The following is a 55,720-nucleotide window of genomic DNA, read 5'->3' as shown; positions in this document are numbered from 1 at the left end:
GCTACTCGATTGGTACCGCGTTGTGCGGTCTGTCTGACTCGCTCGGCCAGCTGATGCTGTTCCGGATCATCGTCGGCCTGGGTGTGGGCGGTGAGTGGTCCGCCGGTTCGGCGCTGGTGAGCGAGAGCTGGCCGGCACAGCACCGCGGCAAGATCCTGGCCTGGATCCAGAGCGCATTCGCGTCCGGCTATGCCGCCGCTGCGATCGTTGCCGCACTCGTGGTGCCGACGCTGGGTTGGCGCTGGGTATTCGTGGTCGGCCTGTTGCCGGCGTTGCTGGCGTTCTATGTGCGTCGCCACGTCAAGGAACCGGAAATCTGGGTCAACCAGAAAGAGCGCCTGACTTTCGGCCAGACCATGGGCCAGCTGTTCGGTACGCATGCACGCAGCACGATTGTCGGCCTGGCCTTCGTCACCGCGGCGATGTGCGGCTACTGGGGCTTGTTCACCTGGATTCCGACCTACCTCGCCACGCCGGTCGCCGACGGCGGCCCGGGCCTGGACATGGTCAAGTCAACGATCTGGATCGTGATCATGCAGATCGGTGCGGCGTTCGGTTTCGTCACCTTCGGTTACATCGCCGACTGGGTAGGCCGCAAGAAGGCTTTCATGATCTTCTTCGTCTGCTCGGCACTGACTGTCCCGGTGTTCGTGATGATCAAGTCGCCGATGCTGCTGATGGGCTTCGGCATCGTCGTTGCCTACTTCGGCACCGGTTTCTACAGCGGCTTCGCGCCGACCTTTGCCGAGATGTTCCCCACCTCGGTACGCGCCACCGCGCAGGGCTTTGTCTACAACGGCGGACGGGCCATCGCCGCCATCGCGCCGGCCCTGATCGGGTTCCTGGCCAACAGCTACGGCGTGGCCAGTGGGCTGATGGCCACAGCCGGGTTCTTCGGGTTGGCCGCACTGATCGTGCTGCTGTTCCTGCCCGAGACCAAGGGCGCCGAGCTGACCTGATTGCAACCGCAGGAGTGAACCCATGCCGATCATCCAGGTGACCCTGGTGCAGGGCCGTGACGAGGAAAAAGTGCAGCGTTTCATCCGCGAAGTGGCGCGGGTGGCGCATGCCGAACTGGATGCGCCGATGAGCGCGATCCGGGTGATGGTCAATGAAGTACCGCCGCAGCGTTTCGCGGTGGGCGATGTGCTCAAGAGCGATCCCAAAGAAGGAAGCAAGGCATGAGTGCCGTGTCCCTGAGTAACCAGGCCATTGCCCTGCATGGCGCCGAACTGCACCGCGCGTTGCGCAGCGGCGTGGCGGTGGAGCCGCTGAGCGAGCGTATCCCCGGCCTGGCGTTGAGTGATGCCTATGCGATCTCCAATGACCTGCTGGCCCGTCGCCTGGCAGACGGTGAGCGCGTGGTTGGCAAGAAGATCGGCGCCACTTCGGTGGCGGTGCAGCGCATGTTGAAAGTGGATCAGCCGGATTTCGGCTTTCTCACCGACCGCATGCAGGTGGCCAATGGTGGCGTATTGTCCACCGCCGGCATGATCGCGCCGCGTGCCGAAGGTGAGATCGCCTTCCACCTCAAGCGCGATCTGGTCGGCCCGGGCATCACCCACCACGACGTGCTGGCGGCGACCGAAGCCCTTTCGGTGTGCTTCGAGATCGTGGACTCACGCATCCGTGACTGGCGCATCGGCATCACCGACACCGTGGCCGACAACGCTTCGGCAGCCGCGTATGTGCTCGGCGGGCTGCGCGTGTCACCGAAGAATCTGGACCTGGGCACGCTCGGCATGATGGTCGAGAAGAACGGCGAGCTGGTCGCCACCGGTGCCGGTGCCGCCGCACTGGGCTCGCCGGTCAACTGCGTGGCGTGGTTGGCCAACACGCTGGGCAGGCTCGGCACGCCGCTGAAGGCGGGCGAGGTGATCCTGTCCGGTGCGCTGGTGCCGCTGATCCCGGTGAGCGCCGGTGACCACATGCGTGTGCGCGTCGGCGCGCTGGGCAGCGCCGAGATCCATTTTGCATGACGCCTGCTTCCTCCCCCACATTGAACGACAGGAGTTCTGCATGACCCTGAAAGCGGCAATCATCGGTCCCGGCAACATCGGCACTGATTTGATGATCAAGATCCTGCGCCACGGCAAGCAATTGCAGATGGCGGCGCTGGTTGGCATCGATCCGGCATCGGACGGCCTGGCGCGTGCGGCGCGCATGGGCGTGGCGACCATCTCCAGCGGCGTGGCCGGGTTGATCGAATCGGAGTTGTTCGCCGATATCGACATCGTGTTCGACGCCACCTCGGCCTCGGCGCATGTTGCCAACGACGCATTGCTGCGCGCGGCCAAACCGGACATCCGCGTGGTTGACCTGACCCCGGCGGCGATCGGCCCGTATTGCGTGCCGACCGTGAACCTGGAAGACAACATCGAGGCGGCCAACGTCAACATGGTCACCTGCGGCGGCCAGGCCACCATCCCGATGGTGGCAGCGGTGGCGTCGGTGGCCAAGGTGAAGTACGCCGAGATCGTGGCCAGCATCTCCAGCAAGAGCGCCGGCCCGGGCACGCGCGCCAACATCGATGAGTTCACCGAAACCACATCGCGCGCGATTGAAAGCGTGGGTGGCGCGCAGGTCGGCAAGGCCATCATCGTGCTGAACCCGGCCGAGCCGCCGTTGCTGATGCGCGACACCGTGTACGTGCTCAGTGAAGTGGTCGATACCGCCATCATTGAAGCGGCCGTGACCGACATGGCTGCACGCGTGGCTTCCTACGTGCCGGGTTACCGGCTCAAGCAGCAGGTGCAGTTCGAACTCATCGAGGAACCGGTCAACGTGCCGGGCATTGGCCAGAGCACCGGCCTGAAGACCTCGATCTTCCTGGAAGTGGAAGGCGCCGCGCACTACCTGCCGGCCTACGCCGGCAACCTGGACATCATGACGTCGGCCGCGCTGGCCACCGGAGAGCGCATGGCCGCCTCGGTGCTGGCTGCGCGTGCAGCGGCGTGAGGACATTCATATGACTGCCAACAAGCTCTATATCTCCGACGTCACCCTGCGTGACGGTTCCCATGCCGTGCGTCATCGCTACAGCCTCAAGCAGGTGCGTGCGATTGCCACCGCGCTGGACCAGGCCCGGGTCGATTCGATCGAGGTCGCCCATGGCGACGGCCTGCAGGGTTCCTCGTTCAACTACGGCTTCGGCGCGCACAGCGACATCGAGTGGATCGAAGTCGCAGCCGAATCGGTTTCCCACGCGAAGATCGCCACGCTGCTGCTGCCAGGCATCGGCACCGTGCATGACCTGAAGAACGCCCATGCCGCCGGCGCGCGCATCGTGCGCGTGGCCACGCATTGCACCGAGGCCGACATCTCGCGCCAGCACATCGAAGCGGCCAATGCGCTTGGCATGGATGCGGTCGGTTTCCTGATGATGAGCCACATGACCACGCCGCAGGCGCTGGCCATCGAAGCAAAGAAGATGGAGAGCTACGGCGCGTCCTGCGTGTACGTGGTCGATTCCGGTGGCGCATTGAACATGAATGATGTGCGTGACCGGGTCGGCGCGCTGCGCGAGGCGCTGCTGCCGGACACCCAGATCGGCATTCACGCCCACCACAACCTGTCGCTGGGCGTGGCCAACTCCATCGCCGCGGTCGAAGCGGGCGCGATCCGCATCGACGCCAGCCTGGCCGGCATGGGCGCCGGCGCCGGCAACGCGCCGCTGGAAGTGTTCATCGCCGCCGCCGAACGCATGGGCTGGAACCACGGCTGTGCGCTGTACACGCTGATGGATGCGGCCGACGACATCGTGCGTCCGTTGCAGGACCGCCCGGTGCGGGTGGATCGCGAGACGTTGGCGCTGGGCTATGCCGGTGTCTATTCGAGCTTCCTGCGCCACGCGGAAATCGCATCGCAGCGCTTTGGCCTGAAGACCGCCGACATCCTGGTCGAGCTGGGCAAGCGCCGCATGGTTGGTGGCCAGGAAGACATGATCGTGGACGTCGCACTGGACATGCTGCGTGCGCGCGGCGAACAACCGCAGGAGATGCAGGCATGACGCTGGAGCGTTCCATTATCGAGAGCTGCGCCCTGCAGCTGCTGGCCGCCGAACAACAAGTGCGCGAGGTAACCAAGATCACCGACGCGCATCCGCAGATCGATGTCAGCGCCGCCTATGACATCCAGGAATGTCTGCGCAGCATGAAGCAGGCTGGCGGCGTTCGGATTGTCGGCATGAAGATGGGCCTGACCTCGAAACCGAAGATGCAGCAGATGGGCGTGGATACGCCGATCTACGGCTTCCTCGGTGATGACAACGCGGTCGATGACGGCGCGGTGGTCGACACCGCGCGCCTGATCCATCCGAAGGTGGAGGCCGAGATCGCCTTTGTCATGCGCGAGGAACTGGCCGGACCCGGTTGCGATATCGCCAAGGTACTGGCGGCCACCGATTACGTGGTGCCGGCGATCGAGCTGATCGATTCGCGCTACGAGAACTTCCGCTTCGACCTGCCCAGTGTGATCGCCGACAACACCTCGGCCGCGCGCTACGTGTTGGGCTCGCGCCCGACATCGGTGGAAGGGCTGGACCTGGAAACCCTGGGCGTGGTGATGGAGAAGAACGGCCAGGTGGTCGAAGTGGGTGCCGGTGCTGCCGTGCTGGGCAATCCGGCCGAGGCGGTGGCGATGCTGGTGAACATGCTGGCCGAGCGCGGTCAGACGCTGCCGGCCGGCAGCGTGGTGCTGTCCGGCGCGATCACCGCGGCGGTGGCGGTTACTGCCGGTGACAACGTGCTGGTGCGCGCGGATGGCATCGGTACGACGTCGATGCGGTTTGTTTGAGAGTTTGGCGGCAGGGTGGCATCTGATGCCGGAACTCCACATGTTCCCCTGCATCACGTCATTCCTGCGCGGGTGGGAATGACGGCCTGAAAGTCGGTCGGGCAGTCCGGACGACCGCAGCGAAAACAACGTTCTTCATGACCGGCGCTCGCCCGAGCGCCGGAACGGTGTCCTGTTGCCCTGGGAGGGGAAAACAATGATCGGTAACAAGAAGCTGGCCGCCCTGGCCACCACTGCGGTACTGGCCGCGATGCCACTGAGCGCCCTGGCCCAGGCCATGGACGCACAGGCCATGGAGGCGCGCATGGCGCAGTTGGAGCAGGAGATGCAGCAGATGCGCGACATGCTGCAGGCCTACCAGCAGCGTGATGCTGCCAATGCCGCTGCGGCGCCGACGGCGGCCGCGCTCGACGCCACCCGCGTTGCCGCACCGGCGGCACCGGCCGTCGTGATGCCCAATGCAATGGCGGGCACGAAGTTCTCCTTCGGTGGGTTCATCAAGCTGGACTCGATGTACACGCGCACCAGTGACGGTGAGATCGCCGATGGCTCGGCCGGACGCCTGTTCTACTTCCCCGCAGCCACCCCTGTGGCCGCTGACGGCAATGGCCGCAGTGCCAGTTACACCGATGTGCACGCGCAGTTCTCACGCTTCTGGCTCGGTGCCGATACCACCACCGAGCGTGGCGACAAGCTCAAGGCCTACATCGAGGCGGACATGTACGGCGGCGGCAGCAATGCCTTTGCCGGCAACGAGGTCATCACCAACACCTACGCGCTCACCCTGCGCCAGGCCTACGTGAGCTGGAACAACTGGCTGGCCGGCCAGACCTGGTCCAACTTCCAGGATGTGGCGGCGTTGCCTGACACGGTGGATTTCACCGGGCCGTCGGAAGGCACCATCTTCTCGCGGCAGGCGCAGCTGCGTTACACCCGCGGCGCATGGTCGTTCTCGGCGGAGAACCCACAGACCACGATCACCCCGTTCGGCGGCAAGGGTGCACGCATCAACAGCGGCGCCGACGTGATGCCGGACCTCACCGCGCGCTGGCTTACCCGCGGCGATTGGGGCCACTTCACCGTTGCCGCACTGTTGCGCAACTTCCGCTACGACGGCGATACCGAAACCGGTGGTGCCTTGAGCGTCTCGGGCAAGTTCAACATGGGTGCCAATGACGACCTGCGCTACATGGTCAGCGGTGGTGCCGGCGTGGGCCGTTACCTGGGCTTCGCGCTGGGTAGCGACACCGTGCTGGATGAGGAAGGGCGCCTGCATGCGATGGACGGCTATGGCGGATTCGCCGCATGGCGTCATGCGTTCTCGCCGAAGCTGCGCGGCAATCTGGTGTACTCGGTGGCGCTGCTCGACAACGATGCCGCGCTCACCGGTTACGAAGTCACCGAGAAGGCGCAGTCGGTGCGTGCCAACCTGATCTACTCGCCGTTCCCCAAGCTGGACCTCGGCGTGGAACTGAGCCACGCGCAGCGGCGTCTCCAGAACGGCGAGGAGGGCGACATGAATCGCCTGCACACGCATGTGAAGTACAACTTCTGACGCCAGCGCCGCAGCGGCCGGGTGCTGTTGCGGCGGTACCAGCAGGCGGGCTGGGGTAACATCAGCCCCGGTCCGCCCGTTTCTGCATCAGATGACTTCCTTGCAAAGCCTGCCGTTGTTTCCGCTGCATTCGGCGCTGCTGCCGGGCGCAGCGTTGAGCCTGCGCGTGTTCGAAGCGCGGTACCTGGATCTGGTGCGCGAATGTGGTCGCAAGGGCAGCACATTTGGTGTCTGCCTGATCCTGCACGGTGAGGAGGTCGGTGCACCGGCCACGCCTGCGGCGTGGGGAGTCGAGGCGCGGGTCGAGGATTTCGATGTCGGTGCCGACGGCGTGCTGGTGCTGCGCCTGCGCGGTGGCCGGCGTTTCCACGTGCTCGAAACCCGCGTGCGTGACAACGGCCTGGTCGTGGCCGAGGTGCACTGGTGCGAGCGCGACAGCGATGACGAGCTGCGGCCCGAGCATGCGCTGCTGGGCATCCTGCTCGAACGCATCCTGGAGCAGGCCGGTGGTGAATATGCATCGGCCGGGCCGGCACAGCTGGATCAGGCCGCATGGGTCGGCTGGCGTCTGGCCGAACTGCTTCCATTGCAGGAGCAGCAACGCGTGCTGCTGCTCGAAGAAGACAATCCGCATCAGCGGCTGGATCACCTGCTGTCGTGGATCCCCGGCTTCGACGTCCCGCAGGAAGAAATCCTGTAATCGTCCGAACGAAATGCAAGGGGCCGATTGCGTCGGCAGGGATGAGATCCCGGCAGCATCTCCGCGCGGAGACGGGCTAAAACTAGCGGATGCCCCTTGTAGGAGCGGCGTCAGCCGCGAAGCTGGAAACAGCTCCGGCAGCGACAATCGCTGCAATTGCAGGTGGGCTGGCAGCAGTACTATCCGTGGCCGCGCAGCCTGCGCCGCTACTGCACTGAAGATCACATCAATCGGCGGAAACATCCCCGCTGCGGATCATCAGCAACGGCAAGCCGGTATCCGGCTGGGTCTGCTGCTGGCTCTGCACGCCGTCCAGTGATTTCTTCAGTGCGTCCAACGCCGGATCGACACCGCGCAACGGGCGCCACGCACCGAACAGCTTCAGATGCCGCTCGTAACGCAGCGTCTGCGCGCTGCCCAGCCACACCGGCTGCTGGCCCGGTTGCAGACGTACCGACGAAGGCCACAGCCGCAGCGCATACATTTCGTCGGGGCGCTCGCTCGGATGCAGCATCAACAGCGCTTCGACATTGGTATCCAGCGTGGCCGGCAGCACCGGCACCTCGCTGGGCGCGGCCTTCTGGTCCAGCATGATCAACGCCTGCTGCCAGCCGGCCTGCGGCTGCATCGTCCAGCCATTCTTCTCCAGCTGTTGCTGGAAGGCAGGCAGCGGCCCGGCCACCTGCACGTCCAGCGGCCAGCGCTGGTCGTCGTCGAATTCGTTGCGGCGCGCCGGCAGCTCGCGCCAGCCGTCCTGCCACCAATGGGCGGCGTCCATCTGGCGCGGGGTCCCGGCGGCCGGCTCGAACTTGGCCAGCTTGGCCGGCACATTGCTTGGCGCGTACCACAGGCCAGCCAGCACGAAGACGCCGTAGAACACCCAGGTCACCGGCTTGACCCAGAACGAGCGGTTGAAGCGGCGGCGGTAGGCAACGCCCAGCAGCAACAGCCAGAACAGGCCGAACAACATGCCGCCGATGACGTCGCTGAGCCAGTGCGCGCCCAGGTAGATACGGGCAAAGCCAATGATCGTCACCACGCCGCCGCAGACCAGGTACGGCCACACGCGGGTGCGGCCGGGCAGTTCGCGGCCGATCAGTACGGCGAAGAAGCCGAAGGTGATGGTGGCCATGGTCACCGCCACCGACGGGAAGCCGAAACCGCTGCTGGCCGACGGCGGACGTACCACGTCCACGGTGGTGCCGAGCAGTTTTGTCAGCGCAAGGCCGAAGGCCAGCGCCGCCAGCCAATGCACGACCGCCATCCAGCGTCGGCGCCAGGCCAGGTAACCCATGCCGGCGGCGATGGCCGGCAACAGCACCTGCCAGTCACCCAGCGAGGCCAGGGCCGCCATCGGGTAGTCGGCCAGCGGGTTGCGCAGCGCCAGCATCAGTTCGTGTACGGCAAGATCCAGCGCCAGCGGTTCGCCGTGGCCGACCACCACCATCAGCAGCACGAACCAGCCCCAGCCCAGCAGCAGCAACATCAGCGCCAGCATCGCCAGCGGCACCGACTCACGCCGCTTGGGGTCAAACAGGTCACTCAGCGCACGGCCCAGCGGGCGCGGGTGCCGTTGCGACCAGCGCAGCAGCCGGGCCAGCCAGCTGTCCATGCGCGCGGCCGACCAGCGGTAGCTGTACAGCACGATGGCCCACACCAGGCCCAGCATCACGCCCAGCAGTGCCACCACCACGAACAGTCGCCCGGCCACGGCGGCGACCGCATCGTAAGCCTGGCCCAGCGCCCAGCCCGGCAGCAGGAACAGCACCGCCCAGGACAGGCAGGCGATGCCGCTGGCCTTGAGATAACGGCTGAAGGGCATGTGGGCCATGCCGGCGATGGCCGGCACGAACGGGCGGATCGCACCGACATAGCGGGCGATCAGGATGCTCTTGAAGGCGTTGCGCCGGAACAGCAGTTCGCCCCGGTCCAGCAGCTGCGGGTAGCGGCTGAACGGCCATACCCCACGCAGGCGGTCGCCCCAGCGCCGGCCCACCCAGTAACTCAGGCCGTCACCGGCAAAGGCGCCAAGGGTCGCGCAGGCAATGGCATAGGGGCCGGACAGCTCGCCCATTCCGATCAGCACGCCCACGGCGATCATCAGCGGCAAGGCCGGCACGATGGCGCCGAGGATGATCACGGCGTCGCAGAAGGCGATGGCGAAGATCGCGGCACCGGCCAGCACGGGATGAGCAGCAATCCACGCCAGCGTGGTGTCGATCCAGGAATTCATCGGCCGATTATAGGGGCAGGGCTTTGTCAGACCGGAACCCTGACGATGGGTTCAATAGGCTCGCGCCAACGCCGTTTAGCTGTGGTGATGCTCAATGAAGAAGGCCGTGCCGACTAGAATGCGCGGATGAAACAACCCTCCACTCCAGGCGCCTTCACCGCGCTGAAGGCCGACAGCTTCGGGCGCATTCTGCTGGTCGATGGCGAGCACGGCCGGTTCGTACGCCGCGACCTGGGCGCAACGCCGCTGTGGCTGCGGCTGCCGGCCTGGTGGCTGGCCAGGCGCGAGGCGCGTGCATTGGCCAAGCTCGATGGGATGGAGGCCACCCCGCGCCTGCTGGCCTGGGACGGCCGCTGGCTGGACCGCAGCTACATGGAGGGCGCGGCCATGTACCAACGGCCGCCGCACGGGGACGTGGCTTACTTCCGTGCCGCGCGTCGGCTGTTGCAGCGGGTGCACCGGCACGGCATCGCCCACAACGACCTGGCCAAGGAAGCCAACTGGCTGGTGCGTGAAGACGGCTCGCCGGCGCTGATCGATTTCCAGCTGGCGGTGTGCGGCAACCCGCGCTCGCGCTGGATGCGGCTGCTGGCGCGCGAGGACCTGCGCCACCTGCTCAAGCACAAGCGCATGTATTGCCGGCAGGCGCTGACCCCGGTGGAGCTGCGCGTGCTCAAGCGTCATTCCTGGGTGCGCGAGCTGTGGTTCGCCACCGGCAAGCCGGTCTACCGCTTCGTCACCCGGCGCATCCTGCATTGGGAAGACAACGAAGGGCAGGGGCCCAAGCCGTGAGCGACCGTGAGCGGGCGCATACGGTTGCGATCGCGCCCGGTGACCTGCTCCATTCGCGGCTGGCGGGCAGCCATTTCGCCCATGCCGCGCGGATCGTCCTGCCTGGCCGGCCACAAAGCGCGCTGCAGGCCTACCTGGACATCGCTGGCCAGGTGCCGGGCTGGTTCGACGGCCTGATGCGCGTGCGCAATGCCGGCATGCGCCTGCTTGGGATGAAGGACCTGGGAGCGATCCGCAGCGTGCCGGCGCTGGCGCCGGCGGAACTGGCAGTGGGGCAGCGGTTGGGCATCTTTACCTTGGGCGAACAGAGCACCGACGGCATCGTGCTGGGTGACAGCGACCGTCACCTGCGCGTGGATCTGTCATTGCAGCTCGGGTCGGATCCGGCAGGCCGTGAACTGACGCTGGCAACCGTGGTGCATCTGCATCGTCCATTCGGCCGGCTGTACATGCTGCCGGTCGCGCCGCTGCATCGGATGATCGTGCCGCGCCTGCTGGAGCGCTACGCGCGTGACCTTGCCGCGTCAACCGGCGGGTGCTGAGGCAGCGCCCGCCGAGGCACGGCTTCAGCGCAGCTCCACCAACTGCTTGCCAATGAAATTGCGTTTGGCGTCGAAGTCGTAACCGACAGTCACCTTGCCCTCCTCGGCACAGGCATGGCAGCTGCGCAGTGGGGTGGTGTAACGCAGGCGCACGCCGCCATCGGCCAGGACTTCGCTGCCGCTGGCCTGGGCCGGTGCGAACGGGCTGGTGTCCGGGTGCTTGTCGATGAATGCCTTGTACTCGGGCGAGTTGCGGATGCCTTCATCAAGCACATCTTCATCCACGTCGATGGTCCTGCCGGCCGCATCCACCAGCCAGGTGCCCTGGTTGGTATTGGCGCGGAACGGGAACTCCAACAGGGCTACGCCAACGCCTTCAACGCTCTGCCACCCACTCACATAGCCGGGCTTGCCCTGTGCGGACAGCTTGCGTGCGGCACTGATGGCCGCCGGTGAAGCGCCACCGGCGCGCAGGGTCTGGACCAGGCACACATCGGCCGCAGAAGCGGCGCTGCGGCAGGTGTCGAGGGAGCCCTGCCATACCGCCTTGGCATCGAGTTTGACCGCTGCCTCGCCCAGCCCGGTGGTCTGCGCGGTGACGTCCTTGTGGGGCGTTGCCGGCTGCACGGGTGGCTGGGGTTTGTCGCAGGCGCCGAGCGAAAGGGCGAGCAACAGGGGGGCAGTACGGTACAGCGGGTTCATCGTCGGGTCCTGGGGGGAGGAAAGCGACGACCAGTATCGGCAATGCGCATGAACGGAAAGTGTCGAGGCGCACCGGCATAATGCCGGCTGTTTCCAACCATCGGTACGGATATGGGCAGCTTGCAGGGCAAGACACTTTTCATCACCGGCGCCTCGCGTGGCATCGGCCTGGCCATCGCACTGCGCGCGGCGCGTGATGGTGCCAACGTGGCCATCGCGGCCAAGTCGTCGGTGCCCAACCCCAAGTTGCCGGGCACCATCCACAGCGCGGCCGAAGCGGTGAACGCCGCCGGCGGCCAGGGCCTGGCACTGAAGTGCGACATCCGTGAGGAAGACCAGGTCAATGCGGCCGTGGCAGCCACGGTCGACGCCTTCGGTGGCATCGACATCCTGGTCAACAACGCCTCGGCGATCTGGCTGCGTGGCGCGCTGGACACGCCGATGAAGCGTTTCGACCTGATGCAGCAGGTCAATTCGCGTGGCAGCTTCCTGTGCGCGCAGGCCTGCCTGCCGCACCTGCTGCAGGCCCCCAATCCGCACATCCTGACGCTGGCACCGCCGCCGAGCCTGGACCCGAAGTGGTGGGCACCGCACACCGGCTACACGCTGGCCAAGATGGGCATGAGCTTCGTCACCCTGGGCCTGGCCGGTGAATTCGGCCCGCAGGGCGTTGCGGTCAATGCGCTGTGGCCGCGCACGGTGATCGCCACCGATGCGATCAACATGATTCCCGGCGTGGACGTGGCCGGCTGCCGTCGTCCGGAAATCATGGCCGATGCCGCGCATGCTGTGCTGACGCGCCCGGCCGCCGGCTTCAGCGGCAAGTTCCTGATCGATGATGAAGTGCTGGCCGAAGCCGGTGTGACTGACCTGTCCGGCTATGCGATGGACCCGTCGCGGGCGCTGCTGCCGGATTTGTTCCTGGATTGAACCCGATGCCGTAGGAGCGGCCTTGGCCGCGAAGCCGGTAAACGTGCAGGTCGCGGGCGGTGTTCCCGCGACGGAGCATGTTCGCGCTTCGCGGCTGACGCCGCTCCTGCGGCTGCCGCTCAGGGATCAATATGTTCGGGCAGTTCATGCCCGCAGCGATTGCAGAAATGCGCCTTGGCCTCGTGGCCTTCGTGGCCGCAGACAATGCAGCCGCGCGTGTCATGGCGTTGCTCGCGCAGCATGTTGCCGGCCAGTTCGGCGGTGTAGATGCCGGTAGGCACCGCCAGGATGCTGTAGCCGATCAGGATCAGTGCCGAGGTGATGAAGCGGCCAAGCGTGGTGTGCGGGACGATGTCGCCGAAGCCCACCGTGGCCATCGTCACCACCGCCCAGTACATGCTGGTCGGAATATTACTGAAGCCGTATTCCGGCCCTTCGATCACGTACATCAGCGCGCCGGCGATGATGGCGATGGTCACCACCATCGACAGGAACAGCAGGATCTTGCGGCGGCTGCGCCACAGCGCCTGCATCAGCACGCCGCTTTCTTCGATGTAGCGGGTCAGCTTGAGGATGCGGAACACCCGCAGCAGGCGCAGCACGCGCACCACCAGCAGGCTCTGCGTGCCGGGGATGAAGAAAGATATGTACGACGGCAGGATGGCCAGCAGGTCGATGATGCCCCAGATGCTGAAGGCATAACGCAGCGGGCGCCGTACCACCAGCAGGCGCAGCACGTACTCAGCGGTGAACAGCAGGGTGAAGCCCCATTCGACGATGTAGAAGCCGGTGGCCCAGGACGCATGGATGCGCTGCACGCTGTCCACCATCACCACCAGCACGCTGGCGAGGATGGCCCAGACCAGCAGCAGGTCGAAGCGGCGCGAGGGCGGGGTGTCGGTGCGGTGGATGATGTCGAACCAGCGCCGGCGCCAGCCGGTTTCGCTGGCGGGGTTCAGTTGGGGGGCAGTGAAAAGTCGCATGGGCGGCATTGTGCCGCAGCCGGTGGAATGGGGGACAATGCGCCTTTCACACCCATCCCACCGGAATGCCATGACCGCCGTCGCTGACCCGCTGTTGTCCCTGTCCAATTACTACCTGCCGGTGTACCGCCCGCGCCAGCTGGTGCTGGAACGCGGCCAGGGTGCCCGTGTGTGGGACACGCAGGGGCGTGAGTTCATCGATCTGGCCGCCGGCATCGCGGTATGTGGCCTGGGCCACAACAACCCGGACCTGAAGGCCGCGCTGTTCGAACAGGCCGAGAAGCTGTGGCACACCAGCAACATGTTCTACAGCGAACCGCCGCTGCACCTGGCACAGGAACTGGTGGATGCCTCGCGCTTCGCCAAGCGCGTGTTCCTGTGCAATTCCGGTGCCGAGGCCAATGAAGTGGCCATCAAGCTGGTGCGCAAGTGGGCCAGCACGCAGGATCGCGGCCCGGAGAAGCGCTTCATCGTCACCTTCCGCGGCAGCTTCCACGGCCGCACGCTGGCCACGGTGACCGCCACCGCCCAGCCCAAGTACCAGGAAGGCTACGAGCCGCTGCCCGGTGGCTTCCGTTATGTCGATTTCAACGACGTGGCCGCGCTGGAAGCGGCGATGGCCGGCGGCGACGTGGCTGCGGTGATGTTCGAGCCGGTGCAGGGCGAGGGCGGTGTGATGCCGGCCAGCGCCGAGTTCATGCGCCGTGCCCGTGAGTTGTGCGACCAGCACGACGCGCTGCTGGTGCTGGACGAAATCCAGGTCGGCATGGGCCGTACCGGCGAGCTGTTCTCGCACTGGAGCTGGGGCGTCACCCCGGACATCGTCACCCTGGCCAAGGCATTGGGCGGTGGTTTCCCGATCGGCGCCATGCTGGCTGGCCCGAAGGTGGCCGACGTGATGGGCGTGGGCGCCCACGGCAGCACCTTCGGTGGCAACCCGCTGGCCGCAGCGGTCGCCCGCGTGGCGCTGCGCAAGCTGTCCTCCGATGAGATCAAGGCCAACGTGATGCGTCAGTCGGCTGCGTTGAAGGCCGGGCTGGAGGCCATTGGCGAAGAGTTCGGCGTGTTCGAGCAGGTGCGTGGCATGGGCCTGATGCTGGGCGCGGTGCTCAAGCCGGAATACGTGGCCGACATCGGCGTGCTGCTGGACCTGGCTGCCGAGAAGCAGGTGCTGATCCTGCAGGCCGGCACCAGCGTGCTGCGCTTCGTGCCGGCACTGAACATCACCGATGAAGAAGTCGCCGAAGGCCTCAAGCGCGTGCGTGAGGCGATTGCCGCGTACATGGCGTCGCGCAAGTAATCCGCAACGTCTTGGCCCGGGCAGGCGCAGCGCGCCCGGGCCAAATACCGCCCTCGATATGCCTCCGGCTTGCCGGATGCGTCGGGGGCTTTTTTGTTAGGCCGCCGGTGAATGGATGTCCGGGCTGCCCGCCTCTTCCGTCAGTGAGAAGCGGAGGATTTCCCGTTTCCCGATCGCGTTACAGCGACCACAACCGCAGCGGCAGCAATCCCCACGCCACCAGCAGCAGGACACCGGGTAGCGACATGGCAATGCACAACGTCGCTGCCCGAATGCTGCGACTCCCGTCGCGCCACTGGCGCAATCCCAACGCAACACCGGCGAGCAGCGCCAATGGGAGGGCCAAGGTCACCAAAGCGAGTAAGGAGCTGGCCACGGTCCTGTCGCCGAGTCGCAGCAGTGACTGTTGAAGGAAGAACGGCCACGGCAATAACAGCGCCGTGCAGGCCAGCAATGGCGCGAACGCGGGGTGCCGCCAATGCAGCCGGCGTCGAAGTGCGAGTGCAAACCCCAGTACCAGCAGGATGACAAGCGCGGCGCAGGCAATCGCCAGCAGCAGCGCCGGCAAAGCGATCTGCCATTTCGGAACGCGGACATGGCTGCGCAATCCATCGCTCAGCACGCGCTTGCCGTCATCGCCGATCAGCAATGCATGCGAGGGCAGGGTGCGGCCGTCTGCGCGAAACAGATTGCCTCCCATCGGTTGCAGCAACTGCGCCTCCTTCGACAAAGTGCGAAGACGCAGCGTGTTGCCGCTTCTATCCACGCGAATGAAATCGGTCAGTGCCTGCAAGGGTGCGATGGCAGGCATGGGTGCCGGCGCGCGCACGTAGAAACCAGACCAATCGTGAGGCGAGTGCTCCAGTGGCTGGGAAGCACGCGTTGGTGCGGCCTTCGGCAGCGCCAAGGCATCGATCAGACGACGATTGAGGCGTTCGTTGTCGGCATCTTCGTTGTCGGTGTTGGTCGCAACGAAGAACGCACTGCGGTGTTGAGGAAACACACAGAGCATTGCCCAGAAGCCGACCGTGTTGCCCGGATGGCAGGCGCCGACCACGCCGTGCCGGTCGCGGCCGACCAGCACCAATCCATGCCCCAGCGGGAGCCCCGCACGCGCCGCTTCGGTGTCACCTGGCCGGGTGATCGCTGCCATCAGCTCGGGGCTGATGAATGGCTGCGCATGCACGGTCCCATCGCCGAGCAGAAACGCGGCAAAGCGCGCCATATCCGCTGCGGTGGTGGTCAGCTGGGCGGCCGGGCGCAGGTAGGTGGGCACGGCCGGTGCGGGATGGGCCTGTTCGAAATGCCCCATCGCCAGCCGCGCGTCCGCAGACGGCCCGGACTGCGCGGTGAAGGCGAAGGTGCTGTCGTGCATGGCCAGGGGCGCGAGCACTTCGCGGTTCATCCAGGTTTCGTAACGCTCAGCCGTAACGGCTTCGATCACTTGCCCGAGCAGGGTGTAGCCGAGATTGGAGTAACTGAAGCGGCTGCCGGGCCGGTTCAGCACCGGCAATGCACCCGCATCGGTTCCCGAGCCTGTGGCCAACGGAGTATCCGCGGTGGCTTGAAGGCTGAAGAACTGCGACAGCTTCAGGTTTTCCAGTCCTGCGGTGTGTTCCAGCAGGTGGCGCACACGCACCGGATGAGTGGTTTCCCAGGGATTGTCGAAACGGATGGACGGTACGACCTCGCTCACCGGCGCATCCAGCGACAGCCGGCCGCTGCTGACCAGATGCAGCACGCCAACGGCCAGCACCGCCTTGGTGACCGAGCCGACGTGCACTCGGCTGGAGGCCAACATCGGCGCGCGGCTGCGGGCGTCACTGACGCCGGCAGCGCCGCTGATGACGCTGCCATCGGCCGCCACGGTCGACCAGACGACGCCTTCCCATCTTTCCTCGCGCAGCAGCTGCTGCATGTCGGTCTGCAGTGATGTGCTTTCACGTGTGGCAGCGCATGCCGTGGTGGCCACTGCAGTCCACAGCAGAAATCCGGCCAGCAAGCGTGGCCATTTCATCGTCATGGCGCAGGCTCTGTGGCAAGCGCGAAGCTGACCGTCGTCAGTTGTTCGGTGTTGTCGATGACCAGGTCGATGCCGTGGTGGTCGCACAGGCGACGCACGATGGCCAGGCCCAGACCAAAGCCGCTGCTGGCTTCGTCCTTGACGAAGGGGCGCAACGCGTCGTTGCTGATTGCTACGCCGGGATTGGAAATGCACAACCGCTGCGCTTCGACGGCCACGCGGATCTGTCCTGCATCGGTGTGGGCGAACGCATTGCCGATGAGGTTGGCCAGCAGTACCTGCAGCACCGCTGCCGGCAGCGTGCTGGTGGCCTGTGTGGGAACGTCGAGATCGAGGTGGATGTCCTTGCCATCGAGCAGCGGTGATTGCTCGATGACAACCCGCTCCAGCATCGGCAGGACGCGCAGGGGCTGGCCATCAGCAGGCAATGCCTGTTCGCGCGCGAGCGTCAGCAGCATGGCCACCGTCTGCTCAAGCTGCAGGGTCGATTGCTGGATATGGGCCAGGCCTTGTCGGGTACTGGTCGAAAGCCCCGGCTCACGCGCCAGTCGCTCGGTGGTACTGCGGATCACGGCCAGCGGCGTTCGCAACTCGTGGCTGGCATCGCGGGTGAACTCGCGCTCGCGACTGACGAACGCGCGGATACGGGCGATCAGCGCCTGCAGTCGTTCTGCCAGTACACCGACTTCATCATTGGGGAATTCCGCTGCGAAGGTGTCCGGCATGTGTTGCGGGTCGGTTTGGTCCACCAGCTGTGCCAGCTTCGAGAGCGGGGCGGTGGTACGCCGGGCCAACCACCAGCCCAGCAGCAGTGCGAGGCTGATTACCGCCACGCCCGTCCACGCCAACAACTGCAACAGCGCCGCGCGCTGGGGTCGCACCACCAGCAATTGGCTGACTTCGGCGAGCAACCAGGCGGGCTTGCCGGTGTCTGCGGGCTGCAGGCGTTTGAGGTGGTAGTGGCGACCGTCGACTCCGGGAAACTCGGTGCGGTGTGGTTCAGCAGCCAGTGTGCCGGCGATGCCGTCGGGGAGCTGATCGGGCGACGCGATCACCTGCATCCACGATTCACGCGGTGTCTTCCATTGGCCGGTGCGTGCATGGTGTTCGATCTGCTCGCCGGCTTCACGGTCCAACAGGCCGTTGAAGAACATGTCCTCCACCGCGTAAGCGAACACGGCCACGTACAGTCCGAACAGGGCAGCCACCACTAGCGTGAAGCCGGCGAAGGCGAGCATCAGCCGGTTGCGCAGATGCCTTCGTGGCGGCGTGCTGGAGCGGCTCATGACGTAGGTGCCTCGTCGGATTCAAGCCGGAAGCCGACGCCATGCACCGTCTTGAGCATCTGCGTGGCGAAGGGTTTGTCCAAGGCCTGCCGCAGCAGGTAAAGATGGGTGCGCAGCGGATCAGAGTCGGGCGGTGCGTCTCCCCAAAGCCGCTGCACCAGCTCGCTGCGGGTGAGCGTGCGCGGCCAGGCCTCTGCCAGCGCGAGCAGGATGTCGTGGCTGGTCTGGTGCAGCTCCAGCAGCTGCCCGTCGCGATGAACGCTGTGGCTGCGCCGGTCGATATGCAGGCTGCCGATGCGCAGCACATGCGTCTGCCCGGCCCGGTGGCGTTGCGACAGGGCGATGCAGCGCGCAACCAGCTCTTCGCCGGCGAAGGGTTTGACCAGATAGTCATCGGCACCGCTGCGGAAGCCGCGCAGACGGTCATCCAGCGCATCACGCGCGGTCAGCATCAGGATCGGGATGTGGCGGTCGGCATCGGCCCGCAGCTGCTGGCATACCTGCAGGCCGTCCATGCCGGGCAGGCCCAGGTCCAGCACCAGCACGTCCGGCGGCGCGGCCAGTGCCGACTGCAGGCCACTGCGGCCGTCTGCGGCGAACTCGCTGTGGAAGCCGTGCGCGGCGAACAGCGCCTGCAGGTTGTCACGCAGCAGGCGGTTGTCTTCGATCACCAGAATGCGCAGCGCAGGCAGGGGCATGGCTCAGCCATCAATCCGTTGCAGTAGGGCTTGAGCCTGTTCCAGCTTGGGATCTGTTTCCAGTGCCTTCAGTACCAGCGTCCGTGCCTGCTGCGGGCGCTTGAGCTTGAGGTGTGCTTCGGCGGCGGCCAGTTTCAGCTGTGGCTCGTGCATGTGTGGCAGGGCCAGGTCCATCACCTGCAATGCCTGCTCCAGCGCGGCATCATCGGTGGCGGCCTGCGCCTGGTAGTAGCCAAGAATGCCGATCAGATCGATGTGGTAGCGGCCAGGTTCGGTGGCCAGTGCATCACGCGGGCCCTGCGCATCGCCCGCCAGCAGGCGTTCAACCAGCGCCATGCTCAGCTCGTCACGTGATGGCGTGCGCGCTACGGGCGTACGTCCGGTGGCCCGCACGATGGCCTCGGCGACGGCATAGGTTGAATAGGGGTTCTGGCCGGTGATCAGGCGGCCATCAACGACCAGCTTGGGCATCATCAACGGCGCTTCGGCCCAGTGTGCGCCCCGTTGGCGCATCGTGTCTTCCAGCAGCCACGGAAACTCCGCCGCCCATTTCTTGCCGAACAGGGCTTCTTCCTCATTGCTGAAGCCGGTGAGCTTGCGCCCGTTCACCAGCAGGCTGCCATCGGCCAGGCGCACATCCACCAACGCCGCCGGCCCGTGGCAGACCGCGGCCACGATGCCGCCGTTGTCCCAGATGCGGCCTGCCAACTGCCGCAGGCTGGCGTCGCGGGGCAGGTCGAACATCGCGCCCTTGCCACCGACCACGTAGATCGCCGCGTAGTCATCGGCTTCCAGCGTGCTGGTTGCCTGGGTGTCGGCAAGCTTGCGCATGGCCTCCTTGTCGGCCAGCAGGGCCGCGTTGAACGGCTCGGCCGGGTTGTACTTGTCCGCCTCGACCGGGCCACCCTTGGGGCTGGCGATCTCTACTTCCAGACCGTTGGCCTTGAACACCCCCCAGGCCTGCGACAGTTCATCGAATTCATAGCCAGGGCGTTGCTTGCCGGTGTCCTTGCCTTCGCCGCTGACCACGATCAGCACCTTGTCGGTTGAGGGCGCGGCCAGCAACGGGGTGGCGGATGTTGCCAGCAGGCAGACGCTGGCGGTGAGAAGCACACGGGACAGGGGATTCATGGTCGGCTCCGGGGAACGGGAGCCCAGTGTCGCCAGCGGAGATCAAATGAACTTCAATCGCCGCGAACGCCTGCGTCAGCGCAGCAGATGCTGGCGGCGCAGCAGGCGTCGCAACGACTGCGCGTGATACGCGGTATCCGATTGCAGCCCGGCGGCACGCGCGCCCTGCACATTGCGGAACAGGTGATCGACGAACAGCGTGCGCGCCGGATCGCACTGCAATGCACTGCAGGCAGCGTGATAGGCGGCCGGGTCGGGTTTGCGTACGCCCAGCATGGCGCTGCACAGCACCGTGCGGTCCGGCAGCAGTTGTTGGAGTACCGGCAGCGTCAGCAAACCGTTGTTGGTCAGCACGGCGAGGCGGACATCGGCGCGGAGCTGGTCGAGTACGCTGACGCAGTCCCGTCGCACCGAGGTTGCGGCCAGGCGCGCGCGCTGCCAGTCGCTTGCCTGCAAGCTGGCGCCGAGCCGGCTGTTCAACGCCTGCAACAGCTGCACGCCATCGAGTTCGCCGCGCGCATGGGCCAGTTCGATGCGTTCGCTGCGCAGGGCGGTATCCAGCTGCACGGTGTCGCAGCCCGCTGCGTCGGCCAATTGCAGCAGGAAGCGGCGATGGTCGTAATCGGCGAGCAGGCCGTCGAAATCAAGCAGCAGGGCGTGCGGTACGGGCATCGGCTGGACATGCGTGGGAAGCAGGCAAGTATCGGTGTTGCGCGGGGACGGCGCATCCCTGCGACAACCCGTCACATGCGCCGTTATGGGTCAGTTGCCTAGAATCGGGACACTGCTAGTTCCCGGAGTTCGGCGTGAAGCGTTCCCGTCTTTTGTTGGCCCTTGTCGTCCTGTTGTTGCCCGCCGCTCCGGCCTTGGCCCGCACCTGCGCGGTCACCATCGAAAGCAACGACCGCATGCAGTTCTCGGTGCCGCAGATCCGCGTGGCGGCCGACTGCACCCAGGTCGACCTCACCCTCAAGCACACCGGCCGGATGCCGGCCACGGCGATGGGGCATAACTGGGTGCTGACCCGCACGCCGGATTTCCAGCCGGTGGCAACCGCCGGCATGCGTTCCACCCTGGCCGATAGTTATCTGCCCAAGAACGATGCGCGGGTGATCGCGTTCACCCCGGTGATCGGCGGCGGGCAGACCACGCAGGTGCGCTTTGCCACCAGCAAGCTGACACGCGGTGGCGACTACACCTTCTTCTGCTCGTTCCCCGGTCACTGGGGAATGATGAAAGGCAAGCTCGTTTTCGGTTGAGCAGGCTGGGATGAAGGTTCGGCGTCTCCCAGGGAGGAGCTGCCCTCATCCGCCCTTCGGGCACCTTCTCCCGCATGCGGGAGAAGGGTTTGCAATGCCGCGAACTGGAACCGTGCTGCATCCCTGGCTCTTGCGCTGCCTCCATCCCTTCTCCCGCGTGGGGGGGAAGGCTTGCAGTGTCGCGAACTGAAGTCGCGCTGCAATCCTGACGCTCACGCTGACCCGGTCCCTTCTCCCGCACGCGGGAGAAGGTGCCCGGAGGGCGGATGAGGGGAGGCTTTCGCGCAGAAATGAAAAAGCCGGCATCACGCTGGCTCTTTCATCTGTTGATGGTGCAGCAGGATCAACCCGCCGCAACCACCTTGAAGGCTTCACGCGCTGCAACCAGCGTGGCCTCGATCACCGCGTCGTCATGCGCGCTGGACAGGAAGCCGGCTTCGTACGCCGACGGTGCCAGGAACACACCACGCTCCAGCATCGCGTGGAAGAAGCGGTTGAACGCCGGGATATCGCAGGCGGTGGCCTGCGCATACGTTTCCACCTTCTCATCGGTGAAGAACAGCCCGAACATCGCGCCGACGCGATTGGTGGTGACCGAAACACCGGCATCGCGCGCAGCCGCTTCCAGCCCATCGCACAGCATGGCGGTGGCCGCGGTGAGACGCTCATGGAAACCGGGTTCCTGGATCAGCTGCAACATCGCCAGACCAGCCGCCATCGCCACCGGATTGCCGCTGAGCGTGCCGGCCTGGTAGATCGGGCCGGCCGGGGCGATCTGCGACAACAATTCGCGACGGCCGCCATACGCGCCCACCGGCATGCCGCCGCCGATGATCTTGCCGAACGTGGTCAGGTCCGGGGTGATGCCGTAATGCGCCTGCGCACCGCCAAGGGCGACACGGAAGCCGGTCATCACTTCGTCGAAGATCAGCAGTGCCCCGTACTGCGTGCAGAGCGCGCGCAGGTGCTGCAGGTAGCCTTCGCGCGGTGGGATGCAGTTGGCGTTGCCGACCACCGGTTCGATGATCAGGCCGGCGATGTCCGTGCCCTGCTGTTCGAACAGCGCGGTGGCCGCCTCGAAATCGTTGTAGGGCAGGGTGAGGGTGAGTTCGCTCAAGCCCGCCGGCACGCCCGGCGAGGTTGGCACGCCCAGGGTCAGCATGCCGCTGCCGGCCTTGACCAGGAACGAATCGCCATGGCCGTGGTAGCAGCCCTCGAACTTCACGATCTTGTTGCGGCCGGTGGCGCCACGCGCCAGTCGAATGGCCGACAAGGTGGCTTCGGTGCCGGAGTTGACCATGCGCACCATCTCGCACGACGGCACCAGCGCGGTGATGGTCTCGGCCATGGTCACTTCGGCCGCACACGGCGCGCCGAACGACAGCCCGTTGTCGATCGCCTTCTTCACCGCCTGGCGCACGGCCGGATGGTTGTGGCCGACGATCATCGGGCCCCACGAGCCGACGTAGTCGATGTAGCGGTTGCCATCGACGTCATGCAGGTACACGCCGTCGGCGCGCTCCACGAAGAACGGCTCACCGCCGACCGACTTGAACGCGCGCACCGGTGAATTGACGCCACCGGGCAGCAGCGTCTGCGCGCGCTCGAACAGGGCGTGGGATTGAGCGTGGTTCATGGGTAACTCCTTCAAGATAGTAACAATGTCGAATGGCGCAGGATCAAGCCCCTCTCCCTCCGGGAGAGGGGTTGGGGAGAGGGTCGGGTGCAGCTTCGTGCAGGCTGTTTGCACGGAGCTTCGCCCAGACCCTCATCCGGCGCTTCGCGCCACCTTCTCCCGGAGGGAGAAGGAAACGGCGATGTCGTTCTGCAACGCGATCAATTCTGGAAACAACGCCGATACGCCTGCAACGCAGCGACCGGATCATCCTCGGCAAATACGCCGCTGATCACCGCGATCAGGTCCGCGCCGGCTTCGACAACGGGGCCTGCATTGTCCGGCGTCAACCCACCGATGGCCACCCGCGGCACGCCCAGTGCGGCGCTTTGTCGCAGCAGTTCCGGGGATGCGCGGCGTGGGGTCTGCTTGCTGCGGCTGGGGAAGAACGCGCCGAAGGCGACGTAGCTGGCGCCGGCGCGCACCGCGCGCTGGGCCAGTTCCAACTCGTCGTAGCAGGAGGCACCGACGATCGCCTGCGGGCCAAGCAGGGCGCGGGCGGCGGCGATGTCGCCGTCGTCTTCACCCAGATGCACACCGGCGGCGCCGACCTGGCGTGCCAGTTCCGCCTCATCATTGATGATCAACGGCACCCCGGCCGCGCTGCACAACGCCTGCAGCGCCGTGGCCTGGGCCAGGCGGGTCGGCGCATCCACCGCCTTGTTGCGGTATTGCAGCCAGGTGGTGCCGGCCAGCAGTGGCTGCACGCGCGCGAGCAGGCGGGCGCTGTCGGTCTCATCCGGGGTGATCAGGTACACGCCACGGGGCGCGGAATGGAGGTTGGGCATGGGGATGGCTACCGGTACGGCGGCGGGAGTGTGACAATCAACGCCGTTTCTTTGACCGGCGATTATCCCCGATGTCCGACGCCACGGCCTCCACCTTCCGCAACTGGATGTGCGTTGTCTGCGGTTTCATCTACCGCGAGGCCGACGGCCTGCCGGAAGAAGGCATCGCCCCGGGCACGCGTTGGGAAGACGTGCCCGACACCTGGACCTGCCCGGACTGCGGCGTGACCAAGGACGACTTCGAGATGGTCGAGCTGGATTGACGCGCGCGTAGAGCCGCACCGGGTAGGAGCGGCTTCAGCCGCGAAGCAGACGGGGTATCCGGAGCCGGGTGATGACGGCGCGTGTCCGAAGGATGTGGGCCAAATGCCGAATGCCCTGGGTGGTTTCCTCGAAGGAATCGCGTTTGTTCCCGGCTTCGGTCGCTGTAGCGGCTTCGCGGCTGAAGCTGCTCCTACGGGCGCGCCGGTACGAGCGTTGTTACCTCAATGCAGCCTTGGCCGTTCGCTGTTCAACTCGATCAGGCGGTCGCGGATGGTGGCCGCATCGCTAGCGTCCGGTTCCATCTTCAGATAACGCGCCAGATCGGCGCGGGCCCCGGCCAGGTGCTCCAGTTGCAGATAGGCCAGGCCACGGTCGCGGACCGCGTCGGCCTGGTCCGGGGCCAGTTTGAGCACGCGATCGACACTGCGTGCGGCGCGGTCCCATTCTTCGCGTTCGACGTACACGCCATGCAGGTTGCGCAGCATGCGCATCAGGATCGCGCGGTGCGGTGCCGGGTCCAGAATCTGCGCCAGCACGTTGTCGTCCGGGGTTTCGCCGCCCAGATTGCTGCGTGCACGTTCGCGCAGTTCATCCACACCCAGCGGGCGCCCACCATTGAACGGATCCATGATCAGCACGCCGTCTTCCACCGGCAGGCGGACCAGGAAATGGCCGGGGAAGGAAATGCCTTCCAGCGGCAGGCCGAGCCGGCGCGAGACTTCCATCTGCACCAGCGCCAGCGAAATCGGGTTGCCCAGGCGGCGCTCGAATACCTTGTTCAGATAACTGTTGCGCGGGTCGTAGTACTCGTCGTTGTCGCCGCTGTAACCCAGTTCGTTGAACAGGTGATGGTTGATCGCTGCCACCTTCAGCGGCCATTCGCCGATGGAATCCACCTCCACCCGCAGGTGGTCGGCATGGGCCTGCAACATGCGGTCGTAGGTGGCCGGGTCCAGTTCCGGGTACTCGTCGCGGGCGATCAGCAACGCGGTCGGCAGCAGCGGCAGCGCATCGTCGGACAGACCAGCCAGGTCGTCCCAGTGCGGCAGATTGAGGCGTGTATCGGACATGGCTCAAGACTGCGGGCAAAGCCCGGCCGGTTCAAGGCCGGGCAGTACAGCGGTTCAATCGGCCTTGGGGATGCCCGGGCCGAAGGTCAGCTCCGCGCCGTCCTGCAACTTCAGCTTTTCAGCCTGGCCGGCGTTGAGTTCCAGCACGTAACGGGCCGGCTTGAAGCTTGGGTAGGGCGGGCAGCGGTCGCCTGCCGAGCACGGCGGTACGTCGCGCTGCTGGCTGACTAGGCGGCGCTGGCTGTCGAAATACAGGATGTCGAGCGCGATCTTGGTGTTCTTCATCCAATACGCCTGCGGCTCTTCGCGGTCGTGGATGAACAGCATGCCGTGCTCGGTATCCATCTGGTCACGGAACATCAGCCCGCGTGCGCGGTCCTCATCGTTCTGTGCCAGCTCCACCTGGTAACGGCTGCCGGCCAGTTCCACCCAGTGTCTGCCGTCGGCGCTGGCGCAACCGGCGAGGGCGAGCAGGGAAACGAGAAGCAACGAACGCAGCAGGGACATGGGCGGCAACCTTGGAGGCAGGAACGTGGGGGGAGAAGCCATGAACGGGGAAAAGGGGCCAGAACCCGTGAAAGCAGGATGCCCTGCCTTCACGGGTCTGCAGTGGCTGCCTCAAAGCACCTGCGGCGGTTCGCCACCAACGATCACAACGTCGGCCGGGCGACGCGCGAACAGGCCGACGGTGACCACGCCCGGAATCTGGTTGAGCTGCTGCTCCAGCTTGACCGGATCGGTGATGGACAGGTTGTGGATGTCCAGGATCAGGTTGCCGTTGTCGGTGACCACGCCATCGCGCCACACCGGCTGGCCGCCGGTCAGGGCCAGGATCTCGCGGGCCACCAGGCTGCGTGCCATCGGCACCACTTCCACCGGCAGCGGGAACTTGCCCAGCACCTTGACCTGCTTGCTCGGGTCGATGATGCAGACGAACTGCTTGCTGGCCTCGGCGATGATCTTCTCGCGGGTCAGTGCGGCGCCACCGCCCTTGATCAGGTTCTTGTTGCCGTCGCACTCATCGGCGCCGTCCACGTACAGCGACAGGCCGCCGGTGTGGTTCAGGTCCAGCACTTCGATGCCGTGGCCCTTGAGCAGGGCGGTGCTCTGCTCGGAGCTGGAGACCGCGCCTTCGATCTGGTCCTTGATGCGGGCCAGGGCTTCGATGAAGTAGGCAACGGTGGAGCCGGTGCCGACACCGACGATCATTCCCTTCTGGACGTATTCGATGGCTTTTTCGGCGGCCAGGCGCTTGGCTTCGGACATGGTGGACTCGATGGAGTTGGAGGATCTGGTTCTTGTAGGAGCGGCGTAAGCCGCGAAGCTCGCATCAATTCTCTGGCGGCGACACATGCAATTGCTGACTCCATGGGGCATTGCCCCGCCATCAGCATCGCGGCTTACGCCGCTCCTACAGGGATTTATGCCGGCTTCTTTTCCAGCGACAGCAGCAGCTTCCACTGCGCGGCGGTCACCGGGAACACCGACAGCCGGTTGCCCTTGGCGGTCAGCGGGAAACCTTCGCCCAGCGCCTCGGCATGCAGTTTGATTTCATCCAGCGCGATCACCTGTGCCAGCTTGCGCTCGAAGCCCACGTCCACCAGCATCCAGCGCGGTTCCTCGCGCGTGCTCTTGGGGTCGTAGTAATCGGATTTGGGGTCGAACTGGGTGTCGTCCGGGTAGGCCTCGCTGGCCACCGTGGCGATGCCGACGATGCCAGGCACCTTGGTATTGGAGTGATAGAACAGGATGCCGTCGCCGACCTTCATGCCATCGCGCATGAAATTGCGCGCCTGGTAATTGCGCACGCCGTTCCATGGTTCGGTGCCCACGCGCTGCAGGTCGTCGATGGAAAAGGCGTCCGGTTCGGACTTCATCAGCCAGTAGCGCTTGCGGGCGGTCATGCGTTCAACGGTTCCGGGTAGAGAGTGGCCTGCTCGGTACAGATCGCATCGACCGCCACGTCCCAGTCTTCGACCGGCAACGACGGCACCTGCTGGGCGGAAAAACCGACCCCAACCAACCACGGCGGCGCGGCCTGGCGCTGCCGGAATGCGAAGCTGCGATCATACCAGCCGCCCCCCATGCCCAGCCGCCGGCCGTGCGGGTCGAAGCCCACCAGCGGTGCTATCACCAGCGCCATTTCCTCGGGCCGCAGTGCCTGTGCAGGGTCAACATCGGGTTCCGGAATGCCATATCGATTGCTGACCAAGGCCTGCCCCGGCCGCCACGGCGCGAAACGCAGCAGTTTGCCGTGCAGCACCGGCAGGCAGTACGTCTGCTGCGGCGGCAGCTGCATCTGCCAGCGGTGCAGGGCGATTTCCCCGTCCATCGCCCAGTAGCCGGCGACATGGCCGCTGACATTGGCAAAGGGGAGGGCAAGCAGGTGCGCGGCCAGGGTTTCGGCGGCGGCGATGCGTTCGGCGGCGGGAAGATCGCGGCGGCGTTGACGCAGCAGTTGGCGCAGCAGTTGGCGGGGATCGTCAGTCATCGGCACAGCGTATCGGAATCAGACTGCAAAGCCCTTCTCCAACCGGGAGAGGGGTTGGGGAGAGGGTGCGGGCGCAGCCTCATGCAGCCAGTTCTCATCGGGTTTTTCCCGCACCCTCATCCGCCCTCCGGGCACCTTTTGGAATCAGGCTGCAAAGCCCCTCTCCCATCGGGAGAGGGGTTGGGGAGAGGGTACGGGCACAGCCACATGCAGCCTGTTCTCATCGGGGTTTTTCCCGAACCCTCATCCGCCCCTTCGGGGCACCTTCTCCCGGAGGGAGAAGGCAAAAAAAGAACGGCGCCCGTTGGGCGCCGTTCTGGAATATTGCATTCTCCGCGGTGACGATGCGTGCGAAACGACCTTGAACCCGGGGTTCAAGTGGGAACGCTGGGGGGCCATCGGGCTTCCCGCTACAAGGCGGACTTGCACACCCGGCTCCGTCGCGCCCCCGTGGTCGTAATTAAGGGACAAGGCGAATGTTTGCACACGCCGTCGTTCACAGCAGAGAACGCGGGGCAAGTATAGCCGGTTGCGCGCGCCTGGGCAGCCTTTCCGCTTGAGCGGCCAATTCAGTTGCCTGAGCCGCTCAGGTGGATCAACGGGCGTTGTCGATGGCGATGTCCAGGCGTCGATTGAGATCGTTCATTGCGGCCTGGAACCGCTGTTGCTGCGAGGCCTGCTCATCGCGCACCTGCTGCAGTTCGTGGGCCAGATTGAGCGCGGCCAGCACCGCGACACGGTCCACCGCAGCCATGCGGTTGCTGCCGCGGATCTCGCGCATCTTCAGATCGAGCATGCGCGCGGCCGCCGTGAGGCTGTCGCGCTCGGCCGGTTCGACGCCAACGGTGTACTCGCGATCAAGGATGCGGACACTGACCGGTTCGTTGTGGCTCACGTGTGCTGCTCCAGCGACTTGAGGCGGGTGATCATCGCTTCTACCCGCGAGCGGGCCTGTTCGTTCTTGGTCAGCAACTGCGAACGCTCGGTCATCAGTTGTTCCTGCTGCTGGCGCAGGCTGCGGTTTTCGTCGGCCAGCCGCTGGTTGCGCTCGAGCAGCAGCTCGAGACGGGAAACAAGGGCAAGCAACTGGCCGGCGGGGTCGAAGGCATCCATAAGCGGCACGATAGGCATGCCGGCAAGGGGCGGTCAAGCTGGATGACACTGTGCGATTGCTACACTGTGCAGCCGCCGCCATGTCGCCCATGGCCGGGCTCCTTCCCGCTTCACAGAACCGTGACATGACCGAACTTCCTGTCGTCAACGACATCCTCCAGGCCAGCCAGTCGCTGGGCCTGGGTGCTTCCCCGGCCGAACTGCACGGCGGCCTGAGCGGCTGGCTGGCCGCCGGTGGAGAAGACCTGCAAGCCTGGCCGGCCAAGGTGCTGGCCGATGACGGCCTGCCCACGCCTGAGTCCGGCAGCCCGCTGGACCGGCTGCGTCAGGCCACCGTGCTGCAACTGGAAGACCGTGATTTCGCCTTTGAACTGGTGCTGGCCGACGCCGCCGAGCCGTTGCAGGCGCGTACCGATGCGCTGTTCGAATGGTGCCGTGCGTTCCTGGGTGGCTTCGGTCTGGCCTCAGGCAAGCGCCCGGCGCTGAGCGAGGAGGGTGAAGAAGCCCTGCAGGATCTGGCGCGGCTGGCGCAGGCTTCCAGCGACCAGTTCGACAGTGCCGATGAAGACGAAGACGCACTGGCTGAAATCGAAGAATTCGTACGCGTGGCCGTACTGTTATTGCACGGCGACTGCGTGATGGGGTCGCGTCACCGCCAGCGTCTGAACTGAGGCGCGGCATGAAGCGTCATTGCGGCATCACCAGCACCGAATACGCTCGCCGTCGCCGCCAGCTGATGGAGGCTGCCGGCGATGACGCCATCCTGGTGCTGCCGGCTGCGCCCGAGCGCGTGCGCAGCCATGACACGTTCTATCCGTACCGGCAGGATTCGGATTTCTGGTACCTGTGCGGCTTCCAGGAACCGGAGGCGGTACTGGTGTTGATTCCGGGGCGTCGTCACGGCGAGGCAATCCTGTTCTGTCGTGAACGCGACCCGGACCGCGAAGCCTGGGATGGCCCGCGCGAAGGCCAGGACGGTGCGGTGTCCAACTACGGCATGGACGATGCCTACCCGATCGAGGACCTGGATGAAATCCTGCCGGGCCTGCTGGAAGGGCGCTCGCGCGTCTATTACCACTTCGGTCGTGATGCCGATTTCGACCTGAAGCTGATCGGCTGGGTGAACCGGGTGCGCTCGCAGGTGCGGCACGGCGCGCAGCCGCCGCATGAGTTCCTGGAGCTGGGCCATCTGCTGCACGAGCAGCGCCTGTACAAGTCCGAGGACGAGATCGCGCTGATGCAGGCGGCCGCCGACATCAGCGTGCGCGCACACCGTGCGGCGATGCGAGCGGCGCGTCCGGGCATTCGCGAGTACGAACTGCAAGCCGAACTCGAGCGTGAGTTCCGCGCGCATGATGCTTGCCCGGCCTACAACAGCATTGTGGGTGCCGGTGCCAACGGTTGCGTGCTGCATTACCGCGACAACAACCACGGCAGTCGTGATGGCGACCTGGTGTTGATCGATGCGGGCGCCGAGTACCGGGGTTACGCCAGTGACATTACCCGCACGTTCCCGGTCAATGGCCGTTTCAGTCCGGAACAACGTGCGTTGCACGATCTGGTGCTGGCCGCGCAGGTAGCGGCGCTGGAGCAGGCGCAACCGGGCATTGCCTACGAGGAAGGGCACCTCGCTGCGGTGGAGGTGTTGACCGAAGGGTTGTTGCGGCTTGGTCTGCTGAAGGGTGACCTGGAAGAGAACATCATCGAGCGTCATTACCAGCGGTTCTATCGGCACAAGACCGGCCATTGGCTGGGCCTGGATGTGCACGACGTGGGCGACTACCGGGTGGCCGGTGAATCGCGCCTGCTGGAGCCGGGCATGGTGTTCACCATCGAACCGGGGCTGTACATCTCGCCGGAAGACCGCAGCGTGGAGGCGCGTTGGCGCGGGATCGGCATCCGCATCGAAGACAACGTGCTGATCACCGAGAACGGCCATCGGGTGTTGACCGATGCGCTGGAGCGCAGCGCTGATGAGATCGAGGCGTTCATGGCCAGACGTTGACGGCGGTTGGCGTCAGGGTTGTGTGGATCGAAACCCCGGATGGGCAATGGCGCATCCGGGGTTTTTTGTGGGCGATACGGCTTTGCTCCCTCCCTTGCACTACGCGCAAGGGAGGGGGCGAAGCAGGCATGCGCTGTGTGCAAGTGAGTGGGAAAGGGACGGGCCTTGCGAAAAGGAAGAAGCGCAGCAAGGGAAGGCAGGTCATCAACTTCATTGCCCGAACTAGCCTCGGCCTGGTTGGACCGCATGAGAAATGAAGCTTCCAGACAAACAAAAGGGCGGAACCCAGTCCGCCCTCGTGTCATTGCCGTAAACCCGTTTGAACGCTCTGCACATCCGGGCAAACCTTCAAGGCGACAATCTCAGCTGTCGCCTTGATGGCACATCATCCCTGCGCGGCAAACACCGGGCGGGTCAGGTTGTCGGCTTCACCGTCGGTGCACAGCACTTCGTCCTCGATGCGCACGCCGCCATAAGGACGGAAGAAATCCACGCGGTCCCAGTTCACGCTGGCGCCGTTGCCGGCCTGCTTCACCTCGTCCAGCAGCATGTCGATGAAATACAGGCCAGGCTCGATGGTCACCACCATGCCCGGCTCCAGGACGCGGGTCAGGCGCAGGTAGGGATGGCCCGCCGGTCGTTCGACGCGACCGCCGTGCTCGCCTGCGGCGAAACCGGCCACGTCATGTACCTGCGCGCCGATCAGATGACCGATGCCATGCGGGAAGAACGCCGCGCTCACGCCGGTAGCCAGTGCGGCTTCCGGCGAAACCGTGATCACGCCGAAGTCCTTGAGGATGCCCATCAGTGACAGATGTGCGTCCACATGCAGTTGCTTGTAGTCAAAGCCCGCGCGCACGGCTGCGCACATCTTCTGCTGCGCGCCATCGACGGCATCGATCAATGCCTGGAATTCGCCATGACCGCTGGCCGCGTAGGTACGGGTGATGTCGCTGGCATAACCATGAGCCGATGCACCGGCATCGATCAGGAAGCTGCGCAGCGGCTGCGGCGCGCTGCGGCCCAGGTCGGTGTAATGCAGCACGGCGGCATGCTCGTTGAGCCCGAGGATGTTGCCGTAAGGCAGCTCGTTGGCATCCTGGCCGACCGCGCTGCAGTACGCCATGTGGATTTCGAACTCGCTGGCGCCGGCGCGGAAGGCGGCCTCGGCGGCTTTGTGGCCGCGCACGCCCAACACCTGCGCCTGGCGCATCAGTGCGATTTCGTAGGGTGTCTTGCAGCCGCGGTGCCAATCCAGATAGTGGATGACCACGTCGGGGTTGTTCGGCACAAAACCGCCCAGCGCGCTCTGCGGCTCGCCGAGGATGGCGCAGCGCGCCGGGTCCTTGGGCAGCAGGGCCAGCGCTTCTTCCGGCTTGCGGATGATGTGGATGTCGAAATGCTCCACCCACCAGCCGCTGGGGGCGTCCGGCACGACGTGCCAGTAGTCGAACGGCTGGTAGAACACCAGCGTCGGGCGCCTGCCGGGCGTGTGGATCAGCCAGCTGTAAGGCAGCTTGGTCAGCGGCAGCCAGGTCTTGAACTGCGGGTTGACCGCGTAGGGATAGTCGCGGTCATCGAACACCTGGTAGTGCTGGGTGCCGCTGGGAACCACCAGGTGGTCGAAACCTCCGCGTGCCAGTGCCTCATCGGCACGACGGGTGAGTACACCCAGATGGTGGGAATACAGGGCGCCGGGATCTTGCTGGTTCATCACGCTGGCTCGCTGGGCGGTGCAGTTGCGGGGCCATGATTTTGCCGCAATCACCCTGCCACTGCTGTGCCGGTTTCGGCGCTCAGGCAGAGGGAAGGCTGTCTTCGATCCAGCGCACCAGCTGCTCGCGCTGGGTGGCGTCCAGGGTCAGGAAGCGGAAACCGGCCCAGAACTGGTCTGGCGCGTGGGTGGGCACCCGCCACAGCAGATGGGCGCCGACGTCGATCAGCTGCTGGCCGCCACGGCCGTCGGGAATGCCGAACTGCAGCTGGTACAGAGCGTCTTCCTGGAGCGGACCGGAGGCGATGATCAGCATGCCGGTTTCAGAAATGTTGCCCAGCCGGCCGATCATGCTCTCGGTCATCTGGTCGCGTACCGGCACCAGTTCCGGCACCTGCATGCGCGGGGCGCGTCGGGTTTCGGGGGTCATGCGGATTCCACGGCGTTGGGGGCGTTGCCGGCGATCGAGCGCAGGGCGCGCACGGTCGCCTGCCAGGCGCGGTCGATCAGGCGGCCGCGGTCTTCGGTGACGATGCGCAGCTGGCCCTTGGCCATCAGCCGCGCCATCGCGTCCAGCGACAGCTCGGCCACCTTCTGCCCGCGCTGGTTGACGAACAGGGCGTTGTCGGTGACCAGGCTGTACCAGGAAAGCCGCTGGCGGCGGTTGTCACCCTGCTGGTTGACGGTGAACTCGAACCACGTACCGAACGGCAGGGTGCGCAGCTGCTGGTAATGGGCGCTCTCGGCCGCATTGCGCTCGGCTTGTGGCGGCTTGTGGCGCTCGGGCTCGCCATCGCGCTCTTCGGCTTCACCCAGCCGTGCGCGGGCCTTGAGCTTGGCGGCCAGCTCGGTCCTGGAAAGAATGTCGTCTTCACCACCGGGCGTGGACAGGCGGCGTGCGATGGCACCGGCCTCGTCGCGGTGGTAACCCACCTGCAGCAGTGACTGCTCGATGTCCTCGGCAAAGCCGATGTCGGTCTCGCCGCTGGTCTGGCTGGTGACCTCGCTGATGCGGGCGGTGGCCTGCTCACGTTGCTTCCACTCTTCCGAACCCTCGCCGTGGCGCAGCAGGGTGAGCGTGAGCACGTCGGCCCAGGGCTTGCGCAGCAGCGTCTGTACGAACTTGGGCGGGTTGGTGTCCTGGCACAGCGTGTCGATGGTCTGGTTGGCCAGTTGCTTGGCTGCTTCCAGGCGCTCCTTGCCGCGAGCGGCTTCGATCTGCCGGCGCTCGCTGACTTCGGCACGGCGCGCGGCGGCGCGCAGGTGGCTCTGGATGTGTTCGTTGGCCTGGGCGAATACCGCCTCGTCGCCCTGGTAGTCGTTGACCACCTGGTTGACCGCTTCGCCCAGCTTGTACAGCAGCAGCGGGTCGGCGTCGTCCTCGCTCAGCCACACCGCGCCGGATTCGGCCACGGCGTTGAGCAGTTCGCGCGCCGGGTGCTGGTCGCGCAGGAAGAACTCGGGGTCGCTGATGGCGGCGCGGGCCAGCGGTACCTGCAGCCGGGACAGCAGGTCGTTGGCCGGGCCATCAGTGCGCACTTCGCGCTGCAGTTGGGAATACAGCATGCCCAGCAGGTCCAGCGTATCGGTGTCCTGGGCGGATAGCGCCGCGGTCGGGCCGTGTTCGGCCTTGACCTGCGAGAGCAGCGCGCCATGGATGTCACCGATGCTGCGACGCCCGCCGCTTGGTGCGGGGGCGGCCTGCAGCTTGCCCAGCACATTCATCACCGACTGGGTGGGAACCGGCACGGTCGAGGTGGCCGGCGGTGTCCAGGCGGGCTGTGCGGCGGCAGGTACGTCGCCGCCGGCATCGCCGGGCTGTGCGCCCTTTGCCAGCGCGCGCCGCGCGGCGTCGAGCAGTTCGTGCAGGTTGCCCATGGCCGGATTGCTGTCGGCCGGGCCGGTCGTCGGGGAGGTGGGGGCCGCCGATGCCGTCGGCGCTGGCATGCCGACCTCATTGGACAGCTCCGCCCACGAAGCCGCGGGCGCCTGGCCCTGCCAGCCAGTCAGCGGGGCACTGGCTGCTGCCGCGCCCTTGTTGCCGGCAGCCGCACCGGTTCCGCGTGGTGCGGAGGGGCGGGGCAGGTAGGGGCGGTAGACCAGGCCGGGCAGCACGCCTTCGCGTGCCAGCTGGATGTTCAGCCGGTCGGTGAGCTCGGCGTGGCGGCTCATCACCTGGCGCTCGAACACCTGATAAAGCAGCAACTGGGTTTCCAGGGTGAACTGCATCTGTTCGCCACTGTCACGCAGCGCACGGCACAGCGCATACGGCCCCAGTGGCAGACGCTCCGGGTCGAAGGCCGGCTGCGCCGCCAGCACCGCAAAGCGCTGGCCGAGCAGCAGCAGCGGACTGGCGCCACGGATGCTTTCACGCCGCGCCATTTCACTGAGCACGATGTCGCGGTCGATATCGGTGTCTTCAACCAGCGTCATCGACTTGAATGCAGCCGCATGGACTTCGGCGTTGGGCCTGGCGGGCTCCTTGAACTGAGCCAGCTGCGCGGCAACGGCGTCGAAATAAAGCGCTGGAAACTCCTCGCTACGGGCACGCAGCAGGCGCAGCTGGGCGTAGACGTCGGACTGGATCTGGCTGTTGCGGGCTTTTTCCGCACTCTGGAACAGCGCGCGTTCCAGCTCCACCATGGTCAGCTGCAGCGGTACGCGCAGTACTTCCTCGGCCACGCGACAGGTGGCTTCCAGCAGCTGGCGCACGCGGGGCGGTGCAGGTGTGGCCGCGATCCGGGCCAAAGCCTGCGCGGGCAAACTAGATGCGTTCCCTGACATCGGCTGTACGTTTCCTGCCCCCTGAAGGCGCAATTTTTATCACTTCCGTGATGCAATCGCCACTTTCAGGGTGCGTGTTCAAAGTAGGAAAAGCTCCACTACGTCGTTGGTGAAGCGCCGGCCCAACTCGGTGGGGGCCAGTAATTCGTCGTTGCCGGCCAGCCAGCCGCGTGCGATTGCCGCGTCCAGTGCTGGCCGCAGCACCTGCCGGCTCAGGCCGGTGCGTGACTCGAAATCGCGCAGGCTGAAACCTTCATGCAGGCGCAGCAGGTTGAGCATGTATTCGAAGGGCAGGCGTCCAGGGCTGATGATGTCGTCGCCGCCGATCGAGGTAGGCGTGCCGGCGGTGTCCATGAACGTCTGCGGGTGCTTGTGCTTCCAGCGGCGCAGCACATGTTGTTCGGCGCCGGAGCTGATCTTGCCGTGTGCACCGGCGCCGATGCCCAGGTAATCGCCGAAACGCCAGTAGTTGAGGTTGTGCGCGCACTGGTAGCCGTCGCGTGCGTAGGCGCTGACCTCGTATTGGCCGTAGCCGGCTTCGGCCAGCAGCGCCTGGCAGTGTTCCTGGATGTCCCAGGCGCTGTCTTCGTCGGGGATGCCCTGTGGTGGCCGCGCGAAGAACACCGTGTTCGGCTCCAGCGTCAGCTGGTAATGCGAGATATGCGTGGGGTTCAGCGCGAAGGCGCGTTCCAGGTCGTGCTCGGCCTGGGCCAGGGTCTGCTCCGGCAGCGCGTACATCAGGTCGATGTTGAAGTTGTTGTAGCCGGCGTCCTGCGCCAGCTTCACCGCGCGCTCGGCCTCACCGCTGTCGTGGATGCGGCCCAGGCGCTTGAGCGCGTCGTCGTTGAAGGTCTGGATGCCGAAGCTGATGCGGTTCACGCCAGCAGCGCGGTAGCGGTCGAAACGGCCGTGCTCGGCGGTGCCGGGGTTGGTTTCCAGCGTCACTTCCAGGTTCGGCGCGAAACGCAGCCGCGCGCTGGCCTGCTGCAGGAAACGATCGATCGCTTCAGGCGGAAACAGGCTGGGCGTGCCGCCGCCAAAGAACACGCTGCTGACCACCCGGCCCCAGACCAGCGGCAGGTCCTGGTCCAGGTCGCGGATCAGCGCATCGATGTAGGCATCGAACGGCAACTCACCCTTGCCGGCATGCGAGTTGAAATCGCAGTACGGGCATTTGCGCACGCACCAGGGCAGGTGCACGTACAGCGACAACGGCGGCGGGACCAGCTGTATCTCGCTGGGCGCGTCACAACCGCAGGCGTCGTGGTGGACGTGGGAATGCGTGCTCATCGCCAACCTCAGCGTGCCAGCTGGCTTGAAAGCTTGTGCAGCAGCAACTGCAGCGCCTTGGCACGATGGCTGCGGCCGTTCTTCTGCTCCGGCACCATTTCCGCTGCGGTCAGGCCCAGTTCCTCGTCGAGGAACACCGGGTTGTAGCCGAAGCCGTTGCTGCCGCGCAGTTCATCGATGATGCGGCCTTCCCAGCTGCCTTCACAGATCAGCGGCTGCGGATCGTTGGCGTGGCGCAGCAGCACGATCACCGCGTAGAAGCGGGCGCTGCGGCGTTCGGCCGGGACATCACGCAGCGCGTCGAGCAGCTTGGTGTTGTTGGCGGCGTCATTGGTCGGGCTGCCGGCGTAGCGCGCGCTGTACAGGCCGGGTGCGCCGTCCAGTGCATCGACGATCAGGCCGGAGTCGTCGGCCAGCGCGGGCAGGCCGGTGATCTCGCAGGCGTGACGCGCCTTGATCAGCGCGTTCTCGACGAAGGTAAGGCCGGTTTCCGGCACATCGCCCACGCCCAGTTCGGCCTGCGGCACGATCTGCAACGGCAGATCGGCGAGCATGGCCTGCAGTTCCTTCAATTTGCCGGCGTTGCCGCTGGCCAGTACCAGTTTCATTGCTTGGGCTCCAACAAATCCCAGGTGTTGCCGTACAGGTCGCGGAATACCGCGACGGTGGCATAGGGTTCTTCGCGCGGTGCTTCGAGGAATTCCACGCCGCGTTCGGTCATTGCGGCGTGATCGCGCCAGAAGTCATCGGTGTTCAGAAAGAAGCCAACGCGGCCACCGGTCTGGTTGCCGATACGGCTGCGTTGTTCCTCATCGCTGGCGCGCGCCAGCAATAGTGCAGCGGCGCTGTTGTCGGTCGGGCCGACCACCACCCAACGCTTGCGGCCCTGGTCGATGTCTTCCAGCAACTGGAAGCCGAGCTTGCCGGTGTACCAAGCGATGGCTTCGTCGTAGTCGGCCACCACCAGCGTGACCAGGGCAATGCGCCGGTTCATGCCTGTGCCAGTGCTGCCTGCTGTGCGGCGAGCAGTTCGCCGATGCCCTTTTCGGCCAGGGCCAGCAGGGCATCGAGTTCATCGCGGCGGAAGGCATGGCCTTCGGCGGTGCCCTGCAGCTCGATGAAGCCGCCGCCATCGTTCATGACGACGTTCATGTCGGTATCGCAGTCGCTGTCTTCGGCGTAATCCAGGTCCAGCACCGGCACGCCCTTGTAGACGCCGACGGAGATGGCAGCCACCGCGCCGAACAGCGGGTTGCGCTTGATATCGCCGCGCTTGAGCAGCACGTTCACCGCGTCCACCAGCGCCACGTAGGCACCGGTGATGGCGGCGGTGCGGGTGCCGCCGTCGGCCTGCAGCACGTCGCAGTCCAGGGTGATGGTGCGTTCGCCCAGCGCGTTGCGGTCGATGCAGGCGCGCAGGGTGCGGCCGATCAGACGCTGGATTTCCAGGGTGCGGCCGCCTTGCTTGCCGCGTGCGGCTTCGCGGTCCGAGCGGGTGTGCGTGGAGCGCGGCAGCATGCCGTACTCGGCCGTGACCCAGCCTTCACCCTTGCCGCGCAGGAAGCCCGGCACGCGGTTCTCGACGCTGGCGGTGCACAGCACACGGGTGTCGCCGAAGCTCACCAGCACCGAACCTTCGGCATGGCGGGTGAAGGAGCGTTCGATGGTGACGGTACGCAGCTGATCGGCCTGACGGCCGCTGGGACGGGAAAAGGTCATGAAAAGTCCGGATTGCGAAGAGCTTCAAGTGGGGCGTCCGGGCGGTCTATGCACCGGCGTCCGGGGGCGCCTAGGGTACCATTCGCCCTTTGCAACGCACCGGAAATCCACATGATTCGAAGCATGACCGCCTACGCAGGCGGCGAACGTGTCACGCCCTGGGGCACCCTCGGCTGCGAGATGCGCTCGGTCAACCACCGTTTCCTTGAAGTGGGGGTACGGCTGCCGGAAGAGCTGCGCGCGCTCGAACCGCAGCTGCGCGAGCGGGTTTCCGGGCGGATCAGCCGTGGCAAGCTGGATCTGGTCATGCGCCTGCGTGTGCCCGAAGCGGCGGCCTCGCTGAATGTGAACGAAGCGCTGGTGGAGCAGTTGGGTGATCTGGCGCTGCGTCTGCATTCGCGTTTCCCCGGCATGCGGGTGGAGTTCACCGAGCTGCTGCAGTACCCGGGCGTGCTGCGCACCGAGGCGACCGACGCTGCCGCATTGCAGGCCGAGGCCATGGCGCTGCTGGACGAAGTCATCGACGGCTTCGTGCAGGCCCGCGAGCGTGAAGGCGACAAGCTGGCCACCGCCATCAGCGAGCGTGTGGACGGCATCGAGCGCATCGCTGCCGAAGTGCGTGAGCTGATTCCGCTGATCCGTGAAGGCCAGCGCGCCAAGCTGGCCGCACGCCTGGCCGACCTGCCGCACCCGGTCGACCCGGGCCGCGCCGAGCAGGAACTGGTGATGTGGCTGCAGAAGCTGGACGTGGACGAGGAGCTGGATCGCCTGTCCAGCCACATCAGCGAAATCCGCCGTGTGCTCAAGCAGCGCGAGCCGGTCGGCCGCCGCCTGGATTTCCTGCTGCAGGAGTTCAATCGCGAGTCCAACACGCTGGGCTCCAAGTCGGTGGACGCGCGCACCTCCAACGCCTCGGTGGAGCTGAAAGTGCTGATCGACCAGATCCGCGAGCAGGTGCAGAACATCGAGTAAGCGGCACGGGGGCATCGACCATGCCCCCGGTAGTGCCGAGCCATGCTCGGCAGGGGCTTCACTGGCAACGCCCCGGCGCAGCATGGCTGCGCTCTGCCGCCAGGCCACCCGTGAACAACCCGCTCGGCACGGATTGGCCCGCGCCGTTACAATGCCGGGCCACTTCAGACGCTGGCCCACCTTGATGCGTGGCACCCTCTATATCGTCGCCGCCCCCTCCGGCGCCGGCAAAAGCAGCATCGTCAACGCTACGCTGGCGCGCGATCCGCATATTTCCCTGTCCATTTCCTTCACCTCGCGGGCCATGCGTCCGGGCGAGGAGAACGGCAAGCACTATCACTTCGTACCGGCCGCCGAGTTCGAGCAGATGATCGCCGCTGGCGACTTCTTCGAGCACGCCCTGGTGCACGGCGACTGGAAGGGCACCGCCCGGCAGTCGGTCGAGCCGCAGCTGGCCGCTGGCAAGGACGTGCTGCTGGAGATCGACTGGCAGGGCGCGCGCCAGGTGCGCGACAAGGTGCCCGGTGCGGTCAGCGTCTTCATCCTGCCGCCGTCACGGCAGGCGCTGGACGAGCGCATGCGCAAGCGCGGCCAGGACAGCGAAGCGGTGATGGCCCAGCGCCTGGCTGCCGCCCGCGAGGAAATGCTGCATTACCACGAGTTCGACTACGTCATCGTCAATGAGGATTTCGACACCGCGGTGGACGAGATGTGCTCCATTTTCCGCGCCAGCCGCCTGCGTCGGGAGCCCCAGCAGGCGCGTCATGCCCAGCTGATCGCCTCGCTGCTGGCCCCCGAAAACCAAGCAACCGATTGATTCACAAGGGGCTGTTCAGGCGTCGGCTTGATTTAGGACCCGCCTGACCCCTACAATCCGTCCCCTTTCCCTCATTCGTTCGAGCGGCCGCACGGTCGCCGGGAGCCCGCATGGCCCGCATTACCGTAGAAGATTGCCTGGAAGTCGTTAACAACCGTTTCGAGCTGGTCATGATGGCGTCCAAGCGCGCCCGTCAGCTGGCCAATGGTGTCCAGGCGACGATCGACAACAGCGAGACCGAGGACAAGCCGACCGTGCTGGCGCTGCGCGAAATCGCCGCCCGCAAGATCGACAACGAGCTGATCGAGGAAGTCGAGAAGGCCGAGCGTGAGCGCGTGGAGCGTGAAGCGCTGGAATGGGCCGCTGCCGAAGTGGTCGCCGACGAAGACATGTCCAAGAACGACGATTGATCGGTTCGATCGGACACATCGCTGCAAGCAATGGAACAGCCCGCCACGTGCGGGCTGTTCTGCGTTTTGGGGTTTGCCGAAGTACGCGCGCTGGCATAGTCTTCCGGCATGAACCCAGGCCCCACCGCCCAGGTAGCCACGCCCGCGGGCGGGGCGGTACCTGACTACGTACTCCAACTCGAACGCGCAGCCAGCTACCTGCCCGCCGAGCAGCTGCCGCTGCTGCGTCGCGCCTGGGAAGTGGGCGCCGGCGCCCATGCCGGCCAGACCCGCAAGTCGGGCGAGCCCTACATCACCCATCCGGTCGCCGTGGCGCGCATCCTGGCCGAGCTTGGCCTGGACGTGGAAGCACTGATCGCCGCGATCCTGCACGACACCATCGAAGACACGCCGCTGACCCGTGAGGAACTGGCTGGCGAATTCGGCTCGACCGTGGCCGATCTGGTCGATGGCGTCACCAAGCTGGACAAGCTCAAGTTCCGCGACCGCCAGGAAGCGGCGGCGGAGAGTTTCCGCAAGATGCTGCTGGCCATGTCGCGGGACCTGCGCGTGATCATGATCAAGCTGGCCGACCGCCTGCACAACATGCGCACGCTGGGCGCGCAGAGCGCCGAGGCACGGCGCCGCATCGCGATGGAGACGCTGGATATCTACGCGCCCATCGCCCAGCGCCTGGGCATGAACCTGATCAAGTCCGAGTTGCAGAACCTGGGCTTCCGCGCGCTGTATCCGTGGCGCCACGCCATCCTCGAAAAACACATCCGCAGCCAGCCGGTGGTCCGCCGCGAGGCGATGGCGCAGGTGGAAGTGCAGTTGTCGCAGCGGCTTGCGCGCGAAGGGCTAGAGCATCGGCTGATCAGCCGCATCAAGACGCCCTGGAGCATCTACACCAAGATGCACGAGGAGAACAAAAGCTTCGACCAGGTGATGGATGTCTTCGGCTTCCGCCTGGTGGTGCGCAACGTGCCCAACTGTTACCACGCGCTGGGTGCGGTGCATGCCGCGTTCAAACCGCTGGACGGGCGCTTCCGTGATTTCATCGCCATTCCCAAGGCCAACGGTTACCAGTCGCTGCACACGGTCTTGTTCGGGCCGTACGGCTCGCCGATCGAAGTGCAGATCCGCACCGAGGAAATGGACCTGATCGCCGAACGCGGCGTGGCCGCGCACTGGACCTACAAGTTCGGCGGCGACACGCCCAACAGCGCACAGAGCCGCGCGCATGCGTGGATCGTGGATCTGATCGACTCTCAGCGCACCGCTGGCTCGTCGCTGGAGTTCCTGGACAACGTCAAGGTTGATCTGTTCCCGGACGAGGTCTACCTGTTCACGCCCAAGGGCAAGATCCTGGCATTGCCGCGCAACTCCACCGCGCTGGACTTCGCCTATGCGGTGCATACCGACGTGGGCAACCGCGCGGTGGCCTCGCGCGTGGACAAGAAACTGGTGCCGTTGCGCACGCGCCTGGTCAGTGGGCAGACGGTGGAAATCATCACCGCGCGCTCGGCCTCGCCCAAGCCGCAGTGGCTGGAATTCGTGGTCAGCAGCAAGGCACGTACCGCCATCCGCCACCAGCTCAAACAGCTGGAGCACGAGGACGCGGTGCAACTGGGGCACAGCATGCTGGACCGCGCGCTGGAGGCGATGGACAGCTCCATCGAGCGGTTGCCCAAGGGCCGCCTGGATGCTTTCCTCAACGAACACCGTTATCCGCGCCTGGAAGCCTTCCTGGCCGATGTGGCGCTGGGCAACTGGATGCCGACACAGGCCGCGCAGGCGTTGATGGCCCACGCCGAGCTGCGTGGCAGCAACATGTCCGGGCGTTTGCAGGAGAAGATCCTGATCAACGGCAGCGAGCGCGGTGTGGTCAGCTTCGCCAATTGCTGCCAGCCCATTCCCGGTGACGATATCATGGGTTACCACACCGCCGGCAAGGGCATCGTGGTGCATCGCATGGACTGTCCGAACCTGGCCGAGCTGCGCAAGACGCCGGACCGCTGGGTACCGATAGGCTGGGATACCAGCGTGGTTGGTGATTACGACACCGCGCTGGTAGTGGAAGTGGAGAACGGCACCGGTGTGCTGGCGCAGCTGGCGGCAGCCATCGCGCAAAGCCATTCCAACATCGAGCGTGTCGATTACCTGGACCGCGATCTCAATGCGGCGGTGCTGTGTTTCAACATCCAGGTGCGTGACCGCAACCATCTGGCCGAAGTGATGCGACGCCTGCGCAGGCTGCAGGTGGTGCAGGCGGTGCGCCGGCAGTAAGCGCAACGTAGTGCCGAGCTACGCTCGGCAAGCGGAGATTCCGGAAATACATCCGTAGCGCCGAGCCATGCTCGGCAGCGGGTTTTCCAGGCGACCCGGACGCCGGACATGGCTCGGCGCTACGCGAGCGGTTTATCCCCACAGGCTGTGCCCTGCTGGCTACACAAGTTGTGGATAAGCCCGCACAGCCCTTGTGCGGCGGGGCTCTGCGAGAGCTGGTCATATTTTGTCCACATTGCCGTGGACCACTGCAGGGGGAGCGCAGGGCGGGTTCTGCGTACCATAAGTGGGTTGACCCCACAGGCAGTGCAGCCATGACCACGTTTCCGCAGGACATCTATACCGAACCGACCTCCGACCCCAACACGCTGGCCAACCTCGGCCCGCTGGCCGCGATGGCGGGTATCTGGGTGGGTGAGCGTGGCGTGGATGTGAACCCCAAGGCCGACGGTCCGGAGCGCCAGGTCTTCATCGAGCGCATCGAGTTGCATCCGATCGATGCGCAACCCAACGGCCCGCAGTTGTTCTACGGATTGCGTTATCACACCCGCATCGTCAAGCCGGGCGAGGTGGAGACTTTCCACGACCAGGTCGGGTATTGGCTGTGGGAACCGGCCACGGGCAACATCATCCAGACCCTGACGATCCCGCGCGGGCAGACCGCGATGGCGGTGGGCAAGGCCAGCGCCGATGCCAGGAGCTTCCATCTGCGCGCCGAGCGCGGGTCGCTGACCAACGGCATCAGCTCCAATCCATTCCTTGAGCATGCCTTCCGCACTGAGAGCTACGACATCCACGTGACCATCAACGATGACGGCACCTGGTCCTACGAGCAGGAAACGGTGCTGGTCATCCCTGACAGGACCGAGCCATTCGCACATACCGACCGCAACACCATGAGGAAGGTGGGCGAGCCGGTGCCGAACCCGACCGCGCGCGAAGCGGCATCGGTGGGCTAGGACGGCGTCACGCGGGCGCTGCCGGACATGCCTGCGCTCGACCGGGCCTTCCCGGCAGTCTGCTGCCGGGAAAGGGCCGGTTTTTCGGCAGCAGCGGTTTATCCCCACCGGTTGTGGCCTGCTGCCTACACAAGTTGTGGATAAGCTCGCGCAGCCCTTGTGCTGCATGGTTCTGCAAAAGCTGGTGATATTTTGTCCAGCTCCTGTGGATGGAAAACCCGGCTATCCACATCGCTTGTGTCCTGTTGCCGGCACAAGATGTGGATAAGCCTCGGCAGCCCTTGCAGGCCAAGGCTTCACGGCAGGTGGCGAAGTTTTGTCCAGCGCGGCCCGGGACGGTCAGGTGCGCGCAAAGGTGCGGACGCTACAATGGCCAACCTTTCTTCACAGTGGAGCTGTCCATGTCCCGCCAGATCATCAACACCGCCAAGGCCCCGGCCGCCATCGGCCCGTACTCGCAGGCCGTGCGCGCCGGCAACACCGTCTATTTCTCCGGCCAGATTCCGCTGGACCCGGCCACCGGTGAGATCGTCGCCGGTGATGTGGCCGCGCAGGCCCGCCGCGCGTTCGACAACCTCAAGGCCGTGGCCGAGGAAGCCGGTGGCTCGCTGGACAAGATCGTGCGTCTGGGCCTGTACCTGACCGACCTGGGCGAGTTCGCCAAGGTCAATGCGGTGATGCAGGAGTACTTCCAGGCACCGTTCCCGGCCCGTTCCACCATCGAAGTGTCGGGCCTGCCGAAGGGCGCCGCGTTCGAAGTCGATGCAGTGATGATCCTCGACTGATCAACACTGGATAAGGTGACGCCGGGTTTCGCTCGGCGTCTGCCCGGTCCATCGCTTGAATGCGCGACGGAACTCACGCGCATCATTGAAACCCAGCTGGCCGCCGATGGCGGCGATGTCCAGCGCCGGGTTCTGCAGCAACTCCAGCGCATATTCGGTGCGCAGGCGGTCATGTACTTCGCTGAAGCTGGTTTCCTCTTCAGACAACTGCCGGCGCAAGGTGCGTTCGCTCAGGTGCAACGCAAGCGCGACTTCGCTCATCTGCGGGTTGTCGCGCAGGTTGGGGCGCAGCAGTCGCTCCACCGCCGCAGTGGTTTCGCCGCGCATTGACAGCGTGGCCAGTTGTGCCCGGCACAGCGACAGCGCCTGTTGTGAAGTCACCGGGTTGTAGCTGGCGAACGGCAGCTGCATCCAGTGACGCTCCAGCACCATGGCGTGACGCGGCTGATCGAAGCGGACCTCGCAACCGAACAGCTCGCGGTATTTGTCCGCATGCGCGGGTGCCGGATAGCCCAGCTCCAGACGCAACGGACTGAACGCGCTGCCGGCCAGTTCGCGGCCCAGCATCAGCACGCTGGAGAACATCTCCTCGCACAGGAATGGCAGCAGATCGTTGGCTTGTTCCGGCGTGGTCGCGACGATGGCCAGGGTGGGGCCGCCATGGTCTTCCAGGGCCAATGCCATCAACGGGCCAAGGTTGCGCTGGTAGTCCAGGCCGATACGCACCGCATCGCCAAAGTTGCGCGCGGTCTTCATCGCCAGCCCGAGCAGGCCGAAGTTGCCACCGTTCTGGTTGCCGCCCATGGCCAGGCCGACCGCATCGATGGGCAGGGTCGGCAGGGCGCGACGGATGACCTCGATGGCCTGCCGGTAGGAGATGCGGGTGAGTGGATCGTTGAGCTGTTCGGCACTCAGATGCAGCCCGGCCAGCCATCCGTCGGTGCTCACGCCCAGCTCGCTGCCCAGCAGCAGCAGGCCGCAAAGCATGTTGGTTGGCACGTTGGCCACGGCCAGACGGTCGCCGCCAATGGTCTTGCGATGCATCTAAGCTCCCTCCAGCTTGTCCGCTCTGCCCCCCGTAGTATGCCGTTCCTGCCCTTCGCGTGAACACTTCCTGAAGCTCAGACTGCACGCTACATCTGGGGGCGTATGGAGCGGATTCATGCAACGCAGCATCATCTTGGCGGTTCCGATCGGTTTGGCGTTGTTGGGTGGCTGCCAGAAACAGGCGGCCCAGGCACCGGCGGTGGCGGCCGCTGACGGCGCCTTTGCCGCCACGTTGCAGGAGCGCTTGCTCGATGCCAAGCCGGGCGATGTGATCGAGATTCCCGCAGGGCGGCATCAATTCGAGCGCAGCCTGAGCCTGCGCGCCGACGGGGTCACCATCCGGGGTGCCGGCATGGACAAGACCGTGCTGAGCTTCAAAGGCCAGAAGGCTGGCGCCGAAGGCCTGCTGGTCAACGGTGACAACTTCACCATCGAGGACCTCACCATCGAGGACTCCAAGGGCGACGGGCTGAAGATCAGCGAGTCGGAGAACATCACCATCCGCGGCATCAAGGTGCAATGGACCGGCGGTCCCAGCACCAAGAACGGCGCCTACGGCATCTACCCGGTGCTGACCAAGAACGTGCTGATCGAGAACACCATCTCCATCGCCGCGTCCGACGCCGGCATCTATGTCGGCCAGTCCGATGGCGTGATCGTGCGCAACAGCCGGGCCGAGCGGAACGTGGCCGGCATCGAGGTCGAAAACACCCGCAATGCCGACGTGTACGACAACGTGGCCACCGGCAACACCGGCGGCATCCTGGTATTCAACATGCCGGGCCTGTCGCAGCAGGGCGCCAACATCCGCGTGTTCAACAACAAGGTCATCGCCAACAACCACGAGAACTTCGGCGCCAAGGGCACGCCGGTGGCCAGCGTGCCGGCCGGGTCGGGCATCGTCATCAACTCCAACGATGACATCGAGATCTTCGACAACGAGGTGCGCGACAACGCCACCACCAACATCATCATCTCCAGCGTGTATTCCACCGGCTACAAGGACAGCAGCGCATCGCCGAACTTCGATCCGTACCCCGAGCGCATCTACGTGCACAACAACACCTTGTCCGGCGGCGGTGACTCACCGGACGGGCTCGACCTGAAGGCGCTGAAGGTGGCGATGTTTGGTTTGACCGGCAATTTCCCGGACGTGCTGTGGGATGGCTACTACAACAAGGAACGCCTGGTTGACGGGGTCAAGGTTGGCCCGCAGATCTGCCTGCGCAACGTCAGTGGCGTGATCAACGCCGATGGCCCCGGCGGCTACAAGAACCCCAGCAAGGATGCCAAGCCGTTCGACTGCGAGTTGCCGCGCCTGCCGGCGATCGACCTGAAGCGTGGTTGAGGAAGCGGCATGCCGAACGTGATGGTGCGGATGGTGGGGCTGGTCGGCGTGTTGTTGATGCTGGCCGGTTGTGGCGGCAAGCCAGCGGTGCATTTCTTCGAGGAAGGACAGCCGCCCGCGTTGGACGAGTGGCATGTGCTGCGCGTCGAAGGCGGCAAGCTGCGGCTCAATGACGGCGTGGTCCCGTATGACCTGAACACGCCGCTGTTCAGCGACTACGCACACAAGCTGCGCACGGTGTGGATGCCGCAGGGCCAAGCAGCGGGCTACCAGCCCGAGCATGCGTTCGACTTTCCGGTGGGCACCATTCTCAGCAAGACGTTCTATTACCCGCTGCCGGAAGGTGGCGCCGCCGATGGCAAGTCGGTGGCGCGTACGCCGCCTTCACAATCCTCGTTGGAAGAAGAAAGCCTGGATCTGGCCAAGGTGCGGCTGATCGAAACCCGCCTGCTGGTGCATCGCAAGGAAGGTTGGGTCGCGTTGCCGTATGTCTGGAACCGGGAGCAGACCGCCGCCACGCTCAAGCGCACCGGCGACATTGTCGAGCTGGAACTGGTGGATGCCGCTGGCGCGCGTGAAGCCCTGAGCTACCAGGTGCCGGACCAGAACCAATGCGGCGGCTGCCACATCACCGACAACCGTTCGCGCAAGTTGCTGCCGATCGGGCCGAAGGCCCGGCATCTCAACCGCGATTTCGATTACATCGACGGCCGTGAGAATCAGCTGGCGCACCTTTCGCGCGTGGGCTATCTGAAAGGCGCCCCGGCGCCGGCCGATGCGCCACGCATGGCCGATGCCGCCGACCTGCAGGCGCCGCTGGACGCACGTGCACGCGCCTATCTGGACGTGAACTGCGGGCATTGCCACAGCCGCACCGGTCCGGCCATCACTTCCGGCCTGTGGCTGGATGCACCCACCCAGGATCACCTGAAACTGGGCCTGTGCAAGCAGCCCATTGCCGCAGGCAAGGGCACCGGCAATCACCAGTACGACGTGCTGCCCGGTGATGCGGATGCGTCGATCCTGGCCTATCGCATGGACAGCCACGATCCGGCGGTGATGATGCCGGAGGTGGGCAGGGCGGTCATACATCGGGAAGGCGTGGCGTTGATCCGGCAATGGATCAACGCACTTGAAGGGAACTGCGACACCACGGCCGACACAAACCAGAGCGCCAAACCAGCAGTACCGGCGATCTGACAGCGGCTTTCATCACACTGCTTTGGGAGAGGGGCAATGCGAGTGAAACAACGGAATCTGGTTACAGGGCTGCAGCAGGCCATTGGTGCATTGATGGTGTTCGGTGCCAGCAGCGGGGCCATGGCGCAGAGCGCCACGGCGACGGAGGCGGCCACCACGTTGGACAGGATCACCGTCACCGCGCAGAGCCGCGAGCAGGAGTTGAAGGACGTACCCATCGCATTGCAGGTGGTGGATCAGAATCTGCTCAACGACGTTGCCGCCGACAACCTGGGCGACATCGATGTGTTCGTGCCGGGTCTGGTGATCGACGCGGTACAGCCTACGCAGCCGTCATTTCGCCTGCGTGGTGTGGAAACCAGTGATTTCGGCATTGGTACCGATCCGTCGGTGGGCATCTTCGTCGATGGCATCTACGGCGGTCGCGGTGGTGGCGTGCTGCTGCCGTTCGTCGACGTGGAGCGCATCGAAGTGCTGAAGGGGCCGCAGGGCACCCTGTTTGGCCGCAACACCGCCGCTGGTGCGATCTCGCTGGTGACGCGCCGTCCGCAGCCGGAAACCGAAGCACGCGCCACCGTGCGGGTGGGCAACTACGGCAAGAAGTATGCCGACGCGATGGCCAACATCCCCACCGGCGATCACTCCGCGCTGCGCCTGAATGCACTGATCAATACCAGCGATGGCTGGTTTCAGGACGGTGCTACCGGCAAGGACCTGGGCGGCGAGAACGTGTGGGCCACGCGTGCGGGCTGGCAGGTCACCTTCGGCGACAACACCACTGCCTATCTCAGCTGGGATCACGAAAGCCTGGACCAGAACGGCCGCGTCACCACCGGCATTGTCGCGTTGCCGCCGTATCCGCAGCGCCCGGTGGTGCCGGTGAATCCGGATGATTTCCTGGACCCGCGCGAAGTCAAAACCTATAGCGATGCCGACAACGCCGAGTGGCGTACGTTCGATGGCGTCAGCCTGATCATCGACCACGCGCTGACCTGGGGCAACCTGACTTCGACCACCTCGTGGCGCCAGTACGATTCGACCAACCACACCGAGGAAGACGCCACCAACCGCTTCGACCTGTACGTGGATTCGGTCAACACCGAGAGCAACGAGACCCTCTACCAGGAGTTCAAGTTCTCCGGCAGCAACGAGCACATCGACTGGGTGGCGGGCGTCAGCTACTTCAAGGAAGACGCCGACCAGACCAGCCAGGTCAACACCAACACCGAGGCGGTGGACAATATCGTGCGCAACCTCGGCATCGCGCCGACGCCCGACGGCAGCCTGTTCGGCTTCACCTCGATGCTGGCGCAGATGAACGGCATTCCGATCTCGCTGGTCGGCGAAAAGTGGAACGAACGCTTCACCAATACGCTGGGCACCACCGCGTACGCCGCCTTCGGTGACGTGATCTGGCGTGCGACCGATCGCCTCAACCTGACCTTCGGCCTGCGCTACACCCGCGATGAGAAGGAGTTCACCTGGCTCAACACGCCGCGCAGCGCACCTGGGCTGGAAGCCAAGCTGGATACGCTGGAAGCCGTTGGCTTCTTCCAGGCGCTTGCGGCGATGAACATTCCGATCACCCGCGAACTGCTCACTTTCGACATGGCCTTCATCGATCCGCCGGCCATGGTCAACAAGGGCCAGCTGGTGCGGGACAAGAAGAGCTGGAGCGACTGGAGCCCGCGCGTCGTCGTCGACTACCACGTCAATGGCGACACCATGGTGTTCGGCTCGCTGGCCAAGGGTTACAAGGCCGGCGGTTTCAACGCGCTGCAGATCGGCCCGGCGTTCGAGAACGAGGATGTCTGGAACCTGGAGTTCGGCATCAAGCAGGCATTCGACCGCTTCTCGTACAACGCCTCGGTGTTCCATTACCGCTATGACAACCGCCAGTCGATCCGCCTGATCGACCCGGATCCGAACAATCCGGTCGACATCCCGCGTTACGTGTTCGACACCGGCGACCTGGAAGCGACCGGCCTAGATTTCGACATGCGCTGGAAAGTCACCGAGTCCTTCACCCTGGATGCGCAGGCCGAGTGGATCGACTCCAAGTACAAGGACTACGTGACGCCGGAAGGTGTCGATCTGGACGGAGCTCCGACCGGCGAGCCGCGTTTCAGCGCGTCGGCCGGCGCTGTCTACGTGGCCGATCTGGGCGGCAACGGACAGCTGCGCTTCTCGCTGCGCCAGGCCTATCGGGGAGCCCAGCGCTGCAACGAGGCGTCGGACCTGCAGGGCGATTGCGGCATCAGTCAGCTGCTGAACGTTGGTGAATCGCGGCAGCGGACCGATGCACGCATTGGCTGGACATCACCACTTGGGCACTGGAACTGGGCGGTGTACGCCAACAACGTGTTCGACAAGCAGTACGTGCTCGGCCTGAATACCTATGGCCGCGGCCCGCTGGGCGTGGTCGGCGCGACGATCACCGAGCCGCGCATCTACGGTCTGGAAATGACGGTGAAGTTCTGACGCACCTGACGCCGAAGGCCGCAAAGCTCCTCCGGCAGGCGGGGCGATGCGGGCTTGTTTGCGAACCGCTGGTCCGCAGCCCGTTGAGGGCCCTCGCGGCAAGGCAAGGGCCGGGGCGCGGAGCGGGGTAGGGGTGAGGGCAAGCGGTGAAGTTCAGACTTGCTTGAAGCCGAGGGCTTTGAAGCTCCCTTGAAGCCGAGGGTTTTGAAGCCCCGCTCCTGCAAGCGGGGTGAGGGCAGAACGAGCATGGGAAAGCGCTCGGCAAACCCCGCCGCGCTCAGGCTTCCAACAGTGTGTGGGGAGGGAAACCCCGGCGCCTTCGGGCGTCGGGGTTTCTGTTTTGGGCGCATGACGGCATCCTTGTCACATGCCTGCCCGTCGTGACCTTGTTTCCCTCGATCTGTCCACCGAACCGCTGAGCCGCCTGGCCGGCGTCGGGCCGCGGGTGGCCGCCAAGCTGGAAGCACGCGGGCTGACCACGTTGCAGGATCTGTGGCTGCATCTGCCGTTGCGCTACGAGGACCGCACCACGCTGTTGCCGATCCGCGCACTCAAGGCCGGTATGCCGGCGCAGATCGAAGGCAGGGTGGAAGCGGTGGAACGCGGCTTCCGTTACCGCCCCGTGCTGCGTGTGGCGATCAGTGATGATTCCGGCGCGAGTCTGCTGCTGCGCTTCTTCCATTTTCGCGCCGCGCAGGTGGCGCAGTTCGCTGTGGGTACCCGGCTGCGTTGCTACGGAACCCCGCGCCCGGGCCAGCACGGTCTGGAAATAGTGCATCCCAGCTATCGCGTACTGGGCGAAGGCGAGGACGCGAGCCTGGGTGAAGCGCTGGACCCGGTCTATCCGGCGGTGGAGGGCGTCGGCCCGGCGAGCCTGCGCAAACTCATCGGCCAGGCGCTGGATAGGCTGCCGGACTCGGCGTCGCTGGAGCTGTTGCCGCCGGACATGTTGGCCGGGCTCAAGCTGCCGGCATTGCGTGATGCGCTGCTGACCATGCATCGGCCACCGGCTGATGCCGATATCGCGGCATTGTCGGCCGGCACACATCCGGCGCAGCGGCGCCTGGCGATGGAGGAACTGCTGGCCCATCACCTGAGCCTGCGTCGCCAGCGCATTGCACTTCAGCAGCACCGTGCGCCGTCATTGCGTGGTCGCGACGGGCTGGTCAAGGCGCTGCTGCAATCGCTGCCGTTCCGGCTCACCGGTGCACAGCAGCGGGTGTTCGACGAAATCCGCAAGGACCTCGCGCGCGCACATCCGATGTTGCGGTTGGTGCAGGGCGACGTCGGCTCGGGCAAGACCGTGGTGGCCGCGCTGGCGGCGATGCTGGCGGTGGAGCGTGGCAAGCAGGTGGCATTGGCAGCACCCACCGAATTGCTGGCCGAGCAGCACCTGGTCAACCTGCGTGGCTGGCTGGAACCGTTGGATGTGCGCGTGGCGTGGCTGGCCGGCAAGGTCACCGGCAAGGCACGTAGCAAGGTGCTGGAGGAGGTGGCCTCCGGTCATGCGCAGGTGGTGGTTGGCACGCATGCGCTGATGCAGGACAACGTGGTGTTCAACGACCTGGCTTTGGCCATCGTCGATGAACAGCACCGCTTCGGCGTGCACCAGCGCCTGGCGTTGCGTGACAAGGGCGCTGCTGCCGGCGTAGTGCCGCATCAGCTGGTGATGACGGCCACGCCGATCCCGCGCACGCTGGCGATGGCCGCGTACTCGGATCTGGATGTCTCGGCCATTGACGAACTGCCGCCGGGGCGTACGCCGGTGCAGACCATCGCCATCAGCGCGGAACGCCGTCCGGAGCTGGTCGAACGCATCCGTGTGGCCTGCCAGCAGGGCCGGCAGGTGTACTGGGTCTGCACCTTGATCGAGGAAAGCGAGGAGGACGGTACCGCTCCAGCCAATGGCCGCATGGAAGCAAGCGCCGCGCAGACCACTTTCGAAACACTGTCGGCGCAGTTGCCGGAACTGCGCATCGGGCTGGTGCACGGGCGGATGAAGGCAGCGGAAAAGCAGGCGGCGATGCGCGCCTTCAAGACGGCTGAAATCGATCTGCTGGTCGCCACGACGGTCATCGAGGTTGGCGTGGACGTGCCCAACGCTTCGTTGATGATCATCGAGAATGCCGAGCGCCTGGGCCTGGCACAGCTTCACCAGCTGCGCGGGCGAGTGGGGCGTGGCGCCACTGCATCAAGCTGCGTGCTGATGTACCAGGCGCCGCTTTCCAACATGGCGCGCGAGCGCCTGGAAACCATGCGTCACACCAACGACGGCTTCCTGATCGCGGAAAAGGATCTTGAGCTGCGCGGCCCTGGCGAGCTGCTGGGCACGCGCCAGACCGGGTTGGCTGAATTCCGCGTCGCCGATCTGCAGCGCGATGCGCCGCTGTTGCCGATGGTGCATGCGTTGGCTGAACGCCTGCTGCAGGAATCCCCGCAGCTTGCCGACCGTCTGGTCGGCCGCTGGATTGGTGGCGCGATGCGTTATGCATCGGCATGACGCATCGGCCTGATCGTGTGCTTCCACTGTCACGGAACAGATGACAGACTCCATTGCCAACCAGAGTGAAGCAGAAGATGAGCAAGAAGATACCGTTGCTGATTGATACCGACCCGGGTGTGGACGACGCGCTGGCGCTGTTGATGGCCTTTGCCGACGAGCGCCACGAGGTGATTGGTCTGACGGTGGCAGCGGGTAATGTCGGGCTCGACTACACCGTGCGCAATGCACTGAAGCTGTGTGAAGTGGCCGGTCGCGATGATGTGCCCGTGTTCGCCGGCACCGCCGATCCGCTGGTGTATCCGGCCGAAGATGCCGCGCACGTGCATGGGCGTGATGGTTTCGGCGATGTCGATCTGCCGGTCAGCGCACGCAAGGCCGAAGCCGAGCATGCCGCGCTGGCGATCCTGCGCCTGTCGCACGAGCATGCCGGCGAGCTGACGCTGGTCGCACTCGGTCCGCTGACCAACATCGCGCTGGCGCTGAAGCTTGACTCGACCCTGCCGCAGCGGGTGAAGCGTTTCCTGGTGATGGGCGGTGCGATCAACGGCCACGGCAACATCACCCCGGTGGCTGAGTTCAACATCGCCTTCGACCCGGAAGCGGCGCATATCGTGTTCTCGATGTTCCCGCACACCGAAGTGGCCGACTGGGAAGCCACCGTCGCCCACGGCATGCTGCATCGTGACGTGGAGCAGTGGCTGGCCGCCGATACCGACAAGGCGCGTTTCTACGAACTGATCTCGCGCCAGACCCGCCTGTGGTCGGAAGACAGCCGTGGCGAACATTGGTATGCCGCCGACGCCCTGGCCATGGCCTGGGCATTGCAGCCCGAAGGCGCCACGGAGCTGCAGCAGCGGCCGTTGTCGGTCGAGCTGACCGGAACCCGCAGCCGCGGCGCCACGGTGGTGGACTGGAACCGCCAGACCGGCGCCCCGGACAACACCACCTTGTTGATCGGCTACGACCAGGAGCGCTTCCAGGCCCAGGTGCGACGGGCCTTGGGCGTGTAAAGAGGAATATTTCCCGGTTTGGCTTGCCTATCGCGCCAAGCCGGGACTATAATGCCGCTCTTGACCACCAGCCCACACGGTGTGAGCCCATGAAGGCCGATATCCATCCTGATTACCACAACGTCGTTTTCCACGACGTCACTTCCGATTTCAAGTTCCTCACCCGTTCGACCATGTCCTCCAAGGAAACGGTCAAGTGGGAAGACGGCGAAGAGTATCCGCTGATCAAGGTTGAAATTTCCTCGGCTTCGCATCCGTTCTACACGGGCAAGCACAAGGTCATCGATACCAGCGGCCGCATCGACAAGTTCCAGAAGCGCTACGCGCGTTAATCTGGTTTTTGTTGCACGCCCGAACAACGGCCGCGCCCTGCGTGGCCGTTGTTTTGTGCTGTCTGCGGATAGCTGAATGAACATGCAATCCCGCTGGCATTGCATGTAACGGTGTGTCGCATTGCCGTTCCAGCTATAAGACTTTTGTCTTCGCAATCTGGAAATGCTGCTGTGCGATAATGGCGTGAACTGCGGCGGAAACCGCACAATTTCATTCACGCCCCTGTCCCGTCACCTCTCTGTCAGGACAGGCGCCTTCCACTTGAGGAGCGCACTGTGTCCGATCTTGATCAGGTCACGCTCAACGCCGGCGAGAAGTCGGTCGTTCTGCCTGTCGTCAAACCCGTTCTGGGCAATGATTGTGTCGATATCTCGAAGCTGACCAAGGAAACTGGTCTCTTCACCTACGACTCCGGCTATACCGCCACTGCCAGCTGCAAGTCGGCCATCACCTACATCGATGGTGACAACGGCGTGCTGCTGTATCGCGGTTACCCGATCGAGCAGCTGGCCGAGAAGTCCAGCTTCGTCGAAGTGGCTTACCTGTTGATCAATGGCGAGCGCCCGAGCGCCGAGCAGCTCAAGGCTTTCGAAGCCGAGTTGTCCGCTGAGGCCGGCGTCGATGCGTCGATCAATACGCTGATTGGCAGCTTTGCCAAGGACGCGCACCCGATGGCGATCCTGGCTGCCTCGATCGCGCAGCTCTCGGCCAAGTACCACGATTCGCTGGACCTGGCCGACGCCGAGCAGCGTCGCCAGGCTGCCGTGCGCCTGATCGCCAAGGTGCCGACCCTTTCGGCGCTGATCTACCGTCATGGCAAGGGCCTGCCGGCCAACACGCCGGACACCTCGCTGGACTACGTCAGCCGCTTCCTGAAGCAGACCTTCGAGTCGGCCGATGGCAAGTACGATCTGAACGAGGACGTGGTTAAGGCGCTGGACCTGCTGTTCATCCTGCATGCCGACCACGAGCAGAACGCTTCGACCTCGACCGTGCGTCTGGTCGGTTCCACCGGCGCCAACCCGTACGCTTCGGTCGCCGCTGGCGTGACCGCGCTGTGGGGTCCGGCTCACGGCGGTGCCAACGAAGCCGTGCTGAAGATGCTGGAAGAGATCGGTTCGGCCGACAACGTCGAGTCCGCCGTGCTCAAAGCCAAGGACAAGACCTCGGGCTTCCGCCTGATGGGCTTCGGCCACCGCGTCTACAAGAACTTCGATCCGCGCGCCAAGGTCATCGGTGAGATGACCAAGCAGGTGCTGGGTCAGCTGGGCGTGCAGGATCCGCTGCTGGATGTGGCCATCAAGCTGGAGCAGGCCGCGCTGCAGGACGATTACTTCGTCGCCCGCAAACTGTATCCGAACGTCGATTTCTACAGCGGCATCATCTACAAGGCGCTGAACATTCCGACTGAAATGTTCACCGTCATGTTCGCCCTGGGCCGCACCGCCGGCTGGGTGTCGCATTGGCTGGAACAGCAGGTCGATCCGGAAATGAAGATCGGCCGTCCGCGTCAGGTCTACACCGGCCACGACGTGCGCGACTACAAGTAAGCAATGGCATCGGCGCAGCGATGCGCCGCTTCCATCACAGCAAGGGCCCCGCAGAAGCGGGGCCTTTGTCGTTCAGGCGCTGGCGTCCACGCAGGAGCGGCGTCAGTCGCGAAGCTGGCAATGCGGCAGCGTTGGAGAGGGCTGCAATTGCAGGCTTCTGTATGGTCTGAGCCGCTACGAGCCTCGCGGCTGACGC

General features: G+C 65.3%; 53 protein-coding genes, 1 other RNA gene and 1 pseudogene (1 of these 55 cut by a window edge). 29 read left to right on the top strand and 26 right to left on the bottom strand.

Features of this window, described 5'->3' with window-relative positions; translation table 11 throughout:
- The 8 genes and pseudogenes from LR961_RS14990 to LR961_RS14955 all read left to right on the top strand — a co-directional run.
- A protein-coding gene (locus LR961_RS14990) for an MFS transporter (RefSeq protein WP_232150747.1) crosses the window boundary here: on the top strand, positions 1-959 show its 3' portion. The gene continues 307 nt to the left of window position 1, outside the view; 959 of the gene's 1,266 nt are visible here — the last part of the coding sequence; the start codon falls outside the window, past its left edge; its stop codon occupies positions 957-959.
- 19 nt (positions 960-978) lie between these two features.
- A pseudogene (locus LR961_RS14985) lies at positions 979-1,185 on the top strand (tautomerase family protein); the annotation flags it as partial.
- Positions 1,182-1,979: a fumarylacetoacetate hydrolase family protein gene (locus LR961_RS14980; RefSeq protein WP_232150745.1), complete on the top strand. Its 798-nt coding sequence runs from the start codon at positions 1,182-1,184 to the stop codon at positions 1,977-1,979. The pseudogene LR961_RS14985 and the gene LR961_RS14980, both read left to right, overlap by 4 nt.
- A gap of 40 nt (positions 1,980-2,019) precedes the next feature.
- Positions 2,020-2,958, top strand: coding sequence for an acetaldehyde dehydrogenase (acetylating) (locus LR961_RS14975; RefSeq protein WP_232150744.1), 939 nt, complete (start codon positions 2,020-2,022; stop codon positions 2,956-2,958).
- 10 nt (positions 2,959-2,968) lie between these two features.
- Positions 2,969-4,009 carry a 4-hydroxy-2-oxovalerate aldolase gene (gene dmpG, locus LR961_RS14970; protein WP_232150743.1) on the top strand — a complete coding sequence of 347 codons (1,041 nt, stop codon included), beginning with the start codon at positions 2,969-2,971 and terminating at the stop codon, positions 4,007-4,009.
- Positions 4,006-4,794, top strand: coding sequence for a 2-oxo-3-hexenedioate decarboxylase (dmpH, locus tag LR961_RS14965; RefSeq protein ID WP_232150742.1), 789 nt, complete (start codon positions 4,006-4,008; stop codon positions 4,792-4,794). Before dmpG ends, dmpH begins: the two co-directional genes overlap by 4 nt.
- A 196-nt stretch (positions 4,795-4,990) precedes the next feature.
- The gene (locus tag LR961_RS14960; RefSeq protein WP_232150741.1) at positions 4,991-6,349 is read left to right on the top strand and encodes a DcaP family trimeric outer membrane transporter; all 1,359 of its coding nucleotides are present in this window, start codon (positions 4,991-4,993) and stop codon (positions 6,347-6,349) included.
- 91 nt (positions 6,350-6,440) lie between these two features.
- On the top strand, positions 6,441-7,049 hold the full coding sequence (locus LR961_RS14955) for an LON peptidase substrate-binding domain-containing protein (protein ID WP_232150740.1): 609 nt from the start codon (positions 6,441-6,443) through the stop codon (positions 7,047-7,049).
- A 226-nt stretch (positions 7,050-7,275) separates the two neighbouring features.
- Here LR961_RS14955 and LR961_RS14950 read toward each other — a convergent pair whose 3' ends face one another.
- Entirely contained in the window at positions 7,276-9,282 is a 2,007-nt protein-coding gene (locus tag LR961_RS14950) for a bifunctional DedA family/phosphatase PAP2 family protein (protein ID WP_232150739.1), read from the bottom strand.
- Positions 9,283-9,408: 126 nt separating this feature from the next.
- Between LR961_RS14950 and LR961_RS14945 the strand changes: the two genes are divergently transcribed.
- Together LR961_RS14945 and LR961_RS14940 are read left to right on the top strand one after the other, a co-directional pair.
- Complete coding sequence (locus tag LR961_RS14945) at positions 9,409-10,074, top strand: serine/threonine protein kinase (RefSeq protein WP_232150738.1); 666 nt, start codon at positions 9,409-9,411, stop codon at positions 10,072-10,074.
- A complete protein-coding gene (locus LR961_RS14940; RefSeq protein WP_232150737.1) occupies positions 10,071-10,616 on the top strand; it encodes a DUF2867 domain-containing protein in 546 nt (181 codons plus the stop codon). Before LR961_RS14945 ends, LR961_RS14940 begins: the two co-directional genes overlap by 4 nt.
- Before the next feature lie 24 nt (positions 10,617-10,640).
- Here the strand turns inward: LR961_RS14940 and LR961_RS14935 are convergent, their stop codons facing one another.
- Complete coding sequence (locus LR961_RS14935) at positions 10,641-11,318, bottom strand: hypothetical protein (protein WP_232150736.1); 678 nt, start codon at positions 11,316-11,318, stop codon at positions 10,641-10,643.
- Between the two features lie 111 nt (positions 11,319-11,429).
- On the opposite strand from LR961_RS14935, the gene LR961_RS14930 reads away from it, so the two are divergent.
- Positions 11,430-12,248, top strand: a complete 819-nt coding sequence (locus tag LR961_RS14930) for an NAD(P)-dependent oxidoreductase (RefSeq protein WP_232150735.1) — start codon at positions 11,430-11,432, stop codon at positions 12,246-12,248.
- A gap of 119 nt (positions 12,249-12,367) precedes the next feature.
- On the opposite strand, the gene LR961_RS14925 is transcribed toward LR961_RS14930, so the two are convergent.
- On the bottom strand, positions 12,368-13,231 hold the full coding sequence (locus tag LR961_RS14925; RefSeq protein WP_232150734.1) for an ion transporter: 864 nt from the start codon (positions 13,229-13,231) through the stop codon (positions 12,368-12,370).
- A gap of 70 nt (positions 13,232-13,301) precedes the next feature.
- Between LR961_RS14925 and LR961_RS14920 the strand changes: the two genes are divergently transcribed.
- Positions 13,302-14,531, top strand: coding sequence for an acetylornithine transaminase (locus LR961_RS14920; RefSeq protein ID WP_232150733.1), 1,230 nt, complete (start codon positions 13,302-13,304; stop codon positions 14,529-14,531).
- A gap of 178 nt (positions 14,532-14,709) precedes the next feature.
- Here LR961_RS14920 and LR961_RS14915 read toward each other — a convergent pair whose 3' ends face one another.
- From LR961_RS14915 to LR961_RS14895, 5 genes are all read right to left on the bottom strand, one after another.
- A complete protein-coding gene (locus LR961_RS14915) occupies positions 14,710-16,554 on the bottom strand; it encodes a serine hydrolase domain-containing protein (RefSeq protein WP_232150732.1) in 1,845 nt (614 codons plus the stop codon).
- Entirely contained in the window at positions 16,551-17,840 is a 1,290-nt protein-coding gene (locus LR961_RS14910) for a HAMP domain-containing sensor histidine kinase (protein WP_232150731.1), read from the bottom strand. The genes LR961_RS14915 and LR961_RS14910 overlap by 4 nt, the downstream gene beginning before the upstream one ends.
- A complete protein-coding gene (locus tag LR961_RS14905; protein WP_057632913.1) occupies positions 17,837-18,538 on the bottom strand; it encodes a response regulator transcription factor in 702 nt (233 codons plus the stop codon). Before LR961_RS14905 ends, LR961_RS14910 begins: the two co-directional genes overlap by 4 nt.
- A 3-nt stretch (positions 18,539-18,541) precedes the next feature.
- Positions 18,542-19,669 carry a type 1 glutamine amidotransferase domain-containing protein gene (locus tag LR961_RS14900; RefSeq protein WP_232150730.1) on the bottom strand — a complete coding sequence of 376 codons (1,128 nt, stop codon included), beginning with the start codon at positions 19,667-19,669 and terminating at the stop codon, positions 18,542-18,544.
- A gap of 75 nt (positions 19,670-19,744) precedes the next feature.
- Positions 19,745-20,341 carry an HAD-IA family hydrolase gene (locus tag LR961_RS14895; RefSeq protein WP_232150729.1) on the bottom strand — a complete coding sequence of 199 codons (597 nt, stop codon included), beginning with the start codon at positions 20,339-20,341 and terminating at the stop codon, positions 19,745-19,747.
- A 134-nt stretch (positions 20,342-20,475) separates the two neighbouring features.
- Here LR961_RS14895 and azu point away from each other — a divergent pair, with 134 nt between their 5' ends.
- Positions 20,476-20,928, top strand: coding sequence for an azurin (azu, locus tag LR961_RS14890; protein ID WP_232150728.1), 453 nt, complete (start codon positions 20,476-20,478; stop codon positions 20,926-20,928).
- Between the two features lie 343 nt (positions 20,929-21,271).
- On the opposite strand, the gene hemL is transcribed toward azu, so the two are convergent.
- On the bottom strand, positions 21,272-22,564 hold the full coding sequence (gene hemL / locus LR961_RS14885; protein ID WP_232150727.1) for a glutamate-1-semialdehyde 2,1-aminomutase: 1,293 nt from the start codon (positions 22,562-22,564) through the stop codon (positions 21,272-21,274).
- Positions 22,565-22,764: 200 nt separating this feature from the next.
- Positions 22,765-23,391 (bottom strand): thiamine phosphate synthase, encoded by a 627-nt coding sequence (thiE, locus tag LR961_RS14880; RefSeq protein WP_232150726.1) that lies wholly within the window; start codon positions 23,389-23,391, stop codon positions 22,765-22,767.
- 71 nt (positions 23,392-23,462) lie between these two features.
- On the opposite strand from thiE, the gene LR961_RS14875 reads away from it, so the two are divergent.
- A complete protein-coding gene (locus LR961_RS14875; protein ID WP_132865487.1) occupies positions 23,463-23,654 on the top strand; it encodes a rubredoxin in 192 nt (63 codons plus the stop codon).
- Positions 23,655-23,876: 222 nt separating this feature from the next.
- Here LR961_RS14875 and LR961_RS14870 read toward each other — a convergent pair whose 3' ends face one another.
- The 8 genes from LR961_RS14870 to LR961_RS14835 form a co-directional block, all read right to left on the bottom strand.
- Positions 23,877-24,725 (bottom strand): SirB1 family protein, encoded by an 849-nt coding sequence (locus LR961_RS14870; protein WP_232150725.1) that lies wholly within the window; start codon positions 24,723-24,725, stop codon positions 23,877-23,879.
- Positions 24,726-24,779: 54 nt separating this feature from the next.
- Positions 24,780-25,232 (bottom strand): DUF192 domain-containing protein, encoded by a 453-nt coding sequence (locus LR961_RS14865; RefSeq protein ID WP_232150724.1) that lies wholly within the window; start codon positions 25,230-25,232, stop codon positions 24,780-24,782.
- A gap of 111 nt (positions 25,233-25,343) precedes the next feature.
- Complete coding sequence (rpiA, locus tag LR961_RS14860) at positions 25,344-25,991, bottom strand: ribose-5-phosphate isomerase RpiA (protein ID WP_232150723.1); 648 nt, start codon at positions 25,989-25,991, stop codon at positions 25,344-25,346.
- Positions 25,992-26,146: 155 nt separating this feature from the next.
- A complete protein-coding gene (locus tag LR961_RS14855) occupies positions 26,147-26,629 on the bottom strand; it encodes an EVE domain-containing protein (RefSeq protein ID WP_232150722.1) in 483 nt (160 codons plus the stop codon).
- Positions 26,626-27,216 carry a 5-formyltetrahydrofolate cyclo-ligase gene (locus tag LR961_RS14850; protein WP_232150721.1) on the bottom strand — a complete coding sequence of 197 codons (591 nt, stop codon included), beginning with the start codon at positions 27,214-27,216 and terminating at the stop codon, positions 26,626-26,628. Before LR961_RS14850 ends, LR961_RS14855 begins: the two co-directional genes overlap by 4 nt.
- 326 nt (positions 27,217-27,542) lie before the next feature.
- Positions 27,543-27,727, bottom strand: a non-coding RNA gene (gene ssrS, locus LR961_RS14845) — 6S RNA.
- A gap of 84 nt (positions 27,728-27,811) precedes the next feature.
- Complete coding sequence (locus LR961_RS14840) at positions 27,812-28,111, bottom strand: cell division protein ZapA (protein WP_232150720.1); 300 nt, start codon at positions 28,109-28,111, stop codon at positions 27,812-27,814.
- Positions 28,108-28,329 carry a TIGR02449 family protein gene (locus tag LR961_RS14835; protein WP_232150719.1) on the bottom strand — a complete coding sequence of 74 codons (222 nt, stop codon included), beginning with the start codon at positions 28,327-28,329 and terminating at the stop codon, positions 28,108-28,110. Before LR961_RS14835 ends, LR961_RS14840 begins: the two co-directional genes overlap by 4 nt.
- A gap of 125 nt (positions 28,330-28,454) precedes the next feature.
- Here LR961_RS14835 and LR961_RS14830 point away from each other — a divergent pair, with 125 nt between their 5' ends.
- Positions 28,455-29,000 carry a YecA family protein gene (locus LR961_RS14830; RefSeq protein WP_232150718.1) on the top strand — a complete coding sequence of 182 codons (546 nt, stop codon included), beginning with the start codon at positions 28,455-28,457 and terminating at the stop codon, positions 28,998-29,000.
- 8 nt (positions 29,001-29,008) lie between these two features.
- A complete protein-coding gene (gene pepP, locus LR961_RS14825) occupies positions 29,009-30,334 on the top strand; it encodes a Xaa-Pro aminopeptidase (RefSeq protein ID WP_232150717.1) in 1,326 nt (441 codons plus the stop codon).
- A gap of 385 nt (positions 30,335-30,719) precedes the next feature.
- On the opposite strand, the gene pepQ is transcribed toward pepP, so the two are convergent.
- From pepQ to rph, 7 genes are all read right to left on the bottom strand, one after another.
- Complete coding sequence (gene pepQ / locus LR961_RS14820) at positions 30,720-32,048, bottom strand: Xaa-Pro dipeptidase (RefSeq protein WP_232150716.1); 1,329 nt, start codon at positions 32,046-32,048, stop codon at positions 30,720-30,722.
- 82 nt (positions 32,049-32,130) lie between these two features.
- Entirely contained in the window at positions 32,131-32,478 is a 348-nt protein-coding gene (locus LR961_RS14815) for a PilZ domain-containing protein (RefSeq protein WP_232150715.1), read from the bottom strand.
- Positions 32,475-34,760, bottom strand: coding sequence for a DUF1631 domain-containing protein (locus LR961_RS14810; RefSeq protein WP_232150714.1), 2,286 nt, complete (start codon positions 34,758-34,760; stop codon positions 32,475-32,477). Before LR961_RS14810 ends, LR961_RS14815 begins: the two co-directional genes overlap by 4 nt.
- Before the next feature lie 150 nt (positions 34,761-34,910).
- The gene (gene hemW, locus LR961_RS14805; RefSeq protein ID WP_232150713.1) at positions 34,911-36,122 is read right to left on the bottom strand and encodes a radical SAM family heme chaperone HemW; all 1,212 of its coding nucleotides are present in this window, start codon (positions 36,120-36,122) and stop codon (positions 34,911-34,913) included.
- Between the two features lie 8 nt (positions 36,123-36,130).
- The gene (gene rdgB / locus LR961_RS14800; protein ID WP_232150712.1) at positions 36,131-36,730 is read right to left on the bottom strand and encodes an RdgB/HAM1 family non-canonical purine NTP pyrophosphatase; all 600 of its coding nucleotides are present in this window, start codon (positions 36,728-36,730) and stop codon (positions 36,131-36,133) included.
- Positions 36,727-37,116 (bottom strand): VOC family protein, encoded by a 390-nt coding sequence (locus LR961_RS14795; RefSeq protein ID WP_232150711.1) that lies wholly within the window; start codon positions 37,114-37,116, stop codon positions 36,727-36,729. Before LR961_RS14795 ends, rdgB begins: the two co-directional genes overlap by 4 nt.
- Complete coding sequence (gene rph / locus LR961_RS14790; protein ID WP_232150710.1) at positions 37,113-37,841, bottom strand: ribonuclease PH; 729 nt, start codon at positions 37,839-37,841, stop codon at positions 37,113-37,115. The genes LR961_RS14795 and rph overlap by 4 nt, the downstream gene beginning before the upstream one ends.
- Before the next feature lie 111 nt (positions 37,842-37,952).
- Between rph and LR961_RS14785 the strand changes: the two genes are divergently transcribed.
- The 6 genes from LR961_RS14785 to LR961_RS14760 all read left to right on the top strand — a co-directional run bounded on the left by LR961_RS14785 (position 37,953) and on the right by LR961_RS14760 (position 44,052).
- Positions 37,953-38,813: a YicC/YloC family endoribonuclease gene (locus LR961_RS14785; protein WP_232150709.1), complete on the top strand. Its 861-nt coding sequence runs from the start codon at positions 37,953-37,955 to the stop codon at positions 38,811-38,813.
- Positions 38,814-38,997: 184 nt separating this feature from the next.
- Positions 38,998-39,630 (top strand): guanylate kinase, encoded by a 633-nt coding sequence (gene gmk, locus LR961_RS14780; protein ID WP_232150708.1) that lies wholly within the window; start codon positions 38,998-39,000, stop codon positions 39,628-39,630.
- A 110-nt stretch (positions 39,631-39,740) separates the two neighbouring features.
- Entirely contained in the window at positions 39,741-40,040 is a 300-nt protein-coding gene (gene rpoZ / locus LR961_RS14775) for a DNA-directed RNA polymerase subunit omega (protein WP_232150707.1), read from the top strand.
- A 108-nt stretch (positions 40,041-40,148) separates the two neighbouring features.
- The gene (locus LR961_RS14770; RefSeq protein WP_232150706.1) at positions 40,149-42,308 is read left to right on the top strand and encodes a bifunctional (p)ppGpp synthetase/guanosine-3',5'-bis(diphosphate) 3'-pyrophosphohydrolase; all 2,160 of its coding nucleotides are present in this window, start codon (positions 40,149-40,151) and stop codon (positions 42,306-42,308) included.
- Between the two features lie 314 nt (positions 42,309-42,622).
- The gene (locus LR961_RS14765) at positions 42,623-43,267 is read left to right on the top strand and encodes a heme-binding beta-barrel domain-containing protein (protein ID WP_232150705.1); all 645 of its coding nucleotides are present in this window, start codon (positions 42,623-42,625) and stop codon (positions 43,265-43,267) included.
- Positions 43,268-43,668: 401 nt separating this feature from the next.
- Positions 43,669-44,052, top strand: coding sequence for a RidA family protein (locus tag LR961_RS14760; protein ID WP_232150704.1), 384 nt, complete (start codon positions 43,669-43,671; stop codon positions 44,050-44,052).
- Here LR961_RS14760 and LR961_RS14755 read toward each other — a convergent pair whose 3' ends face one another.
- The gene (locus tag LR961_RS14755) at positions 44,053-45,096 is read right to left on the bottom strand and encodes an AraC family transcriptional regulator (protein WP_232150703.1); all 1,044 of its coding nucleotides are present in this window, start codon (positions 45,094-45,096) and stop codon (positions 44,053-44,055) included.
- A 118-nt stretch (positions 45,097-45,214) separates the two neighbouring features.
- Between LR961_RS14755 and LR961_RS14750 the strand changes: the two genes are divergently transcribed.
- From LR961_RS14750 to LR961_RS14720, 7 genes are all read left to right on the top strand, one after another.
- Positions 45,215-46,447, top strand: a complete 1,233-nt coding sequence (locus tag LR961_RS14750; RefSeq protein WP_232150702.1) for a parallel beta-helix domain-containing protein — start codon at positions 45,215-45,217, stop codon at positions 46,445-46,447.
- Between the two features lie 9 nt (positions 46,448-46,456).
- Positions 46,457-47,647: an SO2930 family diheme c-type cytochrome gene (locus LR961_RS14745; protein WP_232150701.1), complete on the top strand. Its 1,191-nt coding sequence runs from the start codon at positions 46,457-46,459 to the stop codon at positions 47,645-47,647.
- Between the two features lie 36 nt (positions 47,648-47,683).
- Positions 47,684-50,128, top strand: a complete 2,445-nt coding sequence (locus LR961_RS14740; RefSeq protein ID WP_232150700.1) for a TonB-dependent receptor — start codon at positions 47,684-47,686, stop codon at positions 50,126-50,128.
- Positions 50,129-50,495: 367 nt separating this feature from the next.
- Positions 50,496-52,628: an ATP-dependent DNA helicase RecG gene (gene recG, locus LR961_RS14735; RefSeq protein WP_232150699.1), complete on the top strand. Its 2,133-nt coding sequence runs from the start codon at positions 50,496-50,498 to the stop codon at positions 52,626-52,628.
- 77 nt (positions 52,629-52,705) lie between these two features.
- Positions 52,706-53,641 (top strand): nucleoside hydrolase, encoded by a 936-nt coding sequence (locus LR961_RS14730; RefSeq protein WP_232150698.1) that lies wholly within the window; start codon positions 52,706-52,708, stop codon positions 53,639-53,641.
- A gap of 89 nt (positions 53,642-53,730) precedes the next feature.
- Positions 53,731-53,973, top strand: coding sequence for a type B 50S ribosomal protein L31 (locus LR961_RS14725; RefSeq protein ID WP_056931181.1), 243 nt, complete (start codon positions 53,731-53,733; stop codon positions 53,971-53,973).
- A 276-nt stretch (positions 53,974-54,249) separates the two neighbouring features.
- Entirely contained in the window at positions 54,250-55,524 is a 1,275-nt protein-coding gene (locus LR961_RS14720) for a citrate synthase (RefSeq protein WP_232150697.1), read from the top strand.
- Positions 55,525-55,720 lie beyond the last annotated feature (196 nt).

It is taken from the genome of Stenotrophomonas sp. SY1 (assembly GCF_021202945.1).
Classification (GTDB): Bacteria; Pseudomonadota; Gammaproteobacteria; order Xanthomonadales; family Xanthomonadaceae; genus Stenotrophomonas.
Note: the sequence above shows the minus strand (reverse complement) of the source record. Positions and strands in the feature narration are given on the sequence as shown.

What these genes read in the sequence shown, in the direction of transcription:
- rdgB (WP_232150712.1), bottom strand. Translation starts at nt 36,730, where the DNA reads ATGAAACTGGTACTGGCCAGCGGCAACGCCGGCAAATTGAAGGAACTG.
- LR961_RS14750 (WP_232150702.1), top strand. Translation starts at nt 45,215, where the DNA reads ATGCAACGCAGCATCATCTTGGCGGTTCCGATCGGTTTGGCGTTGTTG.
- LR961_RS14930 (WP_232150735.1), top strand. Translation starts at nt 11,430, where the DNA reads ATGGGCAGCTTGCAGGGCAAGACACTTTTCATCACCGGCGCCTCGCGT.
- LR961_RS14730 (WP_232150698.1), top strand. Translation starts at nt 52,706, where the DNA reads ATGAGCAAGAAGATACCGTTGCTGATTGATACCGACCCGGGTGTGGAC.
- LR961_RS14875 (WP_132865487.1), top strand. Translation starts at nt 23,463, where the DNA reads ATGTCCGACGCCACGGCCTCCACCTTCCGCAACTGGATGTGCGTTGTC.
- LR961_RS14955 (WP_232150740.1), top strand. Translation starts at nt 6,441, where the DNA reads ATGACTTCCTTGCAAAGCCTGCCGTTGTTTCCGCTGCATTCGGCGCTG.
- pepQ (WP_232150716.1), bottom strand. Translation starts at nt 32,048, where the DNA reads ATGAACCAGCAAGATCCCGGCGCCCTGTATTCCCACCATCTGGGTGTA.
- rpiA (WP_232150723.1), bottom strand. Translation starts at nt 25,991, where the DNA reads ATGTCCGAAGCCAAGCGCCTGGCCGCCGAAAAAGCCATCGAATACGTC.
- LR961_RS14755 (WP_232150703.1), bottom strand. Translation starts at nt 45,096, where the DNA reads ATGCATCGCAAGACCATTGGCGGCGACCGTCTGGCCGTGGCCAACGTG.
- LR961_RS14785 (WP_232150709.1), top strand. Translation starts at nt 37,953, where the DNA reads ATGATTCGAAGCATGACCGCCTACGCAGGCGGCGAACGTGTCACGCCC.
- LR961_RS14980 (WP_232150745.1), top strand. Translation starts at nt 1,182, where the DNA reads ATGAGTGCCGTGTCCCTGAGTAACCAGGCCATTGCCCTGCATGGCGCC.
- LR961_RS14795 (WP_232150711.1), bottom strand. Translation starts at nt 37,116, where the DNA reads ATGAACCGGCGCATTGCCCTGGTCACGCTGGTGGTGGCCGACTACGAC.
- LR961_RS14960 (WP_232150741.1), top strand. Translation starts at nt 4,991, where the DNA reads ATGATCGGTAACAAGAAGCTGGCCGCCCTGGCCACCACTGCGGTACTG.
- LR961_RS14935 (WP_232150736.1), bottom strand. Translation starts at nt 11,318, where the DNA reads ATGAACCCGCTGTACCGTACTGCCCCCCTGTTGCTCGCCCTTTCGCTC.
- LR961_RS14910 (WP_232150731.1), bottom strand. Translation starts at nt 17,840, where the DNA reads ATGAGCCGCTCCAGCACGCCGCCACGAAGGCATCTGCGCAACCGGCTG.
- LR961_RS14855 (WP_232150722.1), bottom strand. Translation starts at nt 26,629, where the DNA reads ATGACCGCCCGCAAGCGCTACTGGCTGATGAAGTCCGAACCGGACGCC.
- thiE (WP_232150726.1), bottom strand. Translation starts at nt 23,391, where the DNA reads ATGCCCAACCTCCATTCCGCGCCCCGTGGCGTGTACCTGATCACCCCG.
- LR961_RS14760 (WP_232150704.1), top strand. Translation starts at nt 43,669, where the DNA reads ATGTCCCGCCAGATCATCAACACCGCCAAGGCCCCGGCCGCCATCGGC.
- hemL (WP_232150727.1), bottom strand. Translation starts at nt 22,564, where the DNA reads ATGAACCACGCTCAATCCCACGCCCTGTTCGAGCGCGCGCAGACGCTG.
- pepP (WP_232150717.1), top strand. Translation starts at nt 29,009, where the DNA reads ATGAAGCGTCATTGCGGCATCACCAGCACCGAATACGCTCGCCGTCGC.
- LR961_RS14725 (WP_056931181.1), top strand. Translation starts at nt 53,731, where the DNA reads ATGAAGGCCGATATCCATCCTGATTACCACAACGTCGTTTTCCACGAC.
- dmpG (WP_232150743.1), top strand. Translation starts at nt 2,969, where the DNA reads ATGACTGCCAACAAGCTCTATATCTCCGACGTCACCCTGCGTGACGGT.
- dmpH (WP_232150742.1), top strand. Translation starts at nt 4,006, where the DNA reads ATGACGCTGGAGCGTTCCATTATCGAGAGCTGCGCCCTGCAGCTGCTG.
- LR961_RS14835 (WP_232150719.1), bottom strand. Translation starts at nt 28,329, where the DNA reads ATGGATGCCTTCGACCCCGCCGGCCAGTTGCTTGCCCTTGTTTCCCGT.
- rpoZ (WP_232150707.1), top strand. Translation starts at nt 39,741, where the DNA reads ATGGCCCGCATTACCGTAGAAGATTGCCTGGAAGTCGTTAACAACCGT.
- LR961_RS14870 (WP_232150725.1), bottom strand. Translation starts at nt 24,725, where the DNA reads ATGTCCGATACACGCCTCAATCTGCCGCACTGGGACGACCTGGCTGGT.
- LR961_RS14865 (WP_232150724.1), bottom strand. Translation starts at nt 25,232, where the DNA reads ATGTCCCTGCTGCGTTCGTTGCTTCTCGTTTCCCTGCTCGCCCTCGCC.
- LR961_RS14920 (WP_232150733.1), top strand. Translation starts at nt 13,302, where the DNA reads ATGACCGCCGTCGCTGACCCGCTGTTGTCCCTGTCCAATTACTACCTG.
- LR961_RS14945 (WP_232150738.1), top strand. Translation starts at nt 9,409, where the DNA reads ATGAAACAACCCTCCACTCCAGGCGCCTTCACCGCGCTGAAGGCCGAC.
- LR961_RS14925 (WP_232150734.1), bottom strand. Translation starts at nt 13,231, where the DNA reads ATGCGACTTTTCACTGCCCCCCAACTGAACCCCGCCAGCGAAACCGGC.
- LR961_RS14765 (WP_232150705.1), top strand. Translation starts at nt 42,623, where the DNA reads ATGACCACGTTTCCGCAGGACATCTATACCGAACCGACCTCCGACCCC.
- LR961_RS14770 (WP_232150706.1), top strand. Translation starts at nt 40,149, where the DNA reads ATGAACCCAGGCCCCACCGCCCAGGTAGCCACGCCCGCGGGCGGGGCG.
- LR961_RS14950 (WP_232150739.1), bottom strand. Translation starts at nt 9,282, where the DNA reads ATGAATTCCTGGATCGACACCACGCTGGCGTGGATTGCTGCTCATCCC.
- rph (WP_232150710.1), bottom strand. Translation starts at nt 37,841, where the DNA reads ATGACCTTTTCCCGTCCCAGCGGCCGTCAGGCCGATCAGCTGCGTACC.
- recG (WP_232150699.1), top strand. Translation starts at nt 50,496, where the DNA reads ATGCCTGCCCGTCGTGACCTTGTTTCCCTCGATCTGTCCACCGAACCG.
- gmk (WP_232150708.1), top strand. Translation starts at nt 38,998, where the DNA reads ATGCGTGGCACCCTCTATATCGTCGCCGCCCCCTCCGGCGCCGGCAAA.
- LR961_RS14975 (WP_232150744.1), top strand. Translation starts at nt 2,020, where the DNA reads ATGACCCTGAAAGCGGCAATCATCGGTCCCGGCAACATCGGCACTGAT.
- LR961_RS14905 (WP_057632913.1), bottom strand. Translation starts at nt 18,538, where the DNA reads ATGCCCCTGCCTGCGCTGCGCATTCTGGTGATCGAAGACAACCGCCTG.
- LR961_RS14900 (WP_232150730.1), bottom strand. Translation starts at nt 19,669, where the DNA reads ATGAATCCCCTGTCCCGTGTGCTTCTCACCGCCAGCGTCTGCCTGCTG.
- LR961_RS14740 (WP_232150700.1), top strand. Translation starts at nt 47,684, where the DNA reads ATGCGAGTGAAACAACGGAATCTGGTTACAGGGCTGCAGCAGGCCATT.
- hemW (WP_232150713.1), bottom strand. Translation starts at nt 36,122, where the DNA reads ATGAGCACGCATTCCCACGTCCACCACGACGCCTGCGGTTGTGACGCG.
- LR961_RS14745 (WP_232150701.1), top strand. Translation starts at nt 46,457, where the DNA reads ATGCCGAACGTGATGGTGCGGATGGTGGGGCTGGTCGGCGTGTTGTTG.
- LR961_RS14830 (WP_232150718.1), top strand. Translation starts at nt 28,455, where the DNA reads ATGACCGAACTTCCTGTCGTCAACGACATCCTCCAGGCCAGCCAGTCG.
- LR961_RS14815 (WP_232150715.1), bottom strand. Translation starts at nt 32,478, where the DNA reads ATGACCCCCGAAACCCGACGCGCCCCGCGCATGCAGGTGCCGGAACTG.
- LR961_RS14850 (WP_232150721.1), bottom strand. Translation starts at nt 27,216, where the DNA reads ATGACTGACGATCCCCGCCAACTGCTGCGCCAACTGCTGCGTCAACGC.
- LR961_RS14895 (WP_232150729.1), bottom strand. Translation starts at nt 20,341, where the DNA reads ATGCCCGTACCGCACGCCCTGCTGCTTGATTTCGACGGCCTGCTCGCC.
- LR961_RS14915 (WP_232150732.1), bottom strand. Translation starts at nt 16,554, where the DNA reads ATGACGATGAAATGGCCACGCTTGCTGGCCGGATTTCTGCTGTGGACT.